Genomic DNA, 57,127 nt, shown 5'->3' on the forward strand with positions numbered 1-57,127 from the left:
GCAGGCGTTCTACGTCGAAGGGCGCGACGTGACCCGCGCCGACGTATTGGTGGAACTGGCCGAGACCGCCGGCGTGCCGCGTATCGAGTTCGCCGAAGCTTTCGACCGCGCCGACCAGCACGCGGCCACCGCGGCGGATTTCACCTGGGTCCAGGACCTGGGCATCGCCGGTTTCCCGACCTTGCTGGCGGAGCGTAATGGGCAACTGGCGCTGCTGACCAACGGCTATCAGCCGCTGTCCGAATTGGCGCCGCTGCTGAGCCGCTGGCTGGAGCGAGCTGCCTGTGCATGATCAGCCCGATCCCGTTGAGCAACCCAAGCGTGTCGACCGGCTGACCTGGGCGGAAGTCCGCCGCCTGGCGCTGCATCACAAGAAATCCCTGTGGATCGCCAATGGCGTCGCCGTGCTGGCAACCTTGTGCAGCGTGCCGATTCCATTGCTGCTGCCGTTGCTGGTGGACGAAGTGCTGTTGGGCCATGGCGATGCGGCACTGAAGGTGATGAACCACGCATTGCCCCTGGGTTGGCAGAAGGCCGCCGGCTATATCGGCCTGATGCTGCTGGTGACCTTGCTGCTGCGTTGCGGCGCCCTGGTGTTCAACGTGCTGCAGGCGCGGTTGTTTGCGCGACTGGCCAAGGACATCGTCTATCGCATTCGCGTGCGGCTGATCGAGCGCCTCAAACGCATTTCCCTCAGCGAATACGAAAGCCTGGGCAGCGGCACGGTGACTACGCACCTGGTCACCGACCTGGACACGGTGGACAAATTCGTCGGTGAAACCCTCAGCCGGTTCCTGGTGGCGATGCTCACCCTGGTAGGCACCTCCGGGATCCTGATGTGGATGCACTGGAAGCTGGCACTGTTGATCCTGCTGTTCAACCCGCTGGTGATCTACGCCACGGTGCAGTTGGGCAAGCGGGTCAAGCACCTGAAGAAGCTGGAAAACGACAGCACATCGCGTTTCACCCAGGCGCTCACCGAAACCCTCGATGCGATCCAGGAAGTGCGTGCCGGCAATCGCCAGGGCTTTTTCCTCGGTCGCCTGGGCCAGCGGGCCCAGGAAGTGCGGGATTTTGCGGTCAATTCCCAGTGGAAAAGCGATGCCTCCAGCCGCGCCAGTGGCTTGCTGTTCCAGTTCGGTATCGACATCTTCCGTGCGGCGGCGATGCTGACGGTGCTGTTTTCCGACCTGTCCATCGGCCAGATGCTCGCGGTGTTCAGTTACCTGTGGTTCATGATCAGCCCGGTGGAACAGTTGCTGAACCTGCAATACGCCTACTACGCGGCGGGGGGGGCGCTGACGCGGATCAACGAACTGCTGGCCCGCGCCGATGAACCGCAATACGCGGGCGGTGCCGATCCGTTTACCGGACGCGAGACCGTCGGCATCGAAGTGCGCGGCCTGAATTTCGGCTACGGCGAGGAACTGGTGCTGGACCAGTTGAACCTGAACATCGCCCCGGGTGAAAAAGTCGCGATTGTCGGCGCCAGCGGCGGCGGCAAAAGTACCCTGGTGCAACTGTTGCTGGGGCTGTATACGCCGCAGGCCGGCAGCATTCGCTTCGGTGGTTCGACCCAGCAGGAAATCGGCCTGGAGACGATTCGCGAGAATGTCTCCGTGGTGCTGCAGCACCCGGCACTGTTCAATGATACGGTGCGCGCCAACCTGACCATGGGCCGCGAGCGCAGCGACCAGGCCTGTTGGCAGGCGCTGGAAATTGCCCAGCTGGATGCGACCGTCAAGGCGCTGCCGCTGGGCCTGGACAGCGTGGTCGGACGCTCCGGCGTGCGCTTTTCCGGTGGGCAGCGTCAACGCCTGGCCATTGCCCGGATGGTGCTGGCGGAGCCGAAAGTGGTAATACTCGACGAGGCCACCTCGGCCCTGGATGCGGCAACCGAATACAACCTGCACCAGGCGCTGGCGCGGTTTCTCAGTGGCCGTACCACCTTGATCATCGCCCACAGGCTGTCGGCGGTGAAACAGGCGGATCGGGTATTGGTGTTCGATGGCGGCCATATTGCCGAAGATGGCGACCATCAGCAGTTGATTGCTGATGGTGGCTTGTACGCCAAACTTTACGGACACTTGCAACAAGTGCGGTGATTTAGCCTACGCTGAGCTATCAGGAGCGGTTTTCACTCGCGTGCGTATTTTAGTTGTGCATGTGCAAGGGACCTCATGAAGCAAAAGCAGACTCTCGGAACCCCTCGGTTATTGGGCATTGTGTGGCCTTTTATCGCCGTCGTGCTGTTCCAGGCATTGTTAGGCTGCGTCAGTCTCTACGTACTCTCGGCGGTGCGCGGTTATGTGGCGGGCGAAAGCCTGTGGTCCAAGGGCCAGAAAGACGCGATCTTTTACCTGACGCTCTACGCCGACAGCCGCGACGAAGCCACCTTCCTCAAATACCAGAACGCGATTGCCGTACCCCAGGGCGGGCATGAGCTGCGGCTGGCCCTGGACCGCCCGACGCCGGACCTGCCTGCCGCGCGCCAGGGCATCCTCAAGGGCGGTAACCACCCTGACGACGTTTCCAGCCTGATCTGGCTGTACCTCAACTTCCGCCATTTCAGTTACCTGGAAAAAGCCATCGAACTGTGGACGGTGGGCGATGGCTACCTGGTGCAACTGGACGACCTGGCCCAGGAGATGCACCGAGCGATCATGGCCAATCAGGTCAGCAGCAGCGACGTACACCGCTGGAAGCAGCGGATCTTCGCCATCAACGACGGGGTGACGCCGGCCGCGAAAGCCTTCAGCGATGCCCTGGGTGAAGGCTCGCGGATGATTCTGCGCCTGCTGCTGGTGACCAACCTGGCCACGGCACTGGGCTTGATCGTGCTGGCGCTGTTGCGCACCCACAAGCTGCTGGCCCAGCGGCATGCGTTTGCCGACGCGCTCCAGTTGGAGAAGGAGCGGGCGCAGATCACCCTGGAGTCGATTGGCGACGGAGTGATCACCACCGATGTCGACGGCGCCATTGCGTATATGAACCCGGCCGCCGAAGCCCTGACCCATTGGAAAGCCGCCCAGGCCCAGGGGCTGCCGCTGGCGGCGCTGTTCAACCTGCTGGACGAAAATGCCCAGGCCGACGGCTTTACCCTGATCGAACATATATTGGGTGGCCAGCTCGGTGGGGGCAGCGAGCACTCCAAGCTGATCCAGCGCCTGGACGGCACCACCGTGTCCGTCACCCTGGTGGGCGCGCCGATCCGCAGTGCCGGCAAAGTCGTCGGCGCGGTGCTGGTGTTGCACGACATGACACAGGAACGCCAGTACATCGCCAACCTGTCCTGGCAGGCCACCCACGACGCCTTGACCGGCCTGGCCAACCGCCGCGAGTTCGAGTTCCGCCTGGAGCAGGTGCTGCACAACGTCGGGCGCCAGCAAACCGGGCGCCATGCCTTGATGTTCCTCGACCTGGACCAGTTCAAGCTGGTCAACGACACCTGCGGGCATGCCGCGGGGGATGAACTGTTGCGGCATATCTGCGCGCTCTTGCAGTCCGACCTGCGTGAAGGTGACACCCTGGCCCGGCTGGGCGGCGACGAGTTCGGCATCCTGCTGGAGAACTGCCCGGCGCCGGTGGCGGAAAAAATCGCCGAAAGCCTGCGCCACACCGTGCAGAGCCTGCACTTTGTGTGGAAAGGCAGGCCGTTTGTCACCACCGTGAGCATTGGCCTGGTGCACATCACGCACGCCCCGACCACCCTGGAGACTTCCCTGCGAGCCGCCGACATGGCGTGCTACATGGCCAAGGAAAAGGGCCGCAACCGGGTGCAGGTGTATCACGCCGATGACTCGGAATTGTCCCTGCGCTTTGGCGAGATGGCCTGGGTGCAGCGCCTGCACATGGCGCTGGAAGAGAACCGTTTTTGCCTGTACGCCCAGGAAATCGCGCCCCTTGGGCACACCGAACAGGGGGATGGGCATATAGAAATCCTGCTGCGCCTGCATGACGAGGCGGGGCGGATCATCCTGCCGGACAGTTTTATCCCGGCCGCCGAGCGTTACGGCTTGATGACTTCCCTGGACCGTTGGGTGGTGGAAAACGTGTTCAAGATCATCGCGGGCTGCATGCGTGAGCGCCCGGGCCGGCCCATGGCCATGTGCGCGATCAATCTGTCAGGCACTACCATCGGCGATGAGGACTTTCTTGGGTTCCTGCGTGAGCAATTCATTGCCTATGGCATTCCACCGGAAATGATTTGTTTTGAAATTACAGAAACCAGCGCTATAGCGAATTTGGGTAGTGCGATTCGTTTTATCAACGAGCTCAAAGAGTTAGGGTGCCATTTCTCCCTGGATGACTTCTGCGCCGGGATGTCCTCGTTCGCATATCTTAAACATTTACCTGTAGACTTCTTGAAGATCGATGGAAGTTTCGTAAAGGATATGCTGGACGACCCGATTAACCGCGCTATGGTCGAAGTGATCAATCACATCGGTCATGTCATGGGTAAGCGCACAATTGCCGAATTTGTCGAGACACCCCAGATCGAACAAGCCTTGCTTGAGATCGGGGTCGACTACGCTCAGGGATACCTGATCGAGCGACCGCAGTTGTTTACCTTTGATAGTTTGCAGTGTCGACCTGTGCGACCGCAGCCTCTGTTATTCAAGGCGCCTGGCACGTTCCGATGAAACATTTGCTGGTCTGTACATATCACAAATCAAAAGGAGCCCGACAGTGATCGACACATTCAACAGAACCGGCCCGCTTATGGAAGCCTCAAGTTACCCCGCCTGGGCGCAACAGCTGATCCAGGACTGTAGCGAGAGCAAGCGTCGCGTTGTCGAACACGAACTGTACCAGCGCATGCGCGATAACAAGCTCAGCGCCAAGACCATGCGCCACTACCTGATTGGTGGCTGGCCGGTGGTTGAACAGTTTGCGTTGTACATGGCACAGAACCTCACCAAGACCAAATTTGCCCGCCATCCTGGGGAGGACATGGCGCGCCGCTGGCTGATGCGCAATATTCGCGTGGAACTCAACCACGCCGATTATTGGGTGCATTGGGCCCGCGCCCATGGTGTCAGCCTGGAAGAATTGCAGGCACAGGAAGTGCCGCCGGAGCTGCATGCACTGAGCCACTGGTGCTGGCACACCAGCTCGGCCGATTCGCTGATTGTCGCGATTGCCGCCACCAACTACGCCATCGAGGGGGCCACTGGGGAGTGGTCCGCCGTGGTGTGTTCCACCGGCGTCTATGCTGCGGCTTTCCCTGAGGAAGACCGCAAGCGCGCGATGAAGTGGCTGAAGATGCATGCCCAGTACGATGACGCACATCCCTGGGAAGCCCTGGAAATCATCTGCACCCTGGCCGGCATGAACCCGACCAAGGAACTGCAGGTAGAGCTGCGCCAGGCGGTCTGCAAGAGCTACGACTACATGTACCTGTTCCTGGAACGTTGCATGCAGCTGGAAAAGTCGGTGGCCGCCCCCCGCAAACAACCCGCCCTGGTTGCCAGCGAGGCGTAAACGGGGTGATGGCGGGGTAAATTACCCCGCCATTGCCAGCCGATTGCGGCCTTCACGCTTGGCCACATACAAGGCACTGTCCGCCCGGCGCAACAGGCTCTCGGCGGACTCTCCCGCCAGCAAGGTCGAGCAGCCCAGGCTCACCGTCAATTCGATCCGCTCATCATCCGCCCAATAATCCTGGGCCTGTGCCGCCTGGCGCAGGCGCTCGCCGACCATCGATGCCGCGTCCCGGCCGGTGTTGGACAGCAGGATCAGAAACTCTTCCCCGCCAAACCGGAACACCATGTCCACATTGCGCAGCTGGCTCTTGATCGAGGCGGCGACGGCCTTGAGCACCTTGTCGCCCGTGGCATGGCCGTGGCTGTCGTTGATGTGCTTGAAGTGGTCGATGTCCAGCATCAGCAAGGACAGCGGTTGCAGGTGCCGGCGAGCCATGTCGATTTCCCGTTGCAGGGTCTGGTCCATGGCGATGCGGTTACCGGTTTCGGTCAGTGGGTCGCGCAGGGCACTGCGAGTCGCCGCACGGTAGAGCAGGGCATTGCGCATCGGGTAGAGCAAGGTGGCCAGCAGCGATTCCAGGTTGGCCAGTTCGTCTTCGAGAAAGCGTTGGTTGCGCCGAAACACCAGTTCGCCAAGGTGCTCGCCTTCATGGCTGAGGGCATAGCTCACCGAATGATGGCCGCGGTGACCGTACTCCAGGCGCAGGTCGCTGGCTTCGTGGCGGTATTGCAGGGCGTCCAGCGGCACCAGGCGTTGGATATCGCGGAAGAACAACGCAAGGATATGCTCCGGCTCCAGGCTGGTTTGCAATTGCATGCCCAGTTGCTGGCGAAGTTGCTCAACCGTCGCGGGGCGTCGTGTAAGAAGGGAAGGCTGACCAAAGCCCAGGCGTTGCAATTTGGCGCTGTCGAAGTCAATTGCGTTGGTCTGGGTCGGTGTTTTCATAAACGAATGAGCCTCTAAGCACAAAACTGTCTTACAGGCTGGGTGAGAGCGTCGTACTGTTCCTTCAGTTCCGTAGGACTGACGTACAGTCTAGCCCGGTTTACCTAAGGGTATAACTGCCGCACGTCTTATAGCCGGGGCCGCGTCGCCGCGGGCCCCGGGTTGGGCTTATTGTTTTTGCGGGTCGAACTGCTTGTCGCGGATAAACAGCGCTGGGATCACGCCGCAGATAAAGTACGCGCCGCCCATGACCAGGAATCCCACGCCAATCGAGCCATGGGACGCCAGGAAACCAATGGCTGCCGGTGCCACCGCCGCGCCGATTCGGCCAATGTTGTAGGCGCCGCCCACTGCCGAGCCGCGAAATTTCGCTTCGAAGCTTTCGGTCATGTAGGTCGCATTCACGCCGTAGGGGATGCCGTACAGGAAACCGAACACAATCAGCATCCACAGGATGTTGTCCGGGCTCTGGAACAGCACGATCACCGGCAGGAAAATCGCCGTGCCCAGCGCGCCGACGGCGAACACCAGGCGCCGGCCCAGGCGGTCTGCCGCGAGCCCGGCGAGGATCTTGCCGAAAATCATCGCCGCGTAGGTGCCGACCATGTAGCTGGTCATCGACTTGAAGTTCATCCCCAGCTCGCCTTCCAGGTACGACGGCATCCAGTTGTTCACGCCGTAGTAGCCGAACTGCAGGAAGCCTGCGGTCAGTGCCCAGAGGATAAACATGCGGCTGGCTTTCGGGTCGCTGAAGATCAGCTTGAACATGCCGTCGGGTTTCTTCGCCGACACGCGCTTGATGCCTTCGGCCTTTTCCCGGGCACGTTCGGCCTGGGCCTTGATCCAGGCTTGCGGCTCCGGCACCAGGCGTTGCATCAGTACGGCGAGGATCACCGGGATGATCGCCACGTAGAACAACCAGCGCCAGCCGTGGTTCGGCAGGATCCAGCCGGCGAGCAGGGTGGCGACGATATAGCCCACCGACCAACCGGCCTGCAAGGTGCCGAGCACGGTGGTGCGATAGCGGGTCGGCACGTATTCGGCCATCAGGGTGTTGCACGCGACATACAGCGCGCCGAGGCCCAGGGACGCGAAGAAACGGGTGCTCGCGAACTGCCAATAGCTGTGGGTCATGCCCAGGATCGCCGTGCCGGCGGAGAACAGCACGATGCTCCAGACCACGGTTTTCACCCGGCCAAAACGGTCACAGGCCCAACCGCCGTAAATCCCGCCGATGGCCATCCCGGCCAGGGTGAAGCTGCCCAGGCTGCCGGCTTCGACGCTGGTCAGGCCGAACTCGGCCTTGAGGCTGCTGAGGCTGTAGGACAGCAGCATCAAGTCGGCACCGTCGATCAGCAGGCCGAGGAAGCAGAAGATGAATACGATGATCCACAGTTTGTTTTGCGCGGGCGACAACGCACCCGCCGAAGCGGCGACTTCCATAGCGATACCTTGTTGTAGTTGTTAGGGCACAAGTTATGGGTGTTGCGGTAATGCGGTTGGAACACGGTCAAAATGTGGGAGCGGGCTTGCTCGCGAAAACGGTGTGTCAGTTAATGCATCCGGTGGCTGATGTACCGCATTCGCGAGCAAGCCCGCTCCCACATTGGTCCAGTGTTGTTCCCGGGGTTCAGTGCTTGGCCTCGCGAATCATGTTGCGGGCGATCACCAATTGCTGGATCTGCGTAGTGCCTTCATACAGGCGGAACAAGCGCACATCGCGATAGAACCGCTCGATGGCGTACTCGCTCACATACCCGGCACCGCCGTGAATCTGCACACAACGGTCGGCCACGCGGCCGCACATTTCCGTGGCGAACATTTTCGAGCAGGACGCTTCGGTGCCGATGTTCAGGCCTTCGTCACGCTTGCGCGCGGCGTCCACCACCATGCAGCGGGCGGCGTAGATCTCGGCCTTGCTGTCGGCGAGCATCGCCTGGATCAGCTGGAACTCGGCGATCGGCTGGCCGAACTGCTTGCGCTCCAGGGCGTAGTTCAGGGCATCGTCGAGCATGCGCTCGGCGGCCCCGACGCTGACGGCGGCAATGTGCAGGCGGCCCTTGTCGAGCACCTTCATTGCGGTCTTGAACCCCACGCCTTCGACGCCACCGATCAGTTGGTCGGCCGGTACGCGCACGTTGTCGAATATCACGTCGCAAGTGTGGGCGCCTTTCTGGCCCATCTTGTGGTCGCGCTTGCCCAGGGACAGGCCGGGGGTGTTGCGCTCGACAATGAATGCACTGATGCCGCCCGCGCCCTTGATGTCCGGGTTGGTACGGGCCATCACCGTGTAGATCCCGGCGTGGGGGGCGTTGGTGATAAAGCGCTTGGTGCCGTTGATGACATAGTGGTCACCGTCGCGCACCGCCGTGGTTTTCAGCGAGGCGGCGTCGGAGCCGGAGTCCGGCTCGGTCAGGCAGAACGAACTGAGCAGTTCACCGCTGGCGAGTTTTGGCAGGTAGTGCTGCTTCTGCGCCTCGGTGCCGTCCAGCAGGATGCCGATGGAGCCGATGCCGTTGTTGGTGCCGAAGTAGGAGCGGAATGCCGGCGAGGTGCGGCCCAGTTCAAAGGCCACGTTGACCTCTTCTTCCATGGTCAGCCCGAGGCCGCCGTAGGCTTCAGGCAAGGTCAGGCCAAACAGGCCCAGCTCGCGGAACTGGCTGACGATATCCGCCGGGACGTCATCGGTCTCGGCCAGTTCGTTTTCCCGGGGGATCAGCGCCTCGTTGACGAACTGCTGCAGGGTTTCCAGCAACAGATGAAGCGTTTCGGGGTCTCGGATCATGTGCATTCCTCAGCGGCCCGTTCGGCGGGCCTGTTGTCGTCAATCTGCCGAGGCCTTGCACCGATCTGTCTAGCGGGCGGCGGCCTCGATGTTGTTCACCATGTGCTTGAGACGGGGCCCGATGTCGTCCTCGAGTTTCTCCCGGGAAAGGTGAAAGCTCGGCCCGCCACAGTTGAACGTCAGCAGCCCATGTTGTGCATGCAGCAGCGGTACGGCGATGGCGTTTACATCGCGGTGCCACTCACCGATCGACATGCAGTAGCCGAAATCGGTGTAATCCCGGAAGGCACGTTCCAGACCCTTCCTGATGCCCGGCCAGTCCTCCAGATGACGCTGGCGGATATGGTCGAGGATAAATTCCCGCTCGTTTTCCGGCATCGCTGCCAGGCAGGCGCGGCCTGCGGAACTCAAGTGCAACGGCAACCGTGTGCCGACCTGGCGGCGCATGGTCATGTTGGCTTCACCCTGGACCACGTCCAGGTAAACCATGTCCAGGCGGTCCCGCGTGGCCATCGCCACCGCGGCCTGGGCGTACTTGGCCATCGTCTCCATCAGCGGATGGGCCACGGCCCGCACCGACAGGTTCGACAGCATTGCGTAACCGAATGCCATCACGCCCACATCCAGCTGATACCGGCCTGACTGCGGCAGGTGCTTGAGATAGCCCAAGCGGGTCAGCGTGTGGGTCATCCGCGTAATCGTCGGCTTTGGCAGCCCGGTCTTGCGTGCCAGCTCCTGGTTACCCAGCACGCTTTCGCTGGGGGTGAAGCAGCGCAGCAATTCCAGGCCACGGGCCAGGGCGGTGACGAACTGGCGGTCCTTGTCTTCTTCCTCGTCGGCATTCATCGGATCGATCAGCAAGTGCTCGAAGGCGTGGTTGCCGGCAGGTGTTTCGGGTGTGTTCGGGTCCAGGTTTCGACGGCGCATGTTAGTCCCCCTTTTTTTAGAAAATCAACAAAACAAAATTGTATTCCGCACAGCGAAACTAATCAACTTTGCGTGGCGTTGTCTTTTTGTTTAATAAAACTCGTCTAAACAACGAGTTATAGCCCGATTTATCGGAGGGTCAGGTTTTTACGTTTACATCACGGCGACTCGGTCCTTATGATTATCGCTAAATACGGAATGTTGTTTCGCATAGCGAAACTGGCGATATCCGAACTAACAAGAACATTGCAGCAGGAGAATTTGTGGCCAGCCTCGACCAACCCGTAGTGCACCTCGACGTCCAGGACAATGGCGTCGCCGTGGTACGCATCCACCGTCCCGAAGTGAAAAACGCCTTGAACGCCCAGGTTCGCGAAGAGCTGGCCGAGCACTTTCGTGCTCTGGCCAAGCGCCGTGATGTGCGCGCCATCGTGCTCACCGGCGGCGACCAGTTCTTCGTGGCCGGTGCCGACATCAAGGAATTCGCCAGCGCCAGCCCGATCGAGATGTATCGCCGCCACACCGAATACCTGTGGGAAGCCATCAGCCGCTGCCCCAAGCCGGTGATCGCCGCGGTGAACGGGTTTGCCCTGGGCGGCGGTTGTGAGCTGGCCATGCATTGCGACCTGATCGTCGCCGGGGAATCGGCGCGCTTCGCCCAGCCCGAGGTCAAGTTGGGCCTGATGCCGGGCGCCGGTGGCACCCAGCGCCTGGTACGCGCCGTGGGTAAGTTCCAGGCCATGCGCATCGCGTTGACCGGCTGCATGGTCAAGGCCCCGGAAGCCCTGGCCATGGGCATGCTCAGCGAAGTGGTGGCCGACGACCAGACCATCCCCCGCGCCCTGGAACTGGCCGCGCAGATCGCCGCCTTGCCGCCACTGGCGGTGGAACAGATCAAGGAAGTGATGCTGGCCGGCGCCGACCTGCCGCTGGAAAGCGCGCTGGTGTTGGAGCGCAAGGCCTTTCAACTGCTGTTCGATTCGGCAGACCAGAAGGAGGGCGCCGCGGCGTTCTTCGAAAAACGCACCGCGAACTACCTGGGGGAATGACAATGGCTGATTCAATCAAGATCATGGGCCTGGTAGGCACCGGCGTGATGGGCGCCGGGATTGCTCAGATTGCCGCTCAGGCGGGCGTGTTGGTGCGCTTGTTCGATGCCCGCGACGGTGCGGCGCAAACCGCTCGGGATAACCTCGGCGCCACGCTCTCGAAGCTGGCCGCCAAGGGCAAGATCACCCAGGCAGCGGTGGACGCTGCGCTTGCGAACCTGCAAGTTGCCGCCACCATTGAGGCGCTGCACGACTGCGACCTGGTGGTGGAAGCCATTGTCGAAAACCTCGAGGCCAAGCGCGGCCTGTTGCAGCAGCTGGAAGGTGTGGTCAGCGCGGCGTGCATCCTCGCCACCAACACCTCGTCGCTGTCGGTCACGGCCATCGCCACCGGCTGCCAACACCCTGAGCGGGTCGCCGGGCTGCACTTTTTCAACCCGGTACCGTTGATGCGCGTCGTCGAAGTAATCGACGGCCTGGCCACCGCACCGAAGGTCGGCGATGACCTGTTGGCCTTCGTCGCCCGTACCGGCCATCGCGGCGTGCGCGCCAAGGACACTCCGGGTTTCATCGTCAACCACGCCGGCCGTGCGTACGGCACCGAAGCCTTGAAGATGCTCGATGAAGGCATTGCCGAGCGTGGCGACATCGACCGTATCCTGCGTGAAGGCGCAGGCTTTCGCATGGGGCCGCTGGAACTGCTGGACCTCACCGGGCTCGACGTTTCCCACCCGGTGATGGAGTCGATCTACAACCAGTTCTATCAGGACCCGCGCTACAAACCATCGCCCTTGACCCGCCAGATGCTGGTGGGCGGACGCTTCGGGCGCAAGAGCGGGCAGGGCTTCTACCGCTATGAAAATGGCCAGGTGGTGGACGGCCCGCAGCCGCAGCCGGTGCCTTCCATCAAGCAATTCCCGCCGGTATGGATCGCCACCGAAAACGCCGAAGACTACGAGCGCCTCAGCGCCCTGGTGATCGAGTTGGGCGCACACCTTGAAAGCGCGGCGCAGCCTTCGCCTGAAGCGTTGTGCCTGCTGGCGCCCTACGGTCTCGACGCCACCTCGGCCAGCGAGCGCTTCCACACTGACCCGGCACGCACCCTGTGCATCGACCTGCTGACCGACCTGTCGCGCCACCGCACCCTGATGCAAAACCCGCTGACGTCCACCGCCACCCGCGATGCCGCCCACGCGTTGCTCGCCAATGACGGTGTAGGTGTGACAGTGATCAGCGACAGCGTCGGCTTCGTTGCCCAGCGCACCCTGGCGATGGTGGTCAACCTGGCCTGCGACATTGCCCAGCAACGCATCGCCAGCGTCGACGATATTGACCAGGCCGTACAACTCGGCCTGGGTTATCCACAAGGCCCGCTCGCCTGGGGCGATGCCCTCGGGCCACGGCGCATCCTCACGATTTTGCAACGCATGAGCGAACTTACCCACGACCCACGTTATCGCCCCAGCCCCTGGCTGCGGCGGCGTGCGGCGCTGGGGATTTCCCTGCGTCATGAAGAGCCGGCAGTCGGCTGATTTCGATTCATCACAGGACAAGAATAATGGGTGCATTGACAGGTTTGCGGGTGCTGGACTTAAGCCGGGTATTGGCCGGGCCCTGGTGTGGCCAGGTGTTGGCCGACCTGGGCGCGGAAGTGATCAAGATCGAACGGCCACAGAGTGGCGACGATACCCGCGGCTGGGGCCCGCCGTGGATGAAGACCGACACCGGCGAGTCGTCCGGGCAGGCGTCTTATTACCAGTCCACCAACCGCGGCAAACTATCCGTGGCCATTGACCTGGCCACCAGCGAAGGCCAGGAACTGGTGCGGGCCCTGGCGGCCAGCTCCGACGTACTGATCGAAAACTACAAGGCCGGTTCCCTGGCGCGTTATGGCCTGGATTACGCGACCCTGGCCGAGATCAATCCACGGTTGGTGTACTGCTCCATCACCGGCTTCGGCCAGACCGGCCCGCGCGCCGAAGAACCCGGCTACGACTTCATCATCCAGGGCATCGGCGGCCTGATGAGCATCACCGGCGAACGCGACGACCTGCCCGGCGGCGGCCCGCAAAAAGTCGGCGTGGCGTTCTCCGACCTGATGACCGGCCTGTATTCCACCGTCGCGATCCAGGCCGCACTGCTCAGCCGCGAACGCACCGGCGTTGGCCAACACATCGACATGGCGCTGCTGGACGTACAAGTGGCAACCCTGGCCAACCAGAGCATGAACTACTTGGCCTCGGGCAAGGTGCCGCAGCGTTTCGGCAACGCCCACGCCAACATCGTGCCGTACCAGGTGTTCCGCGCCGCCGACCGCGACTTCATTATTGCCTGCGGCAACGACAGCCAGTTTGTAGCGCTGTGCCACAGCATCGGTTTGCCGCACCTGCCGGAAGACCCGCGCTTTCGGCGCAATGCCGATCGGGTTGCACATCGGGCGGAGATTGTCGAACTGTTGTCGGCGCACTTCCTGGGGCGCACGGCGGACGAGTGGGTGGCGAGTATTCACGCCTCGAAAGTACCGGTGGGGGCGATCAACAACATCGCGCAATCCCTGGAAGAGCCGCAGGTGATTGCCCGTGGGTTGATGGTGAAGATCCCGCACCCCAGGAATCCGCAGTTCGAGATGGTCGGCAGCCCGATCAAGATGTCGGGCACGCCGGTAGAGTATGTAAGGCCGGCGCCGATGTTGGGGCAGCATACCGATGAGGTACTGGGCGAGCGCCTCGGGTTGTCGGCGGAGCAGCTGGGGCAGCTCAAGGCAGGAGGGGTGATTGAGCAACTTGACTGAAGGATGGCGGCCCATAAGGCCGCCATCTTTGCGCACGACTTTTTAGCGCGCGACTTCTTTAAGGTAGGCAGTTCGGGCCGCAACGGCAGTCGGCGTGAAATCCGTAAACACACCGTCAACACCGGCGCGGAAAAAGGCCATGTATTCCGCCGCCGGGCTGCCCTTGTAAGCGCCGGCCAGGTATTTGGCTTCGTTGCGGAAGGTGAAAATATGCACGAACAGGCCGGCCTTGTGCGCATCGCTGATCAGGCTGGTGGGCTTGAAGGTATCGACCTCGGGCAAGCCGGGGTTTTGCGCTGAAGCGGCGGTCAGCAACATCGCTTGCGGCTTCCACGGCCCGATGCCGTCGGCATAGGTCTTGACCTCGGCCAGCCCGGCCGGGGTCAGCATCGCACCAAAGGCGCGTGGGTCGCCGGCGACGGTCCAGCTGTAGGGGCGGCCGCTGACGAAGGTGTTGGGTTTGTCGGTGATGAAAATGGTCTCGCCGGTCTTGAAGTTCACCCCGTTCCCATCCACCAGTTGAACCGCCCTGGTTTGCAGGCCGATGGAGCGCAGGTATTTCAGGCTGTTCGGGTCGAAGCTCTGCACGAACACCGGCGCGTCTTTGCGATTGAGGTTGTTGTCTTCAAGGGTCTTGAGAAACGCCGCTTCGAACGGATGACTGCCCGGCGCGCCGCAGCCGTTGGCGATGGCCTGGGCATTGTTCCAGATCGGGTTCTTGCTTTCCGGGTAGGTGGTAATCACCCGGCCAGTGGCGGCGCTTTTGGCTTTCGCGATGTCGATCACTTCCTGGAAACTCAGGATCGGCAGCTTGCCGTTGAGTTCGGTCGGGCGCTCGTCGCGGGCGTCGTACGTCGTGCCGCCGATCCATTGCTTGAGTTCGGCCAGGGTGAAATCGCTGATTGACCAGTCGTTGGTATGGTCTTCGCCATCCACGATCAAGGACTTCAACACGGATTTTGGATCGTTGGGGTCAGTCAGATCACTCAGGTACTGGGCCGGGCCATTTTCTGCAGTGGCCGGATACCTGACGTTAACCAGTACACCCGGCACCGTGCGCTTGCGGCGTGCAACTTCGGGATTGGTCTTCGCGACGTCGCTGATGTTGGTGTTGTCGCTCAACCAGGGATTGTGCCGGGCCACCAATATACAGTCCTTGGTCATGTGCAGGTCCAGCTCCAGCGAATCCGCACCAGCGTCGGCTGCATGCTCGTAGGAGGCCCGGGTTTCTTCCGGGTACAGTCCTGGCAGGCCGCGATGGCCGATAACCAGCGGCGGTGCGCCGTCCAGGGTTTTGAAGGAACCAGAGGCGGCAGGCGCGCTTCCGGTCACACTGTCACACGCGCTCACCGTCAGGCTGCATCCGATAACGATAAAACGGGCAAGCAGGGTTTTTACCGCTGGCGGGCCTGAGCGAGTGTGCATGTGTCGTCCTTCAAGAAGAGGGTAGGGGCGGGGTATCTGCGGATGTTGGCGTTGACGTATGACAGCGTCGTGACAGGAAGTGGCGTGGTGATTTTCCAGCGCGGCGCACCTGGGGTGAAGCAAAAATCTCACTGAATGCTTGACTTCTCCTTTTCAATCAGTAACATACGGCGCATTCCGCGATAGCTCAGTTGGTAGAGCAAATGACTGTTAATCATTGGGTCCCTGGTTCGAGTCCAGGTCGTGGAGCCAGATAGTAAAAAAGCCTGCAGCGATGCAGGCTTTTTTTTGCCCGGAATTTGTCCCGGACACTCGATTCAGGCGTGCCCTCGAAACAGACGATATTCGGCAGGCATGCACACCGCACAAGGACGAAATCCCGCGGCGACAGCCGTCGCTTCATCGAGAAAAAACACGCGATTTTTCACGTAGCCGCCACGCGCAATGGCTCCCAGCGCCGCACGACAGTCGAGCTTTCCATAGCGCTTGCCGCGACGGTGACCGCCCAGCGTTCCCGGCTCGAGACTTGGGTAGGGTTTTGCATCTGCGCCCATCAGCATCCACACGTTTTTGTCAGCCATCGCCTGTCCTCCTGCCGTAGCAGCCTGCGGTACGTCCGCCATGTATCGCCGATCAGATCGGCTGGCACACCCGGTTTCTTGCTTTTTTTATCGCTCAAAAAGGCTCAAAGTCGGGCACGCTATCCATTTCTGCTTTTCGACAGGATTCGAACATGTCAAAACTTCCCGAAACGTCCAACGATCCCTACCAATGGCTTGAAGACGTCGACGGCACGCGTTCACTGGACTGGGTACGCGCCCAGAACCTCAAGACCGAAGACCGGCTCGCCCGCTCCGACAGCTTCAAGCAGATCAAGGCCGATGTGCTGGAGATACTGGACTCGGACAGCAACATCCCCTACGTCGATAAGGTCGGCGCCTATTACTACAACTTCTGGATGGACGCCGCCCACCCGCGGGGCCTGTGGCGTCGCACCACGCTGGCGGAGTACCGCAAGCCCCAGCCTGCCTGGGAAACGTTGCTGGACCTTGACGCACTGAACGCCGCCGAGGGCGAAAACTGGGTGTGGCACGGTGCTGATTTCTTGCGCCCGGACTACCAGCGCTGCCTGCTGGCGCTGTCCCGTGGCGGCGCCGATGCGAATGTCACCCGCGAGTTTGATCTGGCCAGCAAGACCTGGGTCGAAGACGGCTTCCAGTTGCCCGAGTCCAAGGGCGGCCTGGGCTGGATCGACCGTGACAACGTCTATGTCTATACCGATTTTGGTGAAGGGTCGATGACCCGTTCCGGTTACCCGCGCATCGTCAAGCAGTGGCAGCGCGGTACACCGCTGAGTGCCGCCAGTCTTGTCTATGAAGGCGCGCTGGATGATATGTACATCGCGGCGATGCACGACGACACGCCCGGCTACGAGCGTGACTTCGTCAGCCGCACGCTGGCGTTCTACAACAACGAGCTGTACCTGCGGGGCAGCGACAACCAACTAAGCAAAATCGACGCGCCGAACTCGGCGGAAAAGTCGGTGTACAAAGACTGGCTGCTGCTGGAACTGCGGGAGGACTGGACGCTTGATGAAGTGTTTGTGGCCGGCTCGTTGCTGGCGATCCGGTTTGATCGCTTCATGGCAGGCCAGCGGGATTTCGAGGTGCTGTTCACCCCTACGGACAGCACCTCGCTGGCAGGGTTTTTCTGGACGCTGAATCACCTGGTGCTGAACGTACTGGATCACGTCAAGAACCGCCTCAGCGTCCTCACTCCCGGCGCGAACGGCTGGCAGCACAGCCCGTTCACCGGGGCGCCGAGCATGGGGACGGTGGGTGCCAGCGCAGTGGACAGCGACGACAGTGATGCCGTCTGGCTGGTGACCACTGACTACCTGACGCCGACCACCTTGTCGCTGGCCGAGATAGGTCATCCGCCCGAGGTACTGAAAACCCTGCCGGCCTTTTTCGATTCCAGCCAGCACGTGATCGAGCAGCACTTTGCGGTCTCCAGGGACGGCACTCGTGTGCCGTATTTCCTGGTGCTCGGCAAAGACCTGCCGCGCAACGGCACGGCGCCGACCTTGCTCTATGGCTACGGCGGGTTTGAATACTCCCTGACCCCGTATTACTCCGGTAAGGCAGGCCGCGCCTGGCTTTCGAAGGGCGGGGTGTACGTGGTTGCCAACATTCGCGGTGGCGGTGAATACGGCCCGCGCTGGCACCAGGCCGCACTCAAGCAGAACCGTCCGCGCGCCTACGAAGATTTTGCCGCAGTGGCCCGTGACCTGATCGACCGTGGGATTACTTCGCCCCGACACCTGGGCGCGGAGGGTGGCAGCAACGGTGGTCTGTTGGTCGGCAATATGCTTACTCAATACCCGGAACTGTTCGGTGCAATCGTCTCCCAGGTGCCCTTGCTCGACATGCAGCGCTATCACCTCCTGTTGGCCGGGGCGTCGTGGATGGGGGAATACGGCAACCCGGACGTACCTGAAGAGTGGGCGTACATCCAGACGTTTTCTCCATACCACCTGTTCGATCCGGCGAAGGCCTACCCACCGGTGTTTTTCCTGACCTCGACCCGCGATGACCGGGTGCATCCAGCCCACGCCCGCAAACTGGCGGCGAAGATGATCGAGGCCGGCAAGGACGTGACGTACTACGAAAATATCGAAGGTGGGCACGGCGGGGCGGCGGACAATGCACAGGCTGCGCATATGAGTGCGCTGGTCTACAGCTTTTTGTGGGAGAAGTTGAGTTCTAATCGGGACTGAGTGTTGCCAGCCTTAATTGCTGGTATGCCTGCACCAATTGGTCGAGCGTAAACCCAAGGTTTCTGCCGCTGGGATTGGGCAGAACCCACACCGCCGCACACCCCAGGGTGTGCGGTTGAAGCCCCCAGGCAATCTGCTTCTGCCCGCTCAACGCGCTATAGGCGGCCTTTCCCAGAAACGCCACATACCGTGGCGCGTAGCGTGCGATCTTGCGTTCAAAACTAGCCGCCGCCGCCCTGAATTCATCCGCCGACAACTGATCCGCCCGGGCCGTAGGCCGCTCCACCACCGTGGTCAGCCCGCATTGGTATTGCAGGATCGTGCGGTCGTTCTCCGGCTGCACTTCATGGGGCGTAAACCCGGCCAGGTGCAGCGTGCGCCAGAACCGATTGCTCCTGCCCATGAAGTGATGCCCGGTGGCAGCGGCCTTCAGCCCCGGGTTTATGCCGCAGAAAATCACGGCCAGGTGCTCGGCCAGAATGTCTTCCAGTCCTTCACTCATCCGCAGATGACCTGCACGGCGTTGCGCGCCAGGGTGATCAATTCGGCGTGGGGCTTGCCCGCCCGTGCACGAATCGAAAGGCTGTGCACCAAAGACGCGGCGAGGACGGCGACGGCTGCCGGGTCTGCACCACCTTTCAACTCACCGGCCTCGATGGCCGTGCGCAAGCGGGTTTCGAGATGGGCGTCGAGTGCGTCGAGGCGCTGCAAAAGCACGGCGCGAATCTCCGCATCCTCCACCGCTTCAGTGGTTGCGGTGCCGATGATAAAGCAGCCCCGTGGCTCGCCATCCCCCGAAAAGTAGATCGACAACTGGCCTTCATATAAGCGCATCAGCGCCTCTGCGAGGGTCAGGCTCGGGTCGTCCAGCGCCTCGTCGATGGCGGCAGAAGCGAGACCCCAATACTGCTCAAGTGCCTTGAGGTAGATCGCGTGTTTGTCGCCGAACGCGGCGTACAGGCTTGGCCTGTTCATCCCGGCGGCGGTGGCGATGCTGTCCAGTGAGGCGCCGGAATAGCCGGTGCTCCAGAACACCCCGAGGGCTTTTTGCATTGCCGTTTCGGGGTCGTAGGCCCGTGGGCGGCCACGGCCTTTTGCCTCTGTGATCTTTTTTTGTGCCATGGCGTACAAAAATCCTTGAGTAGAGGTGGGTGGGTCGATATTCTTACATCATCGCACAAAATTAAGGCCTCAGAAATCCCGGGCTCAGCAAAGGTGATTCGATCATGAGCAATGCGTTGGAAAACACGACCCGCACCCCCTGGCGTTCACTGTTGATGGTGGGCTTTCCGGTACTCATTGCAGCGGCCGGGTATGTGTATTACCTCAAGGATGCGCCGTACGTATCCACCGATAACGCGTATGCCCGAGTGGCGAAGGCGTCGATCAATGCGCGGGTATCCGGGCAGGTCGTGGAGATCGCCGTGGAAGACAACCAGTCGGTACACAAGGGGCAGGTACTGCTGCGTATCAACCCCGAGCCGTTCCAGGTCGCGGTCGAGCGTGCCCAGGCGCAATTGAGCGTGGCGCGCCTGCGGATTGAAGGCCTCAAGGCCAGCTACCGGCAACAGCAGGCAGAGTTGCAGGCGGCCAAGGAATCGGCGGGTTTCGACCAGAAGGAATTCGCCCGCAAAAAGGCCCTGGTGGCCACCGAGTTCGTGTCCCAGGCCGTGTTCGAACGGGCCGATACCGACCTGAAAGTCGCCCGGCAACGCGTGGCGTCCGTCGAGCAGCAGATCGCCAATACGGTGGTGGCGCTGAACGGCAATCCCGACATCGAAATCGACCGACACCCGGCGATTCGGGAGGCCCAGGCGCAGCTCGACGAGGCGCAACTCTACCTCTCGTACGCGACGGTCTATGCCCCCGACGACGGCGTGGTGGCCAAGGTGGATGACGTGCAGGTCGGCGATTACCTGAACAGCGGCGCGCCGGCCTTCGCCTTGCTGTCGCCCCGTCGCACCTGGGTCGAGGCCAACTTTCGCGAAACCCAGATGACCCATATGCGAGCCGGTCAGCAGGCAACCATCAAGCTCGACACCTACCCGGATCATCCCTTCAAGGCGCACATCACCAGCCTGAGCCCGGGCGCCGGTGCCGACTTCGCGCTGCTGCCGCCGGAAAACGCCACCGGCAACTGGGTCAAGGTGGTGCAGCGGGTGCCGGTGCGCCTGGAACTGGACGAGGCCAACGCGGACTTGCCGCTGTTCTCCGGCACCAGCGCCACGGTGACGGTTGATATCAGGACCGGCCCATGAACGGCGCACGTACTCTCCGGTTTGCGGCGTTGCTGGTGACCTGGTTGCAGGCGGTCAACGTGTCGCTGCCGAACTCGGCCCTGCGGTTTGTGCAGGGCAGTTTGTCGATGACGGATGACGAGGCGGGGTGGATCTTCACGTCGTACCTGGCGGCCAGCGCGATTACATTGCCGGTAGCTCAGTGGCTTGCTGCGCGCTTCGGCGTGAAGGCGGTTTACCAGGCGGCGATGCTGATCTTCGCCCTCGGCCTGCTGCTTGCGACACAGGCCACCACCTCACTGCAATTCGTCGGCGCGCGGATCATCCAGGGGGCTGCCAGCGGCGTGTTGGCGCCGCTGTCGATGGCCATCGCCCTGGAGACATTGGCCCCGACGCAACGGCCAAAATTCGGCCCGTCATGGACGGCGATCGGGTTGCTGGGGATTGTCAGCGGCCCGGCGATTGGCGGCTGGATCAGCGAGCATTTCGGCTGGCGCTGGATGTTCTACGCCAGCCTGCCGCTGTTGGCTTACACCTTCTTGATCGTGGCGATGTTGCAGCAGGAGAAGAAAGCCAACAGCGCTGCTGCGTTTGATTTCGCAGGCTTCGCCAGCTTCACCCTCGGCGTGATCGGCCTGCAAATGGTCCTCGACCGTGGCCAGCGCCTGGAGTGGTTCGACTCGCCCGAGATCTGGCTGGAAGCCGCCACCAGTGCCCTGGGGTTCTACCTGTTCGCAATGCACCGGTTCACCTCGAGCACACACTTCATCAGCAAGGGGTTATTGCGCGACCGCAACTTCGTGCTGTCGACCATCATGTTCTTCGCCGTCGGTTTCGTGCTGCTGCCGACCATGGCGATGACCTCGCCGATGCTGGATGAACTGCTGGGCTTCCCGCCCGACACCACAGGCTTCCTCACCATCCCCCGTGGCGTGGGGCTGCTGGGTGCGTTCTGGCTGATGAACAAGGTGCCTGCGCATCTCGACGGCCGCCCATTTGTGGTCGCCGGGATCGCCGTGGTGATCTACGCCAACCACTCGATGCTCGGCTATTCACCCTTGATGGACGGCTGGCCGGTGGCAGTGGCTGGCGCAATCCAGGGCGCGGGCCTGGGCCTGCTGATGCCGGCGCTTTCCCGGGTGGCGTTCAGCACCCTCGACCCGACGTTGCGCCCCGAAGGCAGCGGGCTGTTCAACCTGTCCCGCGTCTACGGCAGCACCCTGGGTGTGGCGGTGGTGCAGTGGTTCTTCTTCAACAACACCCAGGCGATGCACGTGGCGCTGGCCGGCCACCTGACTGTGCATTCGGTCCCCGCATCGACGCCCCTGGCGGGATTCGCCGCGCTGAACGAAGCCATCACCGGCCAGGCCGCCTTCATCGCGGTGGTCGGCCAATTCAAGATTCTGCTGTGGGCAATGCTGGTGGTGAGCCCGCTGGTGCTGCTGCTGCGTAAACCTGTCACGACCCACTAGTTTTCCGGAGTGTGCGTAATGAAATCCCATGGGCTTGTTATCACGGCCGTCATGACCCTGTCCGCGTGTTCGGTTGGCCCGGACTATAAGGCGCCGTCCGTTACCGCTTCGCCGCACTATGACGTGCAGGCTGAGCAGCACGTTTCCTTCAGTCAGAAGGTCAGCGTCGACTGGTGGTCGACCTTTCATTCCGAAACGCTCGACAGCGTGATGCGCCGGGCGATTGCCGGCAACCTTGAGCTGACGGCAGCGGACGCGACGTTGCGTCAGGCCGCCGCTTCGGTGGCTGCGGCCGAGGGTGCACTTTTCCCGCAGGTGGATTTCGCCGCGCAAGCGGGCCGCCAGCGCGTGCACAACGCCGCTCGGCCAGTGGTGACGAACTTCTATGGCGTCGGGCCGCAGGTCAGTTTCGACCTCGACGTATTCGGCGGCAATCAGCGCCGGGTCGAGCAACAGCAGGCATTGGCCGATTTCCAGCAGCATCGCTTCGAGGCGGCGTACCTGACGCTGACGGGCGACGTCGCCAGCCAGGCGTTGCTGATGGCCTCGGCCAGCGCGCAGATGGAAGCGGTGCAGACCTTGCTCGCCACCGACGCGAAAAACCTCGAACTGGTGCGCGCGGCGCAACACAGCGGCACGACGACGCAGCTCGATGTCTCCCTGGCCGAAACGCGACTGGCGCAGGACCGCACCCTGTTGCCACCACTCGCCCAGCAGCGCGATGCGGCGCGGCATGCGCTGTCGATCCTGGCGGGCAAGGGCCCGGCGGATTGGCGCGCACCGGATTTCGAACTGGCTGGATTTGCCTCGGCCACCACGCTGCCGGTCAGCTTGCCGTCCGAACTGGCCCATGACCGCCCGGACGTGCTGCAAGCCGAAGCCGAATTGCATGCGGCCAGCGCGGCGGTCGGCGTGGCCACCGCCAATCTCTATCCCCGTGTGGAGTTGTCCGCGTCACTGGCCCAGGCCGCGTCGGGCAATGGTGGTGCGGCGCTGTGGGGTTTTGCCGCCGGGTTGGCGGGGCCGATCTTCGATGGCGGAACTCTCAAGGCAGAGCGCCAGGCCGCCGTGGAGGGCTACAACGCCGCGCTCGCCAACTATCAGCAGACCGTCATCAAGTCCTTCGGCCAGGTCGCAGACACCTTGCAGGCGATCAACCACGACGCCGAGGAGTACCAGTCACAGACCGCCGCGCTACAGGCCGCCGCCAACAGTTTGCGCCTGAACCAGCAGGCCTATGGGGCAGGGGAGAGCGGGCTGTTGCAAGTGCTGGAGGCACAACGCGCCTATGAGCAGGCCCTGCTCGGGCAGATCCGGGCGAGCACCGCCCAACATCTCGACACCGTGCGGTTGTTCGTGGCGCTCGGTGGTCGCTCGGTCAACGATTTCAAACGCTAGTGGAGCAAACACATGAGCTATTACGATGCACTTCGCGATACCCGTTTTCCTTTGCAGCATGGCTCGGGCGCGATGCCGGCGGTGGGGTTCGGGACGCTGTTCAGGGATTTGACGGCCACCACCCAGGCGGTCACGCAAGCGTTGGAGGCGGGCTTTCGCCATTTCGATTGTGCGGAGCGTTATGGCAACGAAGCGCAGGTCGGCGCGGCGATTCACGATGCGGTGGCGGCCGGTAAAGTCCGGCGCGAGGACCTGTTCATCACCACCAAGCTGTGGAACAACAACCATCGGCCCGAGCGTGTGGTGCCGGCGTTCGAAGCCAGTTGCCGCCGGCTTCAGGTGGAGGTGATCGACTGCTACATGATCCATACGCCGTTTGCGTTTTTGCCGGGTGACGAGCTGCACCCACGGGATGCGTTTGGGCATGTGTTGTATGACTCGGGGGTGACGTTGATCGAGACGTGGCGGGTGCTTGAGCGTCTGGTGGATGAGGGGCGTTGCAAGTCCATCGGGGTGTCGGATATCAGCCTGGAAACGCTGCGGGAGTTGGTGGCGGTGGCGCGGATAAAGCCTGCGGTGGTGCAGGTTGAGTCACACCCTTATCTGCCGGAGTGGGAGCTGTTGGAGTTTTGCAGGCAGCATGGGATTGTGGTGTTGGCGTTTGCGCCGTTGGGGCATGGGATGAGGCCGCGGGTGCTGGATGAACCGGTGATTACCGGGATTGCACGGCGGGTGCAGAAGACGCCGGCTCAGGTTGCGTTGGCGTGGTCGGTGCAGCGTGGGGTGGCGTTTTTGACCTCGTCGGTGACGCCGGCGCGGATACGGGAGGATGCGGATATTTCTACGTTGCCGCAGGTGGCGATGCGTGAGATTGAGCAGGACATTACGACCCGGGTTCGTTTTAATCCGGTGATGGATACTGGGGTGTTGGGGTTTATTTCGCGGGAGAAGTTTTGAGTTTGGCCGGGGGAGGGGGGTACATATCCGTTATTTAGGTTATGGCTACTTATGGTTTCGCTCTTATAGCGAGTCACTTTGCAAAAGCGGCAGGGGGCAGTTAGATCAAGATCAAAAGTAAGAGCACGGCTGCCTGAGAGCCGACCTGAGTGTTAAAAGCAAAGGCAAAAGCTGCTTTTCTGTAGGAGCTGGCTTGCCGGCGATGCAGACAACTCGGTGAATCAGACACACCGAGGTGATGCCATCGCCGGCAAGCCAGCTCCTACAGTGGACCGTGCCCGCTTTAGCTTTTGATTTGGCTTTTAAACACTCAAGCCGGCCGGTAGGCCGCTGTGCTGTTGATCTGCTTTTGATCTTGATCTTGGGCACACCGAGCCTAGGCGAGGTGCCGAGTGGTGGGGCAAGAGCGTTTTGCTTACTTTTGCGCTGTTCAAAAGTGAGCCGCTGTAAGAGCGGAACCAATACAAGCCATCACCCAAATAACGGATATGCCCCCTAACCCAACAACGCCCGAGCAAACTCATCAGACGCAATAAAGTCCATGGCCTTGCGCAACTCGCAAGCCGCCTCAGCCCCAAACACCTCATCAAACCGCACCGCCATCTGCCTGGACACCACCCGCGCCTCTTCGTATTTACGCTGCCCCGCGTCGGTCAACAGCACCCGCCGGCTGCGACGGTCCAACTCATCCACCCGCAACACCACAAGCCCATCCCGCACCAGCGGCTTGAGCGTATGCCCCAGGGCCGACAAATCCATCACCAACGACTGCGCCAGGTCGCGCATCTTCGGAGCGTCCCCATTGGCGATGTGGTTCATCAGCGAATACTGGGTGGCCTTCAAACCAAACGGCGCAAACGCCTCGTCATAGATCTGCGCCATACGACGGGACGCGCGCCGCACGGCTCCGTTGGAACAGGTGCTCGGGCTATTCAGGACAGGCGGTGCGCATTTCACAGGCTGATCACTCGCTACAGATCAAGGGTTAACCGAACGTTAATCCGGCAAGATGAATATTGACACATGCTGCAACAAATTAGTTGCGTATGCCACTAAACGCTATATCGTGGCATATGCCTCTATTTTGACCGGATGTCAGTGCAGTTGGCCCGGAACACAGACGGGCGGGGCAGGAGGGAAGCGCTGTTCGGTACCTCCTTCAGTCATCAACTTCCTGTCTGGATCACATCTATGCTCAACCTCGTGCGCATCGCATTGCGGCGCCCCTATACCTTCCTGGTATTGGCTATTTTCATTCTGATTGTGGGCCCGCTCGCGGCCTGGCGTACCCCGACCGACATCTTCCCCGAAATTCGCATCCCCGTGATTGCCGTGATCTGGCAGTACACCGGCTTGCCGCCCGACCAGATGGCCGGCCGCATCACCTCGCCGTTCGAGCGGGTGCTGACCACCACGGTCAACGACATCCGCCATATCGAGGCGCAATCGCTGAACGGCTACGGCATCGTCAAGGTGTTCTTCCAGCCGGGAGTCAACATCAGTACGGCCAACGCGCAGATGACTTCGGTGTCCCAGGCCATCCTGCGTCAACTGCCGCCGGGCACCACGCCGCCGCTGATCCTCAACTACAGCGCCTCGACAGTGCCGATCGTGCAGTTGGCGTTGTCCGGCAAAGGCCTCAGCGAACAGAAACTCGGTGACCTGGGCCTCAACACCGTGCGCCTGATGCTGACCACGGTGCCCGGTGCCGCACTGCCATACCCGTTCGGCGGCAAGACCCGCCAGGTGCAGATCGACCTCGACTCCGCACGCATGCAGGCCCGTGGTCTCTCGGCGCAGGACGTGGCCACTGCCCTGGCCACGCAGAACCTGATCACCCCGGTGGGCACGCAAAAGATCGGCAGCTACGAGTTCAACCTGCAACTGAACAACTCGCCGACGGACTTCCACGACCTGGAAAACCTGCCGATCAAGACCGCCGACGGCACCACCGTGTTGATTCGTGACGTGGCCACGGTGCGTGACGGCAACCCGCCGCAGACCAACATCGTGCACGTCAACGGCAACCGCTCCGTGCTGCTGCCGGTGCTCAAGACCGGTTCGGCGTCGACCCTCGGGGTGATCGCCGGGATCAAGGACAAACTGGCCGACAACAAAGGCGCCTTGCCGCCCAACCTGAATATCGACCTGATCGGCGACCAGTCGCTGTTCGTGCGCTCGGCCATCAGCGGCGTCGCCCGGGAAGGGATCATAGCGGCCGCGTTGACCAGCCTGATGATCCTGTTGTTCCTCGGCAGTTGGCGCTCCACGGTGATCATCGCCACGTCGATCCCGCTGGCCATCCTGTCGTCGATTGCCACGCTGTCGGCGCTCGGCGAAACCCTCAACATCATGACCCTCGGCGGCCTGGCATTGGCCGTGGGGATCCTGGTGGATGACGCTACGGTGACCATCGAAAACATCAACTGGCACCTGGAACAGGGCAAGCCGGTGGAGACGGCGATCCTCGACGGCGCGGCGCAGATCGTCACGCCGGCGTTCGTGTCGCTGCTGTGTATCTGCATCGTGTTTGTGCCGATGTTTTTCCTGGAAGGCGTGGCGCGCTTCCTGTTTGTGCCGATGGCCGAAGCGGTGATCTTCGCGATGATCGCCTCGTTCATCCTCTCGCGAACCCTGGTGCCGACCCTCGCCAATTACCTGCTCAAGCCTCACGAACATCATGCGGACGGTACGCCGGTGGTGGTGCCGTCGAGCAACCCGCTGGTGAAATTCCAGCGCGGGTTCGAGCGCCAGTTCGAGGCGTTTCGCGGGGTTTACCACGGGGCATTGGAGAGTGCCTTGCACCACCGTCGTATCGCGGTGATCGCGATGCTGGCGTTCGTCGCCGTGTCGTTTGCGCTGGTGCCATTCCTGGGTCGCAACTTCTTCCCCGACGTCGACTCCGGGCAGATCCTGTTGCATGTGCGTGCACCGATCGGCACGCGGGTCGAGAGCAATGCGCGGCTGGTCTCGCAGATCGAGAACACCATTCATAACGTGATCGAACCCCGGGAGCTGGCGGCCATCGTCGACAATATCGGCCTGGCCATCAGCGGGATCAACGTGGCCTACAACAACACCGGCACCGTGGGTTCACAGGACAGCGACATCCAGATCAGCCTGAAAGAGGGCCATCGTCCCACCGCCGAATACATGCGCGAACTGCGGGAGCGGCTGCCCCGTGAATTCCCGAATGCGGTGTTCTCGTTCCCGGCTTCGGACATCGTCGGGCAGATCCTCAACTTCGGTTCTTCGGCGCCGGTGGATGTGCAAGTCAGCGGCAATAACCTGCCCGCCAACTTCACCTACGCCAGCACGTTGCTGCGGGAAATCCGGCGGGTGCCGGGTGTGGTGGATGCGCGTATCCAGCAGTCGCGGCAACTGCCCACGTTCAAGATCGATGTGGACCGTACCCAGGCCCAACTGGTGGGCCTGAACGAGCGCGATGTGACCAACAGCCTGGTGGTCAACCTGGCGGGTTCCAGCCAGGTGGCGCCGACGTTCTGGCTCAACCCGGCCAACGGCGTGTCTTATCCGATTGTGATGCAAACCCCGCAGTACGGCCTCGACACCCTGGCCGCCCTGCATAACCTGCCGTTGAGCGGCAGCCCCGGTTCGGCGCAAGACCAGACCCTCGGCGGCCTGGCGTCCATCGAACGCAGCCACGCGAACTCGGTGGTGACCCAGTCGGACATCCAGCCGGTGGTCGAGGTGTTGACCGCAATTCAGGGCCGCGACCTCGGTGCCGTTGCCGCCGACATCCAGAAGATCATCGCCGCCCACGCCAGCGAAGTGCCCACCGGCTCCAAGGTGCTGTTGCAGGGTCAGGTGCAAACCATGAACGCGGCCTTCAGTGGCTTGCTGTTTGGCCTGCTTGGCGCGGTGGTGCTGATCTACCTGCTGATCGTGGTCAACTTCCAGTCCTGGGCTGACCCGTTCGTGATCATCACCGCCTTGCCGGCGGCGCTCGCGGGCATCGTGTGGATGCTGTTCATCACCCACACGCCGCTGTCGGTACCGGCGCTGACCGGGGCGATCATGTGCATGGGCGTGGCCACCGCCAACGCCATCCTCGTGGTGAGCTTCTGCCGCGAACGCCTGGCCGTGCACGGGGATGCGGTGCAGGCGGCGCTTGAAGCCGGCTTTACCCGTCTGCGCCCGGTATTGATGACCGCGATTTCGATGATCATCGGCATGGCGCCGATGGCGCTGAGCCTGGGGGAGGGCGGCGAACAGAACGCCCCGCTGGGCCGCGCGGTCATCGGCGGGCTGGCCTTCGCCACCATTGCCACGTTGTTCCTGGTTCCGCTGATTTTCAGTCTTGTGCACGGGCGGCGTCAGCACGCCACGCTTGCGACCACCGCCACTCAAGGGGTTTGACATGTCTGCTTCCGTTTCCAATCCGGGTTCGCCCCGCCGTAAATCCCGTGGTCTGCTCTGGCTGTTGCTCGGGCTGGTGGTCCTGGTTGCCGTGGTGGTATTCGGCATCGGTGTGCGCGCCAGCGAATCCCATGACCTGAAAACCTGGACCGATGCCCAGGCGTTGCCCAGCGTGATCCTGATCACCCCGAGCGTGCAGCCCCAGGGTCCGATCCTGAACCTGCCGGGGCGCCTTGAGGCGTACTCCCGGGCGTCGATCTTTGCCCGGGTCAATGGCTACCTCAAGACCTGGAACGTCGACATCGGCGACCACGTGAAGGCCGGGCAACTGCTGGCCGAAATCGACACGCCGGAGCTCGATCAGCAACTGCTGCAAGCCAAGGCCGTGCTGGCTTCGGCCCAGGCCGACGAGTCGCTGGCACAGACCACCGCCAAGCGCTGGCAGGCGATGCTTTCGTCGGACTCGGTGTCGCGCCAGGACGTGGATGAGCGCACCGGCGACCTGACTGCCAAGCAGGCCAAAGTGGTCGCGGCCAGGGCCAACGTCGACCAGTTGGTTGCCACCAAGGGCTTCCAGCGCTTGACTGCGCCGTTCGCCGGCGTGGTCACTGCACGCTCCACCGATGTGGGGGCGTTGATCAGTGCCGGTGGTGCCACCGGCAAAGAGCTGTTCGCGGTCTCTGACGTCAGCCGCCTGCGGGTGTATGTGCAGGTGCCGCAGTCGTCGGCGCCGCAGATCCAGGTGGGCACCGTGGCACGTCTGAGCGTGCCGGAGTATCGCGGTGAAACCTTCAACGCCAAGGTGATCGCCACTGCCGATGCGGTGAACGCCGCGTCCGGCAGCACCCTGGTGCAACTGTTGGTGGAGAACCCCGGCAGCCGCCTGTTGCCGGGCGGCTACACCAGCGTGCAGTTCACCTTGCCGGTGCAGACCGACGTGCTGCGCCTGCCTGCCAGCGCCCTGGTGTTCGATGACAAGGGCATGCGCGTGGCCACCCTCGACGCGAATAATCATGTGCACTTCAAGACCGTGACCATCGCCCGGGACTTCGGTGACAGCGTGGAAATCGGCAGCGGCCTGGTCGCCACCGACCGCGTGATCGACACCCCGCCCGACGGCCTGGCCGACGACGATTCGGTGCAACTGGCCGCCAATCCCGTGGAGGCCAAACCCCATGGCTAAGCGCACTTGCCTGGTATTGGTCGCGACCCTGGGCCTGGGCGCCTGCCATCTTGCGCCACCGCTGGACGTGCCGGAGGTACCCATCGCCGCGCAGTTCCATACCCAGGGACCGTGGACCGTCGGCACGCCGAACGACCAGGCGAGTCGCGACGGTTGGTGGCACATCTACAAGGACCCGCAACTGGATGCGATGGAGCAGCAGTTGCTGCAAAGCAACCCGGACTTGAGCGCGGCACTGGCTCACTATTCCCAGGCCCAGGCGTTTTTGGCCCAGGCGCAATCCGGGCTGTTTCCAAAGCTGATCGGTTCCAGCAATGCCCAGCGCATTCGCCAGTCGGACACCCGGCCACTGCGCTCGGCCAGCCCGCCGAATGTTTACGATTCCGGGACAGTGGGGGTAGAGCTGGACTATGAAGTCGACCTCTGGGGCCGTGTGCGCGACACCGTTGCCGCCGGCACCAGCGACGCCCAGGCCGCCAAGGCCGACCTGGCTTCGGTGCGTCTGAGCTTGCAGGCGCAATTGGCCGACAGCTACATCCGCCTGCGTGGCATCGACCGGCAAGACCAGTTGCTGCAGGAAACCAGCGATGCCTATGCCAAGGCTTTGAGCCTGACCGAAGGCTTGCACGGCGGCGGTATCGTCTCCGGGCTGGACGTGGCGCGGGCGCGTACCCAACTGTCGACGGTCAAGTCGCAGCTGAGCCAGAATTTGGTGCAGCGTGCAGTGCTTGAACACTCGATAGCGGCGATGCTGGGTGAGTCCGCATCGACCTACGCGATTGCCCCAAGCGTCGCGGATATCGCCTTGCCCGGCGTGCCCACCGGTGTACCGTCTACGCTGTTGCAGCGTCGGCCGGACATCGCCGCTGCCGAGCGCCGGATTGCCTCGGCCAATGCACGCATAGGGGGGGCGAAAGCCGCCTGGTTCCCGGCCCTTACCCTGAGTGCCCAGGGTGGTTTCCAGAGTGATGAGTTCGCGCACTTGTTGAGCGCGCCCAACATTTTCTGGGCAATTGGCCCGTCGCTGGTGGGGACGATTTTTGACGGCGGCGCGCGCCAGGCCGGGGTGGACAGTGCCAAGGCGGCAACAGATGAAGCCGCAGCCAAGTATCGTGGTGTAGTGTTGACCGCGTTCGAGCAGGTGGAGAACAACCTGTCGATCATCTCCGGGCTCGACACCGCCCTGGTTGACCAGCGCGATGCGGCGGCAGCCGCGCAGTACGCCGAGGACTTGTCCCTGGCCCGCTATCGCCAGGGTGGCGCGGCGTACCTGGACGTGGTGACGGCGCAGGTAGCGTCGTTGCAGGCACAGCGCACGGTGCTGGATCTGCAGACTCAACAGTTAAGCGCCAACGTAGGGCTGATCAAGGCACTGGGTGGCGGCTGGAATATGGCCCAACTGGCCCAAAAGAACCTGTAGGAGCGAGCGTGCTCGCGAAGGTCGTCGACCACAACGCGGGCATCCTGAAAGAACACGGCGCCCTCGAGTTTTTCGCGAGCAAGCTCGCTCCTGCCGTTAGTTGTTGTGAACATTGAATCCAAGGAGTAGTGGCATGACTGATTACGTACCGCCAAAAGTCTGGACCTGGAAGACCCAAAACGGCGGCACCTTCGCCAGCATCAACCGGCCCATTGCCGGCGCGACCCACGACAAGGAATTGCCGGTAGGCCGTCATCCGTTGCAGCTGTATTCGTTGGCAACGCCCAATGGCCAGAAGGTCACGATCCTGCTGGAAGAGCTGCTGGCCCTGGGTCACCAGGGGGCGGAATACGATGCGTGGTTGATCAAGATCGGTGACGGCGACCAGTTCGGCAGCGGCTTCGTCGGCGTGAACCCGAACTCGAAGATTCCCGCGCTGCTGGACCGCAGCGGGCCCAAGCCGATTCGGGTGTTCGAGTCGGGTGCGATCCTGCAGTACCTGGCCGAGAAGTTCGGCGCGTTCCTGCCCACCGAACCGGCGGCCCGTGCCGAATGCCTGTCGTGGTTGTTCTGGCAGATGGGCAGCGCGCCTTACCTGGGCGGTGGTTTCGGGCATTTCTATGCCTACGCGCCGACCAAGATCGAATACGCCATCGACCGCTTCGCCATGGAAACCAAGCGCCAACTGGACGTACTGGACAAGCAATTGGCCGAGCACGAATACATTGCCGGGGATGAGTACACCATCGCCGACATGGCGATCTGGCCGTGGTATGGCGGCCTGGTGAAAGGCCGCTTGTATGAGGCGGGGGAGTTTCTCTCGGTGCAGGATTACAAGCACGTCGTGCGCTGGGCCAATGCCATCGAAGCGCGGCCGGCGGTGCAGCGTGGGCGCCGGGTCAACCGTGTGTCGGGCGAGCCGTCAGAGCAACTGCGCGAGCGGCATGACGCGTCGGACCTCGACCTGCACCGTTGATAGAGCTGGCAACCCACACCTTGTGGCGAGGGGGCTTGTCCCCCGTTGGGCTGCGCAGCAGCCCTGAAAATTCACCGCGTTTTTTCAGGAAAATTCGGTGAGCTTATTGGGGCTGCTGCGCAGCCCAACGGGGGACAAGCCCCCTCGCCACAGGTTTCAGCGGTGTCTTCACGGCGTTCCCACTTGGCAATCACCAGCGGTGCCAGGGCATTGCCCAGCACGTTCAACGCGGTGGTCGGCATTTCCATCAGGCGATACACCCCGGCGATGAAGGCGATGCCCTCCAACGGCAAGCCCGCACTCGCCAGGGTCGCCGACAGAATCACGAACATGAACCCTGGCACCCCGGCCGCGCCCTTGGATGTCAGTACCATGGTCACCACCAGCAGGGCCTGGTCGCCAAGGCTCAGGTCGATGCCATACAGCTGCGCCACAAACAGCGTGCCGATCCCCAGGAACAGCGACGCACCGTCCAGGTTGAACGAATACCCCACCGGCACCACAAAGCTCACCAGTGAAGGCGGCACGCCGTAGGTTTCGAGTTTCTTCATCAGTTGCGGCATCACCGCCGCCGAACTGGCGGTGGAGAACGCCAGAATCAGTTCGTCCTTGATATGTCGCATCAACGCAAACAGGTTGATCCCGCACAGCCGCGCCACCAGGTTGAGCACCACCAGCACGAAGAATGCAATCGACACGTAGCTGACCAGGATCAGCTTGGCCAACGGCAACAGCGAGCTGAACCCGAAGTTGGCCACGGTCACCGCGATCATCCCGAACACGCCGATGGGCGAATAGGCCATGATCATCGACGTGACCTTGAACATCGCCTCCGACACCCCGCGCAGCAGGGCAATCACCGGGTCCTTGCGCTCGGCGGGCAAGCGCGAAACCCCGAGGCCAAACATCACCGCGAAGAACAGCACCGACAGCAGGCTGCCCTGGGCCATGGCGTTGATGACGTTGTCCGGGATGATCCCGACAATGATCTGCCCCAGGCTGTGGCCGCCGCCGGCGCTGCTGGTGGGCAAGGTCACGGCACTCGCTTGCAGGCTGGCCAGTTCGGTACCGGCACCCGGCTTGAGCAGGTTGCCCATCACCAGCCCGACGATGATCGCCAGGGTGGTGATGCAGAAGAAATAGCCCAGGGACTTGGCCCCGATGCGTCCCAGGGATTTACCGTCACCGTGCCCGGCAATGCCCACCACCATGCAGGCAAACACGATGGGCACGACGATCATCTTCATCAGCTTGATAAAGATATCGCCCGCCGGTTGCAGCAGGTTGTCCACCAGCCACGGCCGGGATTCGGGAAAACGGTGCAGCAGGGCGCCGATGGCGATGCCGGCGAGCAAGCCGATCAGGATTTGCCAGACCAGCGCGATGCGGGGCTTGTGCATGGGAATGCCTCATTTATATCAATGATTATGAGTGTTGTTCTAGGCAGTCAATGAGCGGCCATCCCTGGCCGCCGGGTGGGGCGGGAATCCGTCAGCGCAATCGATGGCACGCTTCATTCAGGCGACGGCAACCTTCTTCAATCACGTCAAGCGAGCTGGCGAAAGACAGGCGGATATACGGCGACATGCCGTACGCCGCGCCGCTTACGGTGGCCAGGCCGTGTTCCCGCAGCAGGTGCTCGGCCAGTTGGGTGTCACTGTCGATCCGCTCGCCGTGGGCGGTGGTCTTGCCCATCAGCCCGGCGACGTTGGCGAACACGTAGAACGCGCCATCCGGTGGCGTGAAGCTCACGCCGGGAATGTCTTCAAGCAGGCCCAGCATGCGTTCGCGGCGTTGCTGGTACACCCCGCGCATCCCGGCGATGGGCGCCTGGTCGCCGGCGAAGGCGGCAACTGCGGCAGCCTGGCTGAGAGAGCTGGGGCAGGTGGTGGTTTGCGAGAGCAGCTTGGCAATGGCCGCGATCAACCAGGTCGGACCGGCACCGAAGCCCAGGCGCCAGCCGGTCATGGCGTAGCCCTTGGAGGCGCCGTTGACGATCAGCGTGCGCGGCTTCAGGTCCGGTGCGAGTCGGGTCAGGGAAACGTGGCGGGCATCGTCGTAGACGAAATGCTCGTAGATCTCATCCGCCATGATCAGCACATGGGGATGGCGCCGCAGCACCGCGGCCAGGGCCAGCAGTTCGGCCTCGTTGTACACCGCGCCGCTGGGGTTGTTCGGGCTGTTGAGGATCACCCATTTGCTGCGCGGGGTGATCGCTTGTTCCAGGGCCTGAGGCGACAGCTTGAACCCCAGTGACTCGTCGCCGGGAATGATCACCGGCGTCGCGTCATTCAGCCGTGCGATGTCCGGGTACGACACCCAATACGGCGTGTGCACGATGACTTCGTCGCCGCGATTCAGGGTCGCCGCCAGGGCGTGATAAATGATGTGCTTGCCACCGCACCCGGCGATCACTTCGTCCAGCCCATAGTCCAGCTGGTTATCGCGCTTGAGCTTGAGGCAGATCGCCTGGCGCAGGGCGAGGGTGCCGCTGGTGGCGGTGTAGTGGGTGTCGCCACTGTGCATCGCGGCGCTGGCTGCTTCGAGGATATGCGCGGGTGTATCGAAGGCCGGCTCGCCCACGGTGAAGTTGACGATGTCCCGGCCCTGGGCGCGCAGTTCGCTGACCAGTGCATTGGCGGCGATGCTCGGGGAGGGCGCGATGCCCAGCACCCGGTCGGACAGAAAGGCAGTGCTCATGATGACTCCCCTCAGCCTGCCAGGCCGGCCTGTTGCAACACCTTGTCGATCCAGCTCTGGCGCACTGCACCGCTGGCGATTTCGGCTTTGACTTGCTCTTCATGGGCCGCGTGTTGCGCGGCCTTGCGCAGCACTTCGGCGGCGTCGGCCTGGGAGAAGGCGACCAGGCCGTCTTCGTCACCCACCAGCACATCCCCCGGGTTGATCAGCATGCCGCCGATGGACACCGGCACATTCACCTCGCCCGGGCCGGTCTTGTAGGGGCCGCAATGCACCACGCTGCGGGCGTAGCAAGGGGTGTCTTCGAAGCTCGCGACATCGCGAATCGCCCCGTCAATCACAAACCCCACGCAGCCGCGTTGCTGGGCGTAGAGCTTGACCAGTTCGCCGATCACCGCGTTGTTGGTGTCGCCCTGGGCGTCCACCACCAGCACGTGGCCCGGCTCCAGCATGCTCAGGGCCTTGTAGATCAGCAGGTTGTCGCCGGGGCGGGTTTTCACCGTGAGCGCGGTGCCCACCAGCTTGCCGGTGCGGTTGTAGCGGTTCAGCCCACGGGCACCGATGTGCCGGCCGAGGTTGTCGCTGATGTGCGGGGTGACCACGTGAGTGAAGGCTTCAAGCACTTCAGCGCAAGCCAGAGGTGGGTTGGGGAGGATGCGGGAACCGGGCAAGGACATGGCTGTAACTCCGATTGATCTTATGGGTCTGTGGCTAGATCTTAGGAGTGATGAACATACAGTTTTAGCGATATTTTATTATCTGATAGGATCGATTTTTCTCATGGGAGGTGGCCGATGATCACGTTCAAGCAAATCGACGCGTTGTACTGGATTGCCGAGCTGGGCAGTTTCGAGGCCGCGGCGAACAAGCTGAACATGTCGCAGTCGGCGATTTCCAAGCGCATCCAGGAGTTGGAAGAAACCTTCGATGTGGAGATTTTCGACCGCAGCAAACGCAATGCGCGGTTGACGGAAAAGGGCGCCGAGTTGCTCGACTACGCCAAGGACCTGCTGGAGCGTCGTGACTACATGCTGGAGCGGGTCAGCACCCGTGAAGTGCTGGTGCGCAGGTTTCGCCTGGGGGTGACGGAATTGACGGCTTTCACCTGGTTGCCGGCGCTGGTGGAGGCGTTGCGCGAGGCCTATCCCAAGGTGCAGATCGAGCCGTCGGTGGAGTTGAGCAGTGAGCTGTTTCGCAAGCTGGAGAGTGATGAGCTGGACCTGGTGATCGTGCCTGATGCCTACAGTGATTCGCGCTTCCTGAGTACGCCGCTGGGCAGTGTGGAAAACGCCTGGATGTGCGCACCGGGGTTGGTCAGCGAGGCTGATCCGGTGGGGCTTGAGGCATTGGCCGGGTATACGGTGTTGACCCAGGGTTCGCACTCGGGGACGGGGCTGATTTATGAGCGCTGGTTGGCAGCGCATGCTGTGCAGATGCCGCGCAAGTTGACCAGTCATAACCTGTTGGTGCAGGTCGGGCTGGCGCTGTCGGGGGTGGGGGTGAGTTATTTGCCCAAGGGGTGTTTGTCGCATTTGATCGAGCGCGGGGAGCTGCGCGCGCTGGTTACGGAACCGGCGCTACCGAGGGTTGGGTATGTGGCGTTGCATCGCGGGGATCGGCAGTTTGGCTTGAACCAGAATGTGGCGCAGTTGGCGGTGCAGTGTTGTGATTTTTCGCGGTTGTTGTTTTAGTTTTTCGAAGCAGTGAGCGAGTCCTTAAAGACCTACCCGGTGTAATCCATCATGAAACGCCATTTCGAAGATTTGCAGCTGGGCAGCATCGAGCTGTTCTGCCTGGCCGCCGAGGCCAGCAGCTTTACCGCCGCCGCCCAGGTGGCAGGCGTGACCCCGGCGGCGGTGAGCCGCAGCATCTCGCGGTTGGAAGAGCGCCTGGGCTCCCGGCTGTTTGTGCGCACCACCCGCAGCATCCGCCTGACCGATGGCGGCCGGACATTTTTCGAGCAATGCCGCCAGGCGCTGACGCAACTGGTGGAAGCCCAGCAGGAAATGATGGGCGCGCAATCGGTGCCGTCCGGGCTGTTGCGCATCAGCATCCCGACCACCTACGGCCATCACCGGATCCTGCCGCTGCTGCCGAAATTCCGTGCGCTGTACCCGCAAGTCAGCGTGGATATCCACATCAGCAACCGCAACATCGATTTCGTCGCCGAAGGTTATGACCTGGCCATTCGCGTGCGGGCCCAGCCGGACTCGACGCTGATTGCGCGGTTGCTGGAAGACGCCAGGCTGGTGGTGGTCGCGACGCCGGCGTACCTGAAGCGTGCCGGCACGCCCCAGGCCCTGGAGGATTTGCCGAACCACGAGTGCATCCAGTACGAATTGCCGAGCAACGGGCGGCGCATTTCCTGGCTGTTCCAGGTGGACGGCAAGGAGCGGGAGTTTGCCGGGGAAGCAGGCTACAGCTGCTCTGACGATGTGCTGGGTGGCGTAACCCTGGCCAAGCACGGCGCGGGGTTATTCCAGACCTACAAGTTCATCGTCGAGGAGGAGTTGGCCAACGGCAGCCTGGTGGAGGTCTTACAGCCTTACGGCGGGCGATCACGGCCGTTTACCTTGCTGTATCCCCACGGCCGCTATGTGCCCCATCGGGTGCGGGCGTTTGTGGATTTTCTGCTGGAGCATCGCGCCGAATGGGCGGCGCTGTAGCGGCGGATAAGTCCCAGGTCAGCATCAGTTGGCCAATGGCAGTATCGATGGCATCAGCGTCGACGCCATCCCGGGCCAGGATCGACAGGCCTTGCAGAAAACTGTCGTAGACCGTGGCCATGGCACGGGCGTTGGTCTCGGAGGGTAACTGGCCCGCCCGGATGCCGCGCTCGACACAATGCACGATGCCCGCCCGTGTGCGCTCTCGCGAATGGGTCAGCCCATGGGTGACTTGTGCGTTCTCGGGGGAGGGCGCGCTCATCACGCCCAGGGCTACCATGCAGCCTTTGGGATGCCCCTCTTCACACTGCATGCGTGCCGATTGGCGCAACGCCGTCTCGATGGCCTGGCGCGGTGGCAGGCTGTCATCCCACAGGCATTCGGTGACCTGGGCGAACGTCGCCAGATAACGCTGCACGCACTCCTGGAACAGCGCGTCCTTGGAGCCGAACGCCGCGTAGAAACTCGGCGCGGAGATGCCGCCGCCCAATCCGGCTTTCAACTGGCTCAGGGACGTCGCGTCGTAACCGTGCTGCCAGAACAGGTGCATGGCCTGTTCCACGGCCTGGTCGCGGTCGAAGGTGCGGGGGCGGCCCATCTGTGCCATGTGGAAATCCTCTCGGGTGATGAGATAAATACTAGTCGATACATAAGTCGTTGACAACGCTGCGTGGGGCGCCCAACATTTATATCGATCGGTATTTAAGTCCTCTCGCTCAAGGAGTTTCCCTGTGACCCCCTCAACCACCTTATCGGCAGACGCCGTTCCCGACCGCTTGCCCGTCGGCGCCTTGCTCGCCCTGGCCATGACAGGTTTCATCTGCATCGTCACCGAAACCCTGCCGGCGGGCCTGTTGCCGCTGATCAGCGATGGGCTGGGAGTTTCAGCGTCCATGGCCGGGCAGATGGTCACCGCGTATGCGCTGGGCTCGGTGCTGGCGGTGATCCCGCTGACCATCGCGACTCGCGGCTGGCGTAGACGCAATGTGCTGCTGCTGACCATCGTCGGTTTTCTGCTGTTCAATTCGATCACCGCGCTGTCGTCCCACTACGGGCTGACGCTGCTGGCGCGATTCCTTGCGGGGATGGCAGCGGGGCTGGCCTGGAGTTTGTTGGCCGGCTATGCGCGGCGCATGGTTGAGCCACATCAGCAGGGCAAGGCGTTGGCGCTGGCCATGGTAGGAACGCCGATTGCCCTGTCACTTGGCGTACCGCTGGGCACCTGGCTGGGTGGGCTGGTGGGCTGGCGCACCACGTTCGGGATCATGTCGGCACTGACCCTGGTGTTGATTGTCTGGGTACTGGTGAAAGTGCCGGATTATCCCGGCCAGTCGGCCCATCAGCGCATGCCGTTGCGCAAGGTGCTGACCACGCCGGGTGTGCGGCCAGTGCTGGCGGTGGTGATCTCATGGATGCTCGCCCATAACATTCTCTATACCTACATCGCGCCGTTCGTGGCTCCGGCGGGCTTGGTGGACCGTGTGGATCTGGTGTTGTTGGTGTTTGGTATAGCGGCGCTGCTCGGGATTTGGGTGACTGCCCGGTTGGTGGATGTGGCGTTGCGCAAGACGGTGCTGGTCAGCCTGGCGGGCTTTGCGGCGACGTGTTTGGCGTTCGGTTTTCTGGCGCAGGTGCCGGGCGTTATTTACCTCGGCGTGGCGGTGTGGGGCTTGAGTTTTGGCGGCGCTGCGACGTTGCTGCAAACCGCACTGGCGGATGCGGCAGGCGATGGAGCGGACGTGGCACTGTCGCTGAACGTGGTGGCATGGAACAGCGCGATCGCCGGAAGCGGCGTGGTGGGTGGCGTGTTGCTGGATACCTGGGGCGTGGCGTCTTTCCCATGGGCAATGTTGGTGTTGCTGGCGGTGGGCTTCGCGATTGTGTGGTGCGCGCGACTCCATGGCTTCAAGCCGGGGCACCGGGCCCACGGTAAACCTGTGGTTGGCGGGCACTGATATTTCCAAAGTCTTTGGAAAAACCGCTTCTAACATCAGACAAATCTTAAAATAACCTGCTGCTCGGCCGATATCCCGGGGCATAGGCTTTATCACCCCCGGGAGTATCGGCATGCGCATCAAGAGAATGTCTGCAATCCATGTTGGCCTGTTGTTCAGCCTGTCCGGTGCCTGCATGGCCGCGAGCCCGGTGGGGCAGGGAGTCATCTCGTTTCACGGCAGCATCGTCGAAGCGTCTTGCACACCGCTCGCCGTGGCCAACGGGATGAAACTCAACAATTGCCCTACGTCCGCACGCGGCAGCGCCATCAGCGTGCGCAGTGTGCAACCGGTGGGCTCGGTCACGGCCCTCGACCACAGCGCCGTGAACGTGAAGCTGGTCGCCGACAGTGGCCGGGGAGACCGCTATTACCAGCAGCAATATGCGTTGGTGGATGGCCAAGGGAGGCCTGTGACGTCGGGGCAGTATCTGATTACATTAACGTCACCTTGAGAGATGGCAGTGGATCAACCCGATGAACCTGACTGGACACAACCTCGCGCTCCTGACTTCCCTCAGCGTCTTGCTTGAGGAGAGGAACGTCACGCGGGCGGCGGCGAAGCTCAACCTGACGCAGTCGGCGTTATCCGCGCAGTTGTCGCGGTTGCGTGACCTGTTCGGCGACCCTTTATTGATGCCTGCTCAGTCCGGAAAAGGCATGGTGCTGACAGCACGTGCCGAACATTTGCGTCAGCCGTTGCGCCAGGCGTTGCAGGTACTGGGGACGGTGGTCGGTGACCTTCCATGCTTTGATCCTGCCAAGTCGGACCGGACCTTTGTGATTGGCGCGAACGATAACGCCGCTGCGATCGTCGCGCCCCGGCTGGTGCAGCTTGTGCAGGCTGCGAGTCCTGGGGGCATCCGGGTTTCGATACGTGCGATCGACCAGGTGTTGCTTGGCGATCAGTTGGAAAGCGGCGAGATTGACGTCGCGCTGGTATCACACAGCCGTATCGGGAACCTGTCGCACGAGTTGCTGCTGCAGGAAGAATTCAAGATGGCCCAGCGCGCCGATCACCCTCGCGGATCCGCGCCACCAACGCTGGAGGAATACCTGGGCCTGGAGCATGTGGTGGTGTCGGGTGCCGTGAACAGCTTTCACGGTTTTATTGATGATGTGCTCGCGCAGAAGGGGCGTGCGCGCCGTGTCGCGGTGTCGGTGCCTTACTACAGCATCGTTCCATTGCTGCTGCAGAACAGCGACTGTGTAAGTGTGCTTCCGTCCCGTTTCCTGAGCCGTTATGAGCGCTCGCTGGCGGCCCTTGCTCTGCCCCTCGAGGTGCGCGACTTCAGTTTGTTCTCTGCCTGGCATCCACGGTTCGACAAGGACCTGGCACATCTCTGGTTGCGCGAACAACTCAAGCTCTGCGTGCTTTCCTGACGACATCAGGCCCTGGCAGGTATCTACGCCACACATACCTGGCATGCGGAGTTTCGATTTCAACTATAAAAAACGCTTGAATAGGATGCCGCCGATTCCAACTGGAGAGCTGCACCATGACCAAGCTGACATTTACCCGCGTGTTGAATTACACGGCCCTTGCTGCTGCCCTGGCACTGGGAGCCATCGCGGCACCGGCGGTGGCAGTTGCCGCCGCGCCCCAAGTCAAAACCCAGGCCCCTGGTTACTATCGCACGATGCTTGGAGATTTTGAGGTCACCGCGCTGAGTGACGGCACCATCGATGCACCGTTCGACAAATTGCTGAATGAGCCGGCTGCCAAGACCACTACCGCACTGCGCAAGGCGTTCCTCGGGGTGCCCACCGAGACCTCGACGAACGCGTATCTCGTCAATACCGGCACTCGGCTCATCCTGATCGATACCGGCGCTGGTGCGCTCTTCGGGCCGACCCTGGGCAAGCTCGCGGCCAACCTGCAGGCAGCCGGCTACAAGCCGGAGCAGGTCGATGACATCCTTCTCACGCACATGCACCCGGACCACGTGGGTGGGCTGGTTGCCGAAGGGGTGATGGTGTTTCCGAACGCCACGGTACACGCCGACAAGCGTGACGCCGATTACTGGCTCTCGCCGGCGAGGCTGGAGCCTGCCTCGGCCGACGCCAACAGCTTCGTACCCGAGTTCGCGAAGGGTGCAATGGCTTCCTTGAACCCGTATATCGCGCTTGGAAAGTTCCAGCCTTTCCAGGGCAGCGGGGAGATCCTGCCGGGGTTCAAGGCGCTGTCCAGCTATGGCCATACCCTGGGGCACACCAGCTACCTGGTTGAGAGCAAAGGCCAGAAGATGATTGTCGCCGGTGATCTGATCCACGCCGGTGCCGTGCAGTTTGCCGACCCGTCGGTGACTATCGAGTTTGATACGGACAAGAAAGCCGCCACCACTGCCCGCGAGACCGTGTTCAGCCTGGCTGCGAAAGAGGGCGCGCTGGTCGGCGCGGCGCACCTCTCGTTTCCCGGCCTGGGGCATTTGCGTGGTCAGGGCGCCGCGTGGCAATGGGTGCCGCTGAATTACTCAACCGAACTGAAGTGACTCGCGATTAGTACGCTTCACGGGGAATCATGGAAATAAACTCCGACCTGAAGATACCTTCCATGACCTGCATGAAATCCGAGGCGAGCTTGGAGCGCTGCTGGTGACCCGGAAATACCATCGAAACCTCGAAGGGTATGTCCTGGTCCAGCGGTCTGAACGTAAGGCCCGGGTATTTCGAGTAGGAGGCGGTGAATGGATCACACACGGTGATGCCGAGCCCCCCGGACACCATTCCGCAGGCGGAGTGCGCGGCGGTGGTTTCAACGCTGGAGACGCCTGCAACACCCCGAGCCTCCATGGCTGATGTGATGCGTCGCTGCAAAGGATTGTTGGCGTTCAGGGTAATCAGGCGTCGCCCGTGCAAATCCTCCAGGGTCACCACGTCTTTGGTGGCCAACATATCGTTGGCCGGCATCACGCACACCGCGCTGATGGGTGGCAGGTTGATCACCTGGATCCCGGGATATTCCCCTGAAGGAATCTGCACAAAACCAATATCGATCTGGTTGGCAGACGTCAGTTCCAGGATGCCCACCGAGTTGCGCACATCCAACGAGGTTCTGACCTCGGGGTGCTTTCGCGCGAATCGGCATACCCCCTCAGCCACCACACTGAGCCCCAGCGTGCTCATTGAACTGATCCTCAATGTGCCGGTGCGCAGCGTCACAAGGTCCTCTGCAACCCGCTCGATGCGTTCTATGCCTTGATAAAACTTGTCCACCTCCGCGTACAACACCTGTGCTTCCGCCCCGGGAATGAGGCGATTGCCTTCACGGCGAAACAGTCGAAGGGAAAGGACCATTTCGAGGTCGCGGATGAGCCGGCTGATGGCCGGTTGACTGACCTGAAGTGCCTCGGCGGCGATAGTCATGCTTCCGGTGAGCATGACCGCCCTGAAAGCTTCCAATTGGCGAGGATTGAGTTTCATTGTGGCTCTCGATCGAATGTTGGAGGGCGCATTTTTGCGAGCGTATAACATTTTGTTATGTGCGTCCAACCTGTTACCGGTTTGCTATAAGCATGTAACGGCGCGATGATTTAGTTGCGTGGTTTTACCAAAGAAAAGCCGTTCCCGTTATTAATATCGGGTGCCGCTTAAGTAAAAATAAAAAAGAGGATAGCGCGTGCTGAATTATACCGTCCGCAGGTTGTTACTTCTGCTTCCGATGCTGCTGGGAGTCTCCATTGTGGTCTTCCTGGTCATGCACTTTATTCCGGGAGATCCTGCGCAGCTGGCAGCAGGTCCGGATGCAACAGCGGAAGATGTTGCGCAAATAAGGCAAAACTACGGATTGGATAAGCCGCTAATCAATCAATACCTTATTTATGTCAGGAAAGTTGTCGTGGGTGATTTTGGCGAGTCATTCCAGACATTCACGCCCGTGCTCGAAGGTATAGCCAGAACTCTTCCCGCCACGATTGAACTGACCGCTGCCGGAATGTTGCTTGCCGTCATCATTGGCGTTCCCCTCGGTATTGCGGCCGCTTTGAAGCCCAGAGGCTTCCTTGATAGTTCGCTGACCACCGTTGCAGTTCTGGGCATATCAATGCCTGGCTTCTTTCTGGGACTGATATTGATGCTGATCTTTTCAGCCAACCTCGGATGGTTGCCGCCGACCGGCAGAGGCGGGCTGCAACACCTGATATTACCGGCCTTGACACTTGGTTTGCCGTATGTTGCAACTTTTTCACGGCTGGCCCGATCCACCATGATGGATGTGCTGAGGGAAGATTATATTCGTACTGCCTATGCGAAAGGTGTACCGAGTTACAAGGTAGTACTCAAGCATGCACTTTCCAATGCGGCTATTCCATTGGTGACAGTATTCGGTATGGACTTCGGCCGGTTACTGGGTGGCGCGGTTATTGTCGAGACAGTATTTGCCTGGCCGGGAATGGGGCGGCTCTTGATTGATGCAATCATGGCTCGGGATATTTATGTCGTCCAAGGCACAGTTCTTGTGTTTGCCGCGGTGGTGGTAATTATCAACTTAATGGTGGATTTGGTTTATGGCGTCCTCGACCCTCGCGTCACTTACAACTGAGGCCGATATGAAACTTCCGAAAAAATATCGGTTGGGCTTTGTCAGTTTCCTTATTTCCAATAAGCGCTGGTTCGCGTTTGCTTCATTGATCGTGATCCTGGTGATGGTTGCTGCGGCGATAGCTGCCCCTTTGTTGTTTGATTGGGATTCGGTCACCAAGATCAACTTATCAACGTCCCTTGTCGAGCCCGGTGCAAGTTCCTGGCTCGGCACGGACCAATTGGGCCGTGACTTGTTGGGTCGAGTCGTGTGGGGGGCACGAATTACGCTCACCGTCGCAGTTTCAAGTGTCAGCATTGCGATGGTCATTGGCATCGCTTTAGGTGCGGCGTGTGGCTATTACAACGGCGCCATCGCCGGGGTGGTGATGCGGGTCATGGACTCGATGATTGCATTTCCCCGGACACTGGTTGCCATTCTGGTCATCACGGTGGCGGGCAACAGCATAGTAAGCCTGACACTGGCCATCGCCATTTCAACGATCCCGATTTACGTGCGTTTCTTTGCCGGGCCGGTCATGGCATTGAGAAACCGCGAGTTTGTATTGGCCTCCAAGTCGATTGGCGTCAGCGATCTGCGGCTGCTGCTGATACATATCCTGCCGAATATCGGTTCGCTGGTCATTATCCAGGCCACCGTCTCGCTGGCTGAAGCAATCCTCATTGGTTCCGGGCTCAGCTTTCTGGGGCTTGGCCCGCCGCCGCCCACCCCGGAGTGGGGCTCGATGATTGCCGAGTCGCGGCCGTTATTGACCACCCATCCCTACGTATTGATTGCGCCCGGATTTGCACTGGTTTTGACCATATTGAGTTTCAACATTGTGGGGGATGCGTTGCGAGACTATATCGACCCGAAATCACGTAACGCATAAATGAGTTCGGCGCGGTTAAACACGCCCTGTGTGTCCACCAGAATTATCAAGCGAGAAAGATTATGCGGCGTCTGAATTGCCTGGAAGTATTGATACGGAGTTTCGCGGTTGTCGGCATCCTTGGACTGTCGGCGGGCCTATCGTTTGTTGCCAACGCCAAAGACCTGAAGAAGCTGACATTCGTTCAAGGCGCTGATATCGATACCCTGGACCCAGCGATTTCGCGCAGTGTGCCTTCCTATAACGTGATTAATCACCTGTTTAATCGGTTGGTCGCATGGGACGGTCACGGGCATAACACGTTTGTAGCTGATTTGGCGCAGTCATGGTCAAGGTCCGAGGATGGACGGCAATGGATTTTTATCCTGAAACCGGGAATTACCTTTCATGACGGCACGGCGTTTGATGCTGCAGCGGTGAAGTTTAACCTGGACCGAATCATGAACCCCAAGCTCGGTTCTCCGCACCGGTCCTACTATGCGGATATAGCTTCGGTGGATGCGCTAGCGCCGAATGAGTTACGCATCACCACAAAAAATCCGTCACCCACAATGTTGGAGTTACTGGCAAAAGAATCTTCGTCAATCAGCAGTCCGGCCGCTGTCGTTAAATATGGACGGGCTTATGGGCACCATCCCGTCGGTACCGGGCCCTACGTATTTGATAGTTGGATACCCAACGACCAGGCCGTTATTCATAAGAACAACGCTTTTTATGGAACAACGGCAAAACCGGAAACCATCGTGTTCCGTCCGGTCAGGGAAGATTCTTCCCGAGTCATAGAGCTGCGAACGAACAATGCGGATATCGCGGCAAATTTATCGCCCGAGGCGGCTATTGAATTAAAGGAACTGAATAAATCCACCTTGCTGCGGGTACCCAGCACATTCCAGGTGTTCTTTGAAATGAACCTGACCAAACCGCCCTTTGATGACCCGCGCATACGGAGGGCGGTGAGTATGGCGATTGATCGCCAGGCATTGGTCGACAAAGTGTTGTTGGGATATGGAAAAGTACCCACTGGCCCATTTCCGGAGGGTACGCAAGCCCGACGTGAATTCCCTCCGGTGAAGTACGACCCTGATGCGGCAAGAAAAATAATTAACGAGGTATATCCAGGCGGTTATCCAGGCACCGTAGTTATATGGACCCCGGCGGGACGCTATACCAAAGATCGCCAGGTCTCGGAAGTTGTCCAAGGCTATCTTAACGCCGTGGGGCTGAAGACCGAGTTTAAGGTATGGGAATGGGCAACGTATCAAAAGAACTTGTATCGCCCCGAGCCGGGCAAGGGCACGGGCAAAGGTAGCAATGACGCAAACATGTGGTTACTGGGAACGGGCATATCTGACGCGGATATTCGTTTGCGTCGAAAGTTGTCCAGCGGCGACCCGCAGAATCTCACGGGTTACAGCAACCCTCAGGTAGACAAATTACTTCAGTTGGCCTCGCGTGAACTGGATGAAAAAACACGCATGTCCTATTACGGCCAGATTCAGCAGATTCTATGGGAACAAGACCCGGACAATCTGCCGCTGTTTGACCAGGAGCAAATAATTGGTGTGCGTAAAGCGTTGAATGGCCTGGATGTCGATTATGAAGGGACCATCGATTTGACGAATGTAGAACTTATTGAGCGGTGATTTAAATGTCGAATTTACATGCCAACGAAACACTGTTAACCGACGCTCGCCTGAGTGCTCCTCCCGCTGAACGCATGGTCAAGTACCATGATATTCCGGCACTTGAGACCGAGAAACGTCAGTTTCACGAGTTTGTCGAAGTGGACCTGGCGCACACCGTGATGCTGGTTGAACAGCAGATTCTTTCTGTGTCGGTCGGGCAAGCCATCCTCGCGGAGCTGCGGTTGATTCGGGACATGGTTCCCGCCGACTTCCCGTTTGATGTAAAGAAAGGCAGCTTCCTGCTTCAGGTTGAATCGTACCTTTTCTCCCGGATCGGCGAAGACTCGGCCGGGCAGATGCACACCGGCCGCAGCCGGATAGACCAAGGGGCAACGGTACGCCGCCTGTACGACCGCAAGCGCATCCTGGCGGTGCTGGACCGTATCAATGAGTTCCAGGTGGCGTTGATTCAGAAGGCCTCCACGCATTCGGGCACCATCATGCCCGGCTACACCCATATGCAGCATGCCCAGCCCTGGGTGTTCGGCCACTACCTTTTGAGTTTTACGTCGAGGCTGCACGACAGCTTCAGCCGCTTGATGCACGCTTACACCCGGGTCAATCGCAACCCCCTTGGTGCCGTCGGCCTGGCCGGCACGTCCTGGCCGCTGGACCGTGGGCGCACCACGCACCTGTTGGGGTTCGACAGCCTGGTAGAAAACTCCAAGCTGGGCCGCGAAGCATGGTACGCAGCAGAGACGATTGGCGCATTGTCCTTTGTCATGGCCGACCTGAACGACCTGGCAACCGACCTGCATATCTGGTCGAGCGTCGAATTTGGAACGGTGGAAAGCCACGACGGCTATTGCGGCACCAGCAGTATTTTCCCGCAGAAGAAAAACCCCAGCGGCTTGGAAACCATCAAGAAAGCTGCAGGTGGATCGGTGACCTGGCTCAGCACGGCCCTGGCCACTTTCCGGTCCGAAGGTACCGGCGACCAGGCGATGCGCGACCTGCCGTTGATCCATGATGCGTTGGCCACCACCGAAGGCATGCTGGACCTGTTTACCGGCATCATTGAAACCCTGGTGGTGCATGAGGACCGGATGACAGCCCTGCTCTCCGGGAGTTGGTGCACCGCCAGCAACCTCGCCGATGTGATCGTTCGGGACCGGGGCATCTCTTTCCGCCAGGTCCACCACATCGTGGCCCGCCTGGTGCGTAACTGCCTGTACGAGGGCGTGGCTCCTGCCGGGGTGACCGGCGCCGCACTGGATCAAGCCAGCGTGGAAACTGTCGGCTCAACCCTGGGCTACTCGGATGCCCAGGTCCGCGATGCTTTGAACCCGCGCCGTTTTGTCGAGACCCGCACTTCCGCGGGCGGCGTCGGCCCGGACGAGGTCCGGCGATTATTGTCGATCGCCCAGAACGAGCTGGAGCAGGACCGTGAGTGGGTTGCGCAGAGCCGGCGCAAGGTCGATCAATCCCGTGCCGACCTTGACGCGGCCATCTCGGCGATCGTCGATTAAAGGAGCGCCTCATGAACGAGAATTTGGTAGCCCGGGTGAAAAACCTGAGTGTCGGCTTCGGCACCAGAGGGCGCGAGACGCCGGTGGTGCGCGATGTGTCCTTCGAGGTGATGCGCGGTCAGACGCTGGCGATCGTGGGTGAGTCCGGCTCCGGCAAATCCGTCACCTCAATGGCGATGATGGGCCTGATCAAGCGCGCCGGCGGACGGGTGCTTTCGGGCTCGATGGAGCTGCAAACCAGGAATAACCAGATTGTCGACCTGGTGGCGGCGCCCGAGTCTGTCATGCGCACACTGCGGGGCTCGTCCATGTCGATGATCTTTCAGGAGCCCATGACTTCGCTGAATCCGGTCTTCAAGATCAGCGCGCAACTCATCGAAGGCATCTTGCTGCATCAGCGGTGCAGCCGTGCGCAAGCCGAAGCCCAGGCATTACGCATGCTGGACCTGGTGCGTATTCCGGATGCGAAGCAGGTCATGAACCGGTTTCCCCATGAGCTTTCCGGCGGCATGCGCCAACGGATCATGATTGCGATGTCGCTGGTCTGCGAGCCCACACTGCTGATCGCCGACGAGCCGACCACAGCGTTGGATGTGACGGTGCAGGCGCAGATCCTGCGGATTATCAAGGAGCTGCAAGATAGCCTGGCCATGGGCGTGATCTTTATCACCCACGATATGGGCGTGGTGGCGGAAGTCGCAGACCATGTGATGGTGATGAAGAAAGGCGAGACCGTTGAGCAAGGTCCGGCAAGGGCAGTGCTGCAGGAGCCCAAGCAGCCCTACACCCGGGCATTGCTGGCGGCTGTTCCAAAAATCGGCTCAATGCGTGGCACTCAACTCCCCGCAAAATTTGCCTTGATCGATGATGACGTCGCAGCGGGTGCAGAACCTGCGCCTGGCGTGGCCCCGGACTACCAGAGTCCGCCAGTGCTCAGAGTCGAGTCGTTGTCCATTCGGTACGACCTCAAAGGTGGTCTCCTCGGGAAGGTCCGGCGCCGTGTGCATGCCGTCGAAGGCATCGACTTTGATATCTACTCAGGTGAAACGCTGGCCCTGGTGGGCGAGTCCGGGTGCGGGAAATCCACCAGCGCTCGTGCGATTGCCGGGCTGATGCCGATACAGGGCGGGAATATCGTTTTCGGTGGCAAGAACCTTACGACGTTGAACAAGAGCGATATGAACTCGCTGCGCCGCGATATCCAGATGGTCTTCCAGGATCCCTATGCATCCCTGAACCCGCGTCTCACGATCGAGAACAGCCTGCTGGAGCCGCTGCATGTTCATGGCATTGCACATGGCGCGCAAGCACGAAAGCAGGTGCGAATATTGCTGGAGAAGGTGGGGCTGTCGGCGGAGCATGCACAACGCTATCCGCACGAGTTCTCGGGTGGGCAGCGACAGCGGATCTGCATCGCGCGGGCGCTGACTCTGTCTCCGAAGCTGATCATCGCCGATGAAGCCGTCTCGGCGCTGGACGTGTCCATTCAAGCCCAGGTGATTAATCTCCTGCAGGACCTGCAGCGCGAGATGGGCATTTCATTCCTGTTTATTTCCCATGACCTGGCGGTGGTCGAGCGGGTCAGCCACCGGGTGGGGGTGATGTACCACGGACGCATCGTTGAGATCGGGCCACGCCAGTCAGTGTTCGAGCAGCCTCAGCACCCTTACACCCAAAGGTTGCTGAGCGCGGTGCCCTCGGCGGACCTGAACGTGCCCAGAAAGCCGTTCAGCCTGATGGAGGAGAGCGTGCCCAGCAGGATTTACGAGGTGGGCTACAAGGCTCCGCCGATCAGTTACCGCGAGGTCGCCGCGGGCCACTTCGTTGCAATTTGAGCGCCGGGTATCACAGGTCGACACACCGCCCTGTGCGGGCGGGTTCAACTGCCCTTAACGAGCATGTACTTGCTGAAATTGTTGATGTGATCATCAAGATTATCCTCAAGCATCATCCGGTACTGATCACAGAAATACTTCAGCATCGCCTCACGGGCCTGGGCCATTTCTTCGCCGGATTTAAAGCTGCGTGCGCTGACCCAGGCATTGAAGCGTGTGGTGCCGAACATCATCGAGGCGCTGACTTTGCCCAGGTCGGCGAACGCCCTGAACTGCTCGTTGGACAGCTCGATGTGCGCGTCCGCGCGATCATAGAAGCCGTTGTCGGTGGTGTCTGGCATTGCGGTTACCTTCCTGTTCGTGAGTGCGGCGAAGGTACCGCCGCGCTCCACAGGAAGGCAACCACATCGGCCGCTTCAGGCTTTATTTATTGCGCGTCACCCTCCACACCGTGTTGGCCAGGTCATCGGCAATGATCAGCGCACCCTTCGGATCAACAGTGACCCCCACCGGCCGGCCGCGAGTCTTGCCATCGTCCCCGCGGAAACCCGTGGCGAAGTCCAGCGGCTCACCGGCAGGCCGGCCATTGCTGAACGGCACGAAGATCACCTTGTAGCCCACCGGATTGTCCCGGTTCCAGCTGCCGTGCTCGCCGACGAAGACGCCGTCGGCATATTTCTCGCCCATGGCCGGGATGGAAAAATCGACGCCCAGCGCGGCGACGTGGGAACCCAGGCTGTAATCCGGCTTGATCGCGGCGGCGACCTTGGCCGGGTTCTGCGGTTGGGCGCGGGTGTCGACGTTCTGGCCCCAATAGCTGTAGGGCCAGCCGTAGAACTCGCCTTCGCGCACCGAGGTCAGGTAATCCGGCACCAGGTCCGGCCCCAGTTCATCCCGCTCGTTGACCACCGCCCACACCTGCCCGGAGCCCGGTTGAATGGTCAATGCCGTCGGGTTGCGCAAGCCGGTTGCATAAGGCTTGTGGGCACCGGTGGCGGCGTCGATCTGCCAGACCATCGCCCGGTCGATCTCGACCTCCATGCCGCGTTCGGTGATGTTGCTGTTGGACCCGATGCCCACATACAGCGAGCGGCCGTCGGGGCTGATCGCCAGGGATTTGGTCCAGTGGTGATTGATCGCGGCGGGCAGCTCGGTGACGGTGGTGGGCGGGCCACCGGCCTTGGTCTGGCCGTCTTCGTAGTCGAAGCGCACCAGCGCATCCTGGTTCGCCACGTACAGCTTGCCGTCGGCAAAGGCCAGGCCGTAGGGCGCGTTGAGGTTTTCGGCGAACACGGTTTTCAACTCGTAGGTGCCGTCACCGTCGGCATCGCGCAGCAGGGTCAGGCGATTGCCGCCCTTGACCTTGGTGTTGCCCTCGGCCTTGATCACGCTGGCGATCACATCCTTGGGCTTGAGTTTCGCTGCGCTGCCGCCCCGGCCTTCGGCGACGAGAATGTCGCCGTTGGGCAGCACCAGGGTCTGGCGCGGGATCCGCAGGTCGGTGGCGATGGCCGTGATGCTGAAACCCTCGGGCACCGTAGGTTTCTGCTCGGCCCAGGCCACCGGTTCGGCGATCTTCATGCTGGGCAACAGGCCGCGCTGGGGTTCCGGCAGCTTGGGGTCGGGGCCGCGAGCCTGAGTGCTGTCGGCTTCGCCACCGCAGGCGCTCAACAACATCGCCATGCTTAAAACGGTCAGCGTGCTGGAAGGCTTCATTGGGCACCTCCCGAGCGCAGGTTGGTCAGCCCGACCCACGTGGTCACGCAGGCCAGCAGGGTCACGACGGCAGACAACACCAGGCCCGAAGGCATCACGGCCCAGGCATCCTTCGCATGCTCAAAGGCATTCACCAGGCCCAGCGCCCAGGTCACCAGCAACAGCAGGAAGTACACCGTGGGGCGCCCGGCCTTGCGGTCGGCACGCAGCAGGTTGACCAGTGCAAACAACCCCGCCAGCCCGCAGAACAGCAGGGCGCCGGCGATCAGCCAGGCGGCGAAGTTGCTCCATTGGATCTGGTAGGTCTGGTAGTAGGCAATGTCGCTCAGCAGGGCGCCGAGAAACAGCGGGACGGTACCGGCCAGCAAGGTCGCGTGAAGCGGACCAGGCGTGCAGCGGTAGGTGAGGGTGGTGGTGTCGGTCACGGGCGGCTCCTTATCGTTGAGCGGCCCTGATGAGGCTCATCAGGGCCGCGCTGACTGCGCTTAAGGAAGGAGCGTGCTGCTTGCGCGTTAGTTCACCCGCTATTCGTTTCCAAATATGTTGCGTCAGTTGATGCGTGGATGTTGCTGCACCAGGTTTTCACGCTTGGCTTCCAGCTCGGCGATTTGCGCGTCGATATCTTCGATCTTCTGCTCGATATTGTCTTCGTGCTCCTGCAGCAGCTCCTTGGCTTCCTCGATATCCGACGCCGCCGGTGCCGCACCGCGCAGGGGTTTATTGGCGGTTTCCTTCATGGTCAGGGCGGTGAAAAGCCCCAGCACGGCGAACACCATCAGGTAATAGGCCGGCATGTACAGGTTGTTGGTGGTCTCCACCAGCCAGGCCATGGCGGTTGGCGTGAGGCCGGCAATCAGGATCGAGATGTTGAAGGCGCTGGCCAGCGCGCTGTAGCGGATGTGGGTAGGGAACATCGCCGGCAGGGTGGACGCCATCACGCCGATAAAGAAGTTGAGCACCACCGCAATGATCAGCAGCCCCGAGAAAATCAGCCCGAGCTTGCCGCTGTTGATCAGCATGAACGCCGGAATGGCGAGAAAGAACAGCGCGATGCTGCCGAACAGAATGAAGGGTTTGCGCCCGATCTTGTCGCTGACAAAGCCAATCATCGGCTGCACGAACAACATGCCGACCATGATCGCGATGATGATCAACACGCCGTGGTTTTCGCTGTAGTGCAGGTTGTGCGACAGGTAGCTCGGCATGTAGGTGAGCAGCATGTAGTACGTGACGTTGGTCACCACCACCACGCCGACACAGGTCATCAGGCTGCGCCAGTGCTTGGTGGCGACTTCCTTGAACGAGACTTTCGGGCCGCCCGCCAGGCCTTCGCGGTCACCTTGTTCGAGTTGCTCCACGTGCTGTTGAAAGGCCGGTGTTTCTTCCAGGGCATGACGCAAGTAGAGCCCGATCATGCCCAGCGGCAGGGCGAGGAAGAACGGCAGGCGCCAGCCCCAGGACTGGAAGGCGTCTTCGCCGATTACCGCCGAAATCAACACCACCACGCCCGCGCCGAGCACGAAGCCGGCGATGGAGCCGAAGTCCAGCCAACTGCCGAGGAAGCCGCGCTTGCGGTCCGGGGCGTATTCGGCGACGAAGATCGAGGCACCGGTGTACTCACCGCCCACCGAGAAGCCCTGGGCCATCTTGGCCAGCAGCAACAGGATCGGCGCCCAGATGCCGATCGAGTCATAGGAGGGGATCAGTCCGATGGCGAAAGTGCTCAGGGACATGATCACGATGGTCGCCGCCAGGACCTTTTGCCGGCCGTATTTGTCCCCCAGCCGGCCAAAGAACAGGCCGCCCAGCGGGCGAATCAGGAACGGCACCGAGAAGGTCGCCAGGGCCGCGATCATCTGTACGCTGGGAGACGCTTCGGGGAAGAACACCTTGCCCAGCACATAGGCGACAAAGCCATACACCCCGAAGTCGAACCATTCCATGGCATTGCCCAGCGCAGCGGCGGTGATCGCCTTGCGCATCTTGGCGTCGTCGACGATGGTGATGTCATCCAATCCAATCGGATTGACGGTTTTCTTGCGTGATTTCATGGGAATACTCAGCCGCAGGTCCATTTCGATGCCACTGTTTTGGTGGCATGCGCTTAATGGGTCAGATACATGCGGACACTGAATAATTCACCACTGGCTGGATTTTTTTGTTAACGGCCCGGCAAGGATTAACTGATCCGCTCGCCCCCCAGGGAATCACGCTGCATCGACTGCAGGTTTTTCTCGATGGTTTCGCAAAGGGCTTCCATCTGGATCTGGTGCTCGCTGTCGCGGAACGGGCTTTGCAAATCGGTGCCGATGCGTTCGATGGCCAGCAGCATGAAGCCCACCACCGTGGACGCCAGCGGGGTGAACCAGCCCAGGGATTCCACCAGGCCCACCGGCACGATCAGGCAGAACAGCGAGATGAACAGCCGTGGGAAATACACGTAAGGGTAGGGCAGCGGCGTATTGGCGATGCGCTCCATGCCGCCCTGGCTGTTGGACAAATCCACCAGGGTCGACTCCAACCGTGCCAGGCGAATGCTGTCCAGGCGCCCGGCCTTGTATTCCTGGGCCAGCAGGGCTGCGGAGCCGTTGATGATGTCGTTGGAAAAGTTATTGGTACTGGTGCTGCGGGCGAACTCGTCGGCCGGCAGGAAGGCGCGGATTTCTTCCGGGCAAGGCTGGCCCCGCAAGTGCGCCGCCAGGCAGTTCACATACGCCACGTGACGGCGCAGCAAGGTCGCCTTTATCGGGTTGACCTCATTGTCCGGGTCATCCAGCAGCGTCAGCACTTGCCGGGCGAAGCTGCGGGAATTGTTGACCATCGCCCCCCACAACGTGCGTGCCTCCCACCAGCGGTTGTAGGCGCTGCTGTTGCGGAAACTGATCAGCACCACCAGCGCCGAGCCGAGCAGGGTGAGCGGCATCAGCGGCAGGTTGATCTTGCTGTTGAGGAACAGCATGAAGTCCACGGTGACGGCGATATCCCAGAGCAGCAGCCAGAACAGCGCCCAGCCTACATAGCCCATGGTCTTGATGATCAGGCGGTATTTTTTGATGATGGCAGCTTTCAAACGGAAACCTCGCGGCGAGCGGTAAACATCAATGCCCTAGCTCGGACGGTGTTTACCGGGTAAAGGTTCGCCGGCGGGTCGGCTCTTCAGGCCTGGAATGTCAGGACAAAGCGGTTTTCGCCCTGGGGCTTGCCGTCCGGTGCGGGCTGGTCGGGCACGAAACCGCAGCGGGTCAGGACTTTTTGTGAGCCCACATTCTCGGGGTACACGTACGCCACCAGTTGGGTCAGTGCCCAGCGCGCCTGTGCCTCGCGGATCAGATGGTTCAGCGCCAGGGTTGCCAGCCCTTGCCCGCACGAGCGCTCACCCACGCGGTAGCCGACTTCGGCAGAGCCCTTTGGCGAGTCGATGCTTTTCAGGTTGGCGCGACCGACGATTTCGCCGTTGGCGTCTTCGATCACGAACGGGTGCCATGTGCCGGTGGCCAGGCCTGATAGATAACCGTCAATATGCTCGGCGACGCCCTGCACCGAGTAAAACGATGGGTCGCGCGCCTCGATATGCGACTCGAACCAGTCACGGTTACGGGCTTCGAAGGCCAGCAATGCTTCAGTGTCCGTACTGCTCAGCTCGCGAACGCGAAATGACGTCATTGCTCGAATCTCCAGGGTTGTTCTGTCCATTTAGTCATGTTTTCGTCATAAAGGCGTGTGAAATTTGCCTGCCAAAAATATGAAATCATGGAGTTTTTCCGATGAGGGTAGTCACCTCCGGCTCGGCGTATCTGGACATCGATGCATACGCCTGCTGCATTGCGTATGCCGAGTTGTTGAATCGTCAGGGAATCGAGGCGCGTGCCGTCAGCAGTGCTCCACTGAATGCCAGCATCTCCAGGACCGTGCTCGGCTGGCTATCATCACTGGATGACTACCGACCCGGGCCCGGCGATGAGTTTGTGATGGTGGATATCTCGGACTTCCACCACTTCGACCCGGTGGTCGTGCTCGATCAGGTGGTGGAGGTGATTGACCATCACCCGGGGTTTGAAACCTATTGGGCGCAGAGGCTGGGAAGTGCCGCAGACATCCGTTTGATCGGTGCAGCAGCGACGCAGGTTTTCCTGCGTTGGGAAGCGGCCGGTTTGTTGCCGCTGATCAGTGAGCACAGTGCCGCGCTGCTGGCCACGGCAATCCTGGACAATACCCTGAATTTTACCGGGCAGTTGACCACCGCGGCGGATGTTCGGGCTTATGAAACCCTCGCGCTGCTGGCGAAACTCGCGGCAGACTGGCCTGAGCGGTATTTCTCCGAGTGCCAGGCCACTATCGAGTCAGACCTTGCAGGCGCGTTGGCGGGTGACCTGAAGTGGCTGAAAGCCGACAGCAACCTGCCGCAGGTTTTTGCGCAGATGACGGTGTGGGATGCCGGTGCGCTGATCCGAAAGCATCGCTCGACCATCGCTGATTGGCTGGCGGCGCAGGGGGAGGACTGGCTGGTGAATCTCATCAGTATCCGCGAGTGCAGAAGTTATTTCCTGGCTGAGCCCAAGGTCAGCCAGGAAAAACTGAGCCAGTTGCTTTCCATCGACTGGCAGGCTGGGATGGCGGTGCTGGATCGTTCGCTGTTGCGCAAGGAACTGGTAAGGCTGGCGGCCACTGATTGACGGCGTTCACCAAAGTGACGTTCCTCTTTGAAGAACCCGCAATACAATGGCCAGGGTATTACCGAAAAGGAACGGCAGTTGAACGAACACACATTGTCCATGCGCCTTGAGCGCGTGGCGACGCACGTCCCCGCCGGGGCGCGCCTGGCGGATATCGGCTCCGACCACGCCTACCTGCCGGTGGCATTGATGCGCCGCGGCGCCATCGTGGCGGCGGTGGCGGGCGAGGTGGCCCTGACGCCGTTTCGCGCAGCCGAGCGCACGGTGCGCGAGAACGAGCTGGAGCAACACATCACCGTACGCCTGGCCAGTGGCCTGGCGGCGATCGAGCCGGGAGACGGGATCACCGCGATCAGCATTTGCGGCATGGGCGGCGAGACCATCCGCGACATCCTCGACAGCGACAAGGCGCGCCTCAACGGCCGGGAGCGCCTGCTGCTGCAGCCCAACGGCGGCGAGCAACCGTTGCGCCAATGGCTGATGGAGAACGGCTACCGCATCGTGTGCGAAGAGCTGCTGCGGGAGAACCGATTCTTCTACGAAATCATCGTTGCCGAGCACGCCGGGCCTGTGACCTATACCGCCGAAGAACTGTACTTCGGCCCGCTGCAAATGCAGGCCCGCAGCCCGGAATTCCTGCTCAAGTGGCAGCGCATCCTGCGCCACAAACAGCAGACCCTGAGCGACTTCGCCCAGGCGCGGCAAGCGGTGCCCGAGGACAAGGTGCAAGAGGTCGCCCAGCAGGCGCGGTGGATCGCAGAACTGCTG

At 61.4% G+C, this 57,127-nt stretch carries 49 protein-coding genes and 1 tRNA gene (2 of these 50 only partly in view); 30 read left to right on the forward strand and 20 right to left on the reverse strand.

All coding sequences use genetic code 11. The features are described from left to right. The 4 genes from AC3WKX_RS09010 to AC3WKX_RS09025 all read left to right on the forward strand — a co-directional run. Positions 1-292, forward strand: partial view of a DsbA family protein gene (locus tag AC3WKX_RS09010; protein WP_008433236.1) — the 3' portion only. It extends 344 nt beyond the left edge of the window; 292 of the gene's 636 nt are visible here — the last part of the coding sequence; its start codon lies off the left edge, out of view; its stop codon occupies positions 290-292. After that, positions 285-2,105, forward strand: a complete 1,821-nt coding sequence (locus tag AC3WKX_RS09015; protein WP_003216734.1) for an ABC transporter ATP-binding protein — start codon at positions 285-287, stop codon at positions 2,103-2,105. Before AC3WKX_RS09010 ends, AC3WKX_RS09015 begins: the two co-directional genes overlap by 8 nt. Positions 2,106-2,180: 75 nt before the next feature. Then, a complete protein-coding gene (locus AC3WKX_RS09020; protein ID WP_102605274.1) occupies positions 2,181-4,643 on the forward strand; it encodes an EAL domain-containing protein in 2,463 nt (820 codons plus the stop codon). A 79-nt stretch (positions 4,644-4,722) separates the two neighbouring features. Then, positions 4,723-5,484: an iron-containing redox enzyme family protein gene (locus tag AC3WKX_RS09025; protein WP_218166164.1), complete on the forward strand. Its 762-nt coding sequence runs from the start codon at positions 4,723-4,725 to the stop codon at positions 5,482-5,484. Between the two features lie 21 nt (positions 5,485-5,505). Here AC3WKX_RS09025 and AC3WKX_RS09030 read toward each other — a convergent pair whose 3' ends face one another. From AC3WKX_RS09030 to AC3WKX_RS09045, 4 genes are all read right to left on the reverse strand, one after another. Then, on the reverse strand, positions 5,506-6,432 hold the full coding sequence (locus tag AC3WKX_RS09030) for a GGDEF domain-containing protein (RefSeq protein ID WP_102605273.1): 927 nt from the start codon (positions 6,430-6,432) through the stop codon (positions 5,506-5,508). 168 nt (positions 6,433-6,600) lie between these two features. Further along, positions 6,601-7,875 (reverse strand): MFS transporter, encoded by a 1,275-nt coding sequence (locus tag AC3WKX_RS09035; protein ID WP_003216727.1) that lies wholly within the window; start codon positions 7,873-7,875, stop codon positions 6,601-6,603. Positions 7,876-8,062: 187 nt separating this feature from the next. Further along, a complete protein-coding gene (locus AC3WKX_RS09040; protein WP_102605272.1) occupies positions 8,063-9,217 on the reverse strand; it encodes an acyl-CoA dehydrogenase family protein in 1,155 nt (384 codons plus the stop codon). Between the two features lie 69 nt (positions 9,218-9,286). Continuing rightward, entirely contained in the window at positions 9,287-10,144 is an 858-nt protein-coding gene (locus AC3WKX_RS09045) for an IclR family transcriptional regulator (RefSeq protein WP_008433245.1), read from the reverse strand. Between the two features lie 263 nt (positions 10,145-10,407). On the opposite strand from AC3WKX_RS09045, the gene AC3WKX_RS09050 reads away from it, so the two are divergent. From AC3WKX_RS09050 to AC3WKX_RS09060, 3 genes are read left to right on the forward strand one after another with little or no spacing between them, the layout of a single operon-like run. After that, positions 10,408-11,193 (forward strand): enoyl-CoA hydratase, encoded by a 786-nt coding sequence (locus AC3WKX_RS09050; RefSeq protein WP_010175990.1) that lies wholly within the window; start codon positions 10,408-10,410, stop codon positions 11,191-11,193. A gap of 2 nt (positions 11,194-11,195) precedes the next feature. After that, complete coding sequence (locus tag AC3WKX_RS09055; protein ID WP_087692952.1) at positions 11,196-12,725, forward strand: 3-hydroxyacyl-CoA dehydrogenase; 1,530 nt, start codon at positions 11,196-11,198, stop codon at positions 12,723-12,725. A 26-nt stretch (positions 12,726-12,751) separates the two neighbouring features. Further along, positions 12,752-13,984: a CaiB/BaiF CoA transferase family protein gene (locus tag AC3WKX_RS09060; protein WP_003216714.1), complete on the forward strand. Its 1,233-nt coding sequence runs from the start codon at positions 12,752-12,754 to the stop codon at positions 13,982-13,984. Positions 13,985-14,026: 42 nt separating this feature from the next. Here the strand turns inward: AC3WKX_RS09060 and AC3WKX_RS09065 are convergent, their stop codons facing one another. Then, complete coding sequence (locus tag AC3WKX_RS09065; RefSeq protein ID WP_102605271.1) at positions 14,027-15,409, reverse strand: glycerophosphodiester phosphodiesterase family protein; 1,383 nt, start codon at positions 15,407-15,409, stop codon at positions 14,027-14,029. A 176-nt stretch (positions 15,410-15,585) separates the two neighbouring features. Here AC3WKX_RS09065 and AC3WKX_RS09070 point away from each other — a divergent pair. Next, positions 15,586-15,661 (forward strand) — tRNA-Asn (locus tag AC3WKX_RS09070). Between the two features lie 65 nt (positions 15,662-15,726). Here the strand turns inward: AC3WKX_RS09070 and AC3WKX_RS09075 are convergent. Further along, the gene (locus AC3WKX_RS09075; RefSeq protein ID WP_102605270.1) at positions 15,727-15,990 is read right to left on the reverse strand and encodes an Ada metal-binding domain-containing protein; all 264 of its coding nucleotides are present in this window, start codon (positions 15,988-15,990) and stop codon (positions 15,727-15,729) included. Positions 15,991-16,142: 152 nt separating this feature from the next. Here AC3WKX_RS09075 and AC3WKX_RS09080 point away from each other — a divergent pair, with 152 nt between their 5' ends. After that, positions 16,143-18,188, forward strand: a complete 2,046-nt coding sequence (locus AC3WKX_RS09080; RefSeq protein WP_102605269.1) for a prolyl oligopeptidase family serine peptidase — start codon at positions 16,143-16,145, stop codon at positions 18,186-18,188. On the opposite strand, the gene mug is transcribed toward AC3WKX_RS09080, so the two are convergent. Continuing rightward, entirely contained in the window at positions 18,175-18,690 is a 516-nt protein-coding gene (gene mug, locus AC3WKX_RS09085; RefSeq protein ID WP_102605268.1) for a G/U mismatch-specific DNA glycosylase, read from the reverse strand. The two genes, AC3WKX_RS09080 and mug, sit on opposite strands and share 14 nt — an antisense overlap. Beyond that, the gene (locus AC3WKX_RS09090) at positions 18,687-19,310 is read right to left on the reverse strand and encodes a TetR/AcrR family transcriptional regulator (protein WP_003216516.1); all 624 of its coding nucleotides are present in this window, start codon (positions 19,308-19,310) and stop codon (positions 18,687-18,689) included. The genes mug and AC3WKX_RS09090 overlap by 4 nt, the downstream gene beginning before the upstream one ends. Positions 19,311-19,414: 104 nt before the next feature. On the opposite strand from AC3WKX_RS09090, the gene AC3WKX_RS09095 reads away from it, so the two are divergent. The 4 genes from AC3WKX_RS09095 to AC3WKX_RS09110 are packed head-to-tail and all read left to right on the forward strand — an operon-like array spanning position 19,415 to position 24,252. Beyond that, positions 19,415-20,446 (forward strand): HlyD family secretion protein, encoded by a 1,032-nt coding sequence (locus tag AC3WKX_RS09095; RefSeq protein WP_087692937.1) that lies wholly within the window; start codon positions 19,415-19,417, stop codon positions 20,444-20,446. Then, a complete protein-coding gene (locus AC3WKX_RS09100; RefSeq protein WP_102605267.1) occupies positions 20,443-21,897 on the forward strand; it encodes an MFS transporter in 1,455 nt (484 codons plus the stop codon). The genes AC3WKX_RS09095 and AC3WKX_RS09100 overlap by 4 nt, the downstream gene beginning before the upstream one ends. Before the next feature lie 18 nt (positions 21,898-21,915). After that, positions 21,916-23,295, forward strand: coding sequence for an efflux transporter outer membrane subunit (locus AC3WKX_RS09105; RefSeq protein ID WP_102605266.1), 1,380 nt, complete (start codon positions 21,916-21,918; stop codon positions 23,293-23,295). Positions 23,296-23,307: 12 nt separating this feature from the next. Next, positions 23,308-24,252, forward strand: a complete 945-nt coding sequence (locus AC3WKX_RS09110; protein WP_102605265.1) for an aldo/keto reductase — start codon at positions 23,308-23,310, stop codon at positions 24,250-24,252. Between the two features lie 495 nt (positions 24,253-24,747). Here AC3WKX_RS09110 and AC3WKX_RS09115 read toward each other — a convergent pair whose 3' ends face one another. Then, entirely contained in the window at positions 24,748-25,134 is a 387-nt protein-coding gene (locus tag AC3WKX_RS09115) for a MarR family winged helix-turn-helix transcriptional regulator (RefSeq protein WP_003207888.1), read from the reverse strand. Positions 25,135-25,443: 309 nt separating this feature from the next. Between AC3WKX_RS09115 and AC3WKX_RS09120 the strand changes: the two genes are divergently transcribed. From AC3WKX_RS09120 to yghU, 4 genes are all read left to right on the forward strand, one after another. Continuing rightward, the gene (locus AC3WKX_RS09120; RefSeq protein WP_003207890.1) at positions 25,444-28,632 is read left to right on the forward strand and encodes an efflux RND transporter permease subunit; all 3,189 of its coding nucleotides are present in this window, start codon (positions 25,444-25,446) and stop codon (positions 28,630-28,632) included. A 1-nt stretch (position 28,633) separates the two neighbouring features. After that, positions 28,634-29,815, forward strand: coding sequence for an efflux RND transporter periplasmic adaptor subunit (locus AC3WKX_RS09125; protein ID WP_102605049.1), 1,182 nt, complete (start codon positions 28,634-28,636; stop codon positions 29,813-29,815). After that, a complete protein-coding gene (locus AC3WKX_RS09130; protein ID WP_102605050.1) occupies positions 29,808-31,235 on the forward strand; it encodes an efflux transporter outer membrane subunit in 1,428 nt (475 codons plus the stop codon). Before AC3WKX_RS09125 ends, AC3WKX_RS09130 begins: the two co-directional genes overlap by 8 nt. Positions 31,236-31,368: 133 nt before the next feature. Then, complete coding sequence (gene yghU / locus AC3WKX_RS09135) at positions 31,369-32,211, forward strand: glutathione-dependent disulfide-bond oxidoreductase (protein WP_102605051.1); 843 nt, start codon at positions 31,369-31,371, stop codon at positions 32,209-32,211. 71 nt (positions 32,212-32,282) lie between these two features. Here yghU and AC3WKX_RS09140 read toward each other — a convergent pair whose 3' ends face one another. The 3 genes from AC3WKX_RS09140 to AC3WKX_RS09150 form a co-directional block, all read right to left on the reverse strand. Beyond that, the gene (locus tag AC3WKX_RS09140) at positions 32,283-33,611 is read right to left on the reverse strand and encodes a cation:dicarboxylate symporter family transporter (protein ID WP_102605052.1); all 1,329 of its coding nucleotides are present in this window, start codon (positions 33,609-33,611) and stop codon (positions 32,283-32,285) included. Positions 33,612-33,702: 91 nt separating this feature from the next. After that, complete coding sequence (locus AC3WKX_RS09145; protein ID WP_102605053.1) at positions 33,703-34,911, reverse strand: pyridoxal phosphate-dependent aminotransferase; 1,209 nt, start codon at positions 34,909-34,911, stop codon at positions 33,703-33,705. A gap of 11 nt (positions 34,912-34,922) precedes the next feature. Next, positions 34,923-35,588, reverse strand: coding sequence for an RraA family protein (locus AC3WKX_RS09150; protein ID WP_003207901.1), 666 nt, complete (start codon positions 35,586-35,588; stop codon positions 34,923-34,925). A gap of 117 nt (positions 35,589-35,705) precedes the next feature. On the opposite strand from AC3WKX_RS09150, the gene AC3WKX_RS09155 reads away from it, so the two are divergent. Together AC3WKX_RS09155 and AC3WKX_RS09160 are read left to right on the forward strand one after the other, a co-directional pair. Then, on the forward strand, positions 35,706-36,602 hold the full coding sequence (locus tag AC3WKX_RS09155; RefSeq protein ID WP_008433274.1) for a LysR family transcriptional regulator: 897 nt from the start codon (positions 35,706-35,708) through the stop codon (positions 36,600-36,602). A gap of 51 nt (positions 36,603-36,653) precedes the next feature. Next, the gene (locus tag AC3WKX_RS09160) at positions 36,654-37,577 is read left to right on the forward strand and encodes a LysR family transcriptional regulator (RefSeq protein WP_087692928.1); all 924 of its coding nucleotides are present in this window, start codon (positions 36,654-36,656) and stop codon (positions 37,575-37,577) included. On the opposite strand, the gene AC3WKX_RS09165 is transcribed toward AC3WKX_RS09160, so the two are convergent. Beyond that, entirely contained in the window at positions 37,480-38,184 is a 705-nt protein-coding gene (locus AC3WKX_RS09165; protein WP_102605054.1) for a TetR/AcrR family transcriptional regulator, read from the reverse strand. The genes AC3WKX_RS09160 and AC3WKX_RS09165 overlap by 98 nt on opposite strands. A gap of 124 nt (positions 38,185-38,308) precedes the next feature. On the opposite strand from AC3WKX_RS09165, the gene AC3WKX_RS09170 reads away from it, so the two are divergent. From AC3WKX_RS09170 to AC3WKX_RS09185, 4 genes are all read left to right on the forward strand, one after another. Next, positions 38,309-39,532 carry an MFS transporter gene (locus tag AC3WKX_RS09170; protein WP_003207907.1) on the forward strand — a complete coding sequence of 408 codons (1,224 nt, stop codon included), beginning with the start codon at positions 38,309-38,311 and terminating at the stop codon, positions 39,530-39,532. A gap of 112 nt (positions 39,533-39,644) precedes the next feature. After that, positions 39,645-40,025, forward strand: coding sequence for a type 1 fimbrial protein (locus tag AC3WKX_RS09175; protein ID WP_003207908.1), 381 nt, complete (start codon positions 39,645-39,647; stop codon positions 40,023-40,025). 22 nt (positions 40,026-40,047) lie between these two features. Next, positions 40,048-40,953 (forward strand): LysR family transcriptional regulator, encoded by a 906-nt coding sequence (locus tag AC3WKX_RS09180; RefSeq protein ID WP_003207910.1) that lies wholly within the window; start codon positions 40,048-40,050, stop codon positions 40,951-40,953. 116 nt (positions 40,954-41,069) lie between these two features. Continuing rightward, on the forward strand, positions 41,070-42,062 hold the full coding sequence (locus AC3WKX_RS09185) for an MBL fold metallo-hydrolase (RefSeq protein WP_003207912.1): 993 nt from the start codon (positions 41,070-41,072) through the stop codon (positions 42,060-42,062). 7 nt (positions 42,063-42,069) lie between these two features. On the opposite strand, the gene AC3WKX_RS09190 is transcribed toward AC3WKX_RS09185, so the two are convergent. Continuing rightward, positions 42,070-42,993 carry a LysR substrate-binding domain-containing protein gene (locus AC3WKX_RS09190; RefSeq protein WP_003207914.1) on the reverse strand — a complete coding sequence of 308 codons (924 nt, stop codon included), beginning with the start codon at positions 42,991-42,993 and terminating at the stop codon, positions 42,070-42,072. A gap of 196 nt (positions 42,994-43,189) precedes the next feature. On the opposite strand from AC3WKX_RS09190, the gene AC3WKX_RS09195 reads away from it, so the two are divergent. From AC3WKX_RS09195 to AC3WKX_RS09215, 5 genes are all read left to right on the forward strand, one after another. Then, complete coding sequence (locus AC3WKX_RS09195; RefSeq protein WP_003207915.1) at positions 43,190-44,110, forward strand: ABC transporter permease; 921 nt, start codon at positions 43,190-43,192, stop codon at positions 44,108-44,110. A gap of 7 nt (positions 44,111-44,117) precedes the next feature. Next, entirely contained in the window at positions 44,118-44,981 is an 864-nt protein-coding gene (locus AC3WKX_RS09200) for an ABC transporter permease (protein WP_008433279.1), read from the forward strand. A 62-nt stretch (positions 44,982-45,043) separates the two neighbouring features. Beyond that, positions 45,044-46,624, forward strand: coding sequence for an ABC transporter substrate-binding protein (locus AC3WKX_RS09205; RefSeq protein ID WP_003207917.1), 1,581 nt, complete (start codon positions 45,044-45,046; stop codon positions 46,622-46,624). 5 nt (positions 46,625-46,629) lie between these two features. Continuing rightward, entirely contained in the window at positions 46,630-48,135 is a 1,506-nt protein-coding gene (argH, locus tag AC3WKX_RS09210) for an argininosuccinate lyase (protein ID WP_023659030.1), read from the forward strand. A gap of 11 nt (positions 48,136-48,146) precedes the next feature. Next, on the forward strand, positions 48,147-49,970 hold the full coding sequence (locus AC3WKX_RS09215) for an ABC transporter ATP-binding protein (protein ID WP_003207919.1): 1,824 nt from the start codon (positions 48,147-48,149) through the stop codon (positions 49,968-49,970). 44 nt (positions 49,971-50,014) lie between these two features. Here the strand turns inward: AC3WKX_RS09215 and AC3WKX_RS09220 are convergent, their stop codons facing one another. The 6 genes from AC3WKX_RS09220 to AC3WKX_RS09245 form a co-directional block, all read right to left on the reverse strand. Further along, positions 50,015-50,311 carry a DUF3144 domain-containing protein gene (locus AC3WKX_RS09220; protein ID WP_003207921.1) on the reverse strand — a complete coding sequence of 99 codons (297 nt, stop codon included), beginning with the start codon at positions 50,309-50,311 and terminating at the stop codon, positions 50,015-50,017. An 82-nt stretch (positions 50,312-50,393) separates the two neighbouring features. After that, positions 50,394-51,686: a PQQ-dependent sugar dehydrogenase gene (locus AC3WKX_RS09225; RefSeq protein ID WP_102605055.1), complete on the reverse strand. Its 1,293-nt coding sequence runs from the start codon at positions 51,684-51,686 to the stop codon at positions 50,394-50,396. Then, positions 51,683-52,111 (reverse strand): DUF2231 domain-containing protein, encoded by a 429-nt coding sequence (locus AC3WKX_RS09230; protein WP_003207924.1) that lies wholly within the window; start codon positions 52,109-52,111, stop codon positions 51,683-51,685. Before AC3WKX_RS09230 ends, AC3WKX_RS09225 begins: the two co-directional genes overlap by 4 nt. A gap of 123 nt (positions 52,112-52,234) precedes the next feature. Continuing rightward, entirely contained in the window at positions 52,235-53,737 is a 1,503-nt protein-coding gene (gene proP / locus AC3WKX_RS09235; protein WP_003207926.1) for a glycine betaine/L-proline transporter ProP, read from the reverse strand. 128 nt (positions 53,738-53,865) lie between these two features. Next, positions 53,866-54,756, reverse strand: a complete 891-nt coding sequence (locus AC3WKX_RS09240) for a bestrophin family protein (RefSeq protein WP_087692921.1) — start codon at positions 54,754-54,756, stop codon at positions 53,866-53,868. Between the two features lie 86 nt (positions 54,757-54,842). Continuing rightward, on the reverse strand, positions 54,843-55,349 hold the full coding sequence (locus AC3WKX_RS09245; protein WP_102605056.1) for a GNAT family N-acetyltransferase: 507 nt from the start codon (positions 55,347-55,349) through the stop codon (positions 54,843-54,845). A 101-nt stretch (positions 55,350-55,450) separates the two neighbouring features. Between AC3WKX_RS09245 and AC3WKX_RS09250 the strand changes: the two genes are divergently transcribed. Then, a complete protein-coding gene (locus AC3WKX_RS09250) occupies positions 55,451-56,359 on the forward strand; it encodes a DHH family phosphoesterase (RefSeq protein WP_102368488.1) in 909 nt (302 codons plus the stop codon). 78 nt (positions 56,360-56,437) lie between these two features. Then, positions 56,438-57,127, forward strand: the 5' portion of a protein-coding gene (locus AC3WKX_RS09255; RefSeq protein ID WP_102370233.1) for a tRNA (adenine(22)-N(1))-methyltransferase. The gene runs 6 nt beyond the window's last position; only the first 690 of its 696 coding nucleotides appear in the window; the start codon lies at positions 56,438-56,440; its stop codon lies off the right edge, out of view.

This window comes from Pseudomonas sp. GP01-A4, assembly GCF_058780865.1.

What these genes read in the sequence shown, in the direction of transcription:
- AC3WKX_RS09020 (WP_102605274.1), top strand. Translation starts at nt 2,181, where the DNA reads ATGAAGCAAAAGCAGACTCTCGGAACCCCTCGGTTATTGGGCATTGTG.
- AC3WKX_RS09025 (WP_218166164.1), top strand. Translation starts at nt 4,723, where the DNA reads ATGGAAGCCTCAAGTTACCCCGCCTGGGCGCAACAGCTGATCCAGGAC.
- AC3WKX_RS09030 (WP_102605273.1), bottom strand. Translation starts at nt 6,432, where the DNA reads ATGAAAACACCGACCCAGACCAACGCAATTGACTTCGACAGCGCCAAA.
- AC3WKX_RS09035 (WP_003216727.1), bottom strand. Translation starts at nt 7,875, where the DNA reads ATGGAAGTCGCCGCTTCGGCGGGTGCGTTGTCGCCCGCGCAAAACAAA.
- AC3WKX_RS09040 (WP_102605272.1), bottom strand. Translation starts at nt 9,217, where the DNA reads ATGATCCGAGACCCCGAAACGCTTCATCTGTTGCTGGAAACCCTGCAG.
- AC3WKX_RS09045 (WP_008433245.1), bottom strand. Translation starts at nt 10,144, where the DNA reads ATGCGCCGTCGAAACCTGGACCCGAACACACCCGAAACACCTGCCGGC.
- AC3WKX_RS09055 (WP_087692952.1), top strand. Translation starts at nt 11,196, where the DNA reads ATGGCTGATTCAATCAAGATCATGGGCCTGGTAGGCACCGGCGTGATG.
- AC3WKX_RS09060 (WP_003216714.1), top strand. Translation starts at nt 12,752, where the DNA reads ATGGGTGCATTGACAGGTTTGCGGGTGCTGGACTTAAGCCGGGTATTG.
- AC3WKX_RS09065 (WP_102605271.1), bottom strand. Translation starts at nt 15,409, where the DNA reads ATGCACACTCGCTCAGGCCCGCCAGCGGTAAAAACCCTGCTTGCCCGT.
- AC3WKX_RS09075 (WP_102605270.1), bottom strand. Translation starts at nt 15,990, where the DNA reads ATGGCTGACAAAAACGTGTGGATGCTGATGGGCGCAGATGCAAAACCC.
- AC3WKX_RS09080 (WP_102605269.1), top strand. Translation starts at nt 16,143, where the DNA reads ATGTCAAAACTTCCCGAAACGTCCAACGATCCCTACCAATGGCTTGAA.
- mug (WP_102605268.1), bottom strand. Translation starts at nt 18,690, where the DNA reads ATGAGTGAAGGACTGGAAGACATTCTGGCCGAGCACCTGGCCGTGATT.
- AC3WKX_RS09090 (WP_003216516.1), bottom strand. Translation starts at nt 19,310, where the DNA reads ATGGCACAAAAAAAGATCACAGAGGCAAAAGGCCGTGGCCGCCCACGG.
- AC3WKX_RS09095 (WP_087692937.1), top strand. Translation starts at nt 19,415, where the DNA reads ATGAGCAATGCGTTGGAAAACACGACCCGCACCCCCTGGCGTTCACTG.
- AC3WKX_RS09100 (WP_102605267.1), top strand. Translation starts at nt 20,443, where the DNA reads ATGAACGGCGCACGTACTCTCCGGTTTGCGGCGTTGCTGGTGACCTGG.
- AC3WKX_RS09105 (WP_102605266.1), top strand. Translation starts at nt 21,916, where the DNA reads ATGAAATCCCATGGGCTTGTTATCACGGCCGTCATGACCCTGTCCGCG.
- AC3WKX_RS09110 (WP_102605265.1), top strand. Translation starts at nt 23,308, where the DNA reads ATGAGCTATTACGATGCACTTCGCGATACCCGTTTTCCTTTGCAGCAT.
- AC3WKX_RS09115 (WP_003207888.1), bottom strand. Translation starts at nt 25,134, where the DNA reads ATGGCGCAGATCTATGACGAGGCGTTTGCGCCGTTTGGTTTGAAGGCC.
- AC3WKX_RS09120 (WP_003207890.1), top strand. Translation starts at nt 25,444, where the DNA reads ATGCTCAACCTCGTGCGCATCGCATTGCGGCGCCCCTATACCTTCCTG.
- AC3WKX_RS09125 (WP_102605049.1), top strand. Translation starts at nt 28,634, where the DNA reads ATGTCTGCTTCCGTTTCCAATCCGGGTTCGCCCCGCCGTAAATCCCGT.
- AC3WKX_RS09130 (WP_102605050.1), top strand. Translation starts at nt 29,808, where the DNA reads ATGGCTAAGCGCACTTGCCTGGTATTGGTCGCGACCCTGGGCCTGGGC.
- yghU (WP_102605051.1), top strand. Translation starts at nt 31,369, where the DNA reads ATGACTGATTACGTACCGCCAAAAGTCTGGACCTGGAAGACCCAAAAC.
- AC3WKX_RS09140 (WP_102605052.1), bottom strand. Translation starts at nt 33,611, where the DNA reads ATGCACAAGCCCCGCATCGCGCTGGTCTGGCAAATCCTGATCGGCTTG.
- AC3WKX_RS09145 (WP_102605053.1), bottom strand. Translation starts at nt 34,911, where the DNA reads ATGAGCACTGCCTTTCTGTCCGACCGGGTGCTGGGCATCGCGCCCTCC.
- AC3WKX_RS09150 (WP_003207901.1), bottom strand. Translation starts at nt 35,588, where the DNA reads ATGTCCTTGCCCGGTTCCCGCATCCTCCCCAACCCACCTCTGGCTTGC.
- AC3WKX_RS09155 (WP_008433274.1), top strand. Translation starts at nt 35,706, where the DNA reads ATGATCACGTTCAAGCAAATCGACGCGTTGTACTGGATTGCCGAGCTG.
- AC3WKX_RS09160 (WP_087692928.1), top strand. Translation starts at nt 36,654, where the DNA reads ATGAAACGCCATTTCGAAGATTTGCAGCTGGGCAGCATCGAGCTGTTC.
- AC3WKX_RS09165 (WP_102605054.1), bottom strand. Translation starts at nt 38,184, where the DNA reads ATGGCACAGATGGGCCGCCCCCGCACCTTCGACCGCGACCAGGCCGTG.
- AC3WKX_RS09175 (WP_003207908.1), top strand. Translation starts at nt 39,645, where the DNA reads ATGCGCATCAAGAGAATGTCTGCAATCCATGTTGGCCTGTTGTTCAGC.
- AC3WKX_RS09180 (WP_003207910.1), top strand. Translation starts at nt 40,048, where the DNA reads ATGAACCTGACTGGACACAACCTCGCGCTCCTGACTTCCCTCAGCGTC.
- AC3WKX_RS09185 (WP_003207912.1), top strand. Translation starts at nt 41,070, where the DNA reads ATGACCAAGCTGACATTTACCCGCGTGTTGAATTACACGGCCCTTGCT.
- AC3WKX_RS09190 (WP_003207914.1), bottom strand. Translation starts at nt 42,993, where the DNA reads ATGAAACTCAATCCTCGCCAATTGGAAGCTTTCAGGGCGGTCATGCTC.
- AC3WKX_RS09200 (WP_008433279.1), top strand. Translation starts at nt 44,118, where the DNA reads ATGAAACTTCCGAAAAAATATCGGTTGGGCTTTGTCAGTTTCCTTATT.
- AC3WKX_RS09205 (WP_003207917.1), top strand. Translation starts at nt 45,044, where the DNA reads ATGCGGCGTCTGAATTGCCTGGAAGTATTGATACGGAGTTTCGCGGTT.
- argH (WP_023659030.1), top strand. Translation starts at nt 46,630, where the DNA reads ATGTCGAATTTACATGCCAACGAAACACTGTTAACCGACGCTCGCCTG.
- AC3WKX_RS09215 (WP_003207919.1), top strand. Translation starts at nt 48,147, where the DNA reads ATGAACGAGAATTTGGTAGCCCGGGTGAAAAACCTGAGTGTCGGCTTC.
- AC3WKX_RS09220 (WP_003207921.1), bottom strand. Translation starts at nt 50,311, where the DNA reads ATGCCAGACACCACCGACAACGGCTTCTATGATCGCGCGGACGCGCAC.
- AC3WKX_RS09225 (WP_102605055.1), bottom strand. Translation starts at nt 51,686, where the DNA reads ATGAAGCCTTCCAGCACGCTGACCGTTTTAAGCATGGCGATGTTGTTG.
- proP (WP_003207926.1), bottom strand. Translation starts at nt 53,737, where the DNA reads ATGAAATCACGCAAGAAAACCGTCAATCCGATTGGATTGGATGACATC.
- AC3WKX_RS09245 (WP_102605056.1), bottom strand. Translation starts at nt 55,349, where the DNA reads ATGACGTCATTTCGCGTTCGCGAGCTGAGCAGTACGGACACTGAAGCA.
- AC3WKX_RS09250 (WP_102368488.1), top strand. Translation starts at nt 55,451, where the DNA reads ATGAGGGTAGTCACCTCCGGCTCGGCGTATCTGGACATCGATGCATAC.